59 protein-coding genes and 1 riboswitch (2 of these 60 running past the window's edge) are annotated in these 57,671 nt (G+C 35.4%); of the genes, 24 read left to right on the forward strand and 35 right to left on the reverse strand.

The features are described from left to right. The 15 genes from GTR01_RS00815 to GTR01_RS00885 all read left to right on the forward strand — a co-directional run. A protein-coding gene (locus GTR01_RS00815; RefSeq protein ID WP_160135980.1) for a T9SS type A sorting domain-containing protein crosses the window boundary here: on the forward strand, nucleotides 1–706 show its end. It extends 1,895 nt beyond the left edge of the window; 706 of the gene's 2,601 nt are visible here — the last part of the coding sequence; the start codon falls outside the window, past its left edge; the stop codon is at nucleotides 704–706. A gap of 371 nt (nucleotides 707–1,077) precedes the next feature. Continuing rightward, nucleotides 1,078–1,959: a T9SS type A sorting domain-containing protein gene (locus GTR01_RS00820; protein WP_160135981.1), complete on the forward strand. Its 882-nt coding sequence runs from the start codon at nucleotides 1,078–1,080 to the stop codon at nucleotides 1,957–1,959. A gap of 450 nt (nucleotides 1,960–2,409) precedes the next feature. Next, nucleotides 2,410–6,231, forward strand: coding sequence for a DNA-directed RNA polymerase subunit beta (rpoB, locus tag GTR01_RS00825; RefSeq protein WP_160135982.1), 3,822 nt, complete (start codon nucleotides 2,410–2,412; stop codon nucleotides 6,229–6,231). A 122-nt stretch (nucleotides 6,232–6,353) separates the two neighbouring features. Further along, nucleotides 6,354–10,619, forward strand: coding sequence for a DNA-directed RNA polymerase subunit beta' (gene rpoC / locus GTR01_RS00830; protein ID WP_160135983.1), 4,266 nt, complete (start codon nucleotides 6,354–6,356; stop codon nucleotides 10,617–10,619). 87 nt (nucleotides 10,620–10,706) lie between these two features. Then, nucleotides 10,707–11,012, forward strand: a complete 306-nt coding sequence (locus tag GTR01_RS00835) for a DUF3467 domain-containing protein (RefSeq protein WP_002976436.1) — start codon at nucleotides 10,707–10,709, stop codon at nucleotides 11,010–11,012. A gap of 214 nt (nucleotides 11,013–11,226) precedes the next feature. Continuing rightward, the gene (locus GTR01_RS00840) at nucleotides 11,227–11,874 is read left to right on the forward strand and encodes a Crp/Fnr family transcriptional regulator (RefSeq protein WP_160135984.1); all 648 of its coding nucleotides are present in this window, start codon (nucleotides 11,227–11,229) and stop codon (nucleotides 11,872–11,874) included. A gap of 127 nt (nucleotides 11,875–12,001) precedes the next feature. After that, entirely contained in the window at nucleotides 12,002–12,844 is an 843-nt protein-coding gene (locus GTR01_RS00845; protein ID WP_160135985.1) for a DUF5777 family beta-barrel protein, read from the forward strand. A gap of 1 nt (nucleotide 12,845) precedes the next feature. After that, nucleotides 12,846–13,193, forward strand: coding sequence for a hypothetical protein (locus GTR01_RS00850; protein ID WP_228452125.1), 348 nt, complete (start codon nucleotides 12,846–12,848; stop codon nucleotides 13,191–13,193). Nucleotides 13,194–13,204: 11 nt separating this feature from the next. Further along, entirely contained in the window at nucleotides 13,205–13,747 is a 543-nt protein-coding gene (locus GTR01_RS00855; RefSeq protein ID WP_160135987.1) for a YceI family protein, read from the forward strand. Between the two features lie 8 nt (nucleotides 13,748–13,755). Continuing rightward, nucleotides 13,756–14,268, forward strand: coding sequence for an ankyrin repeat domain-containing protein (locus GTR01_RS00860; RefSeq protein WP_228452126.1), 513 nt, complete (start codon nucleotides 13,756–13,758; stop codon nucleotides 14,266–14,268). Between the two features lies 1 nt (nucleotide 14,269). Further along, nucleotides 14,270–15,016 (forward strand): T9SS type A sorting domain-containing protein, encoded by a 747-nt coding sequence (locus GTR01_RS00865; RefSeq protein ID WP_160135989.1) that lies wholly within the window; start codon nucleotides 14,270–14,272, stop codon nucleotides 15,014–15,016. Between the two features lie 138 nt (nucleotides 15,017–15,154). Next, complete coding sequence (locus GTR01_RS00870) at nucleotides 15,155–15,757, forward strand: GrpB family protein (RefSeq protein ID WP_160135990.1); 603 nt, start codon at nucleotides 15,155–15,157, stop codon at nucleotides 15,755–15,757. Between the two features lie 11 nt (nucleotides 15,758–15,768). Beyond that, complete coding sequence (locus GTR01_RS00875; RefSeq protein ID WP_160135991.1) at nucleotides 15,769–16,164, forward strand: cytidine deaminase family protein; 396 nt, start codon at nucleotides 15,769–15,771, stop codon at nucleotides 16,162–16,164. A 30-nt stretch (nucleotides 16,165–16,194) separates the two neighbouring features. Next, nucleotides 16,195–17,031, forward strand: a complete 837-nt coding sequence (locus GTR01_RS00880) for a GNAT family N-acetyltransferase (RefSeq protein WP_160135992.1) — start codon at nucleotides 16,195–16,197, stop codon at nucleotides 17,029–17,031. 93 nt (nucleotides 17,032–17,124) lie between these two features. Next, a complete protein-coding gene (locus GTR01_RS00885; protein WP_160135993.1) occupies nucleotides 17,125–18,414 on the forward strand; it encodes an alkaline phosphatase family protein in 1,290 nt (429 codons plus the stop codon). Nucleotides 18,415–18,563: 149 nt separating this feature from the next. Here the strand turns inward: GTR01_RS00885 and GTR01_RS00890 are convergent, their stop codons facing one another. After that, nucleotides 18,564–19,442: an NAD(P)H-binding protein gene (locus tag GTR01_RS00890; RefSeq protein ID WP_160135994.1), complete on the reverse strand. Its 879-nt coding sequence runs from the start codon at nucleotides 19,440–19,442 to the stop codon at nucleotides 18,564–18,566. 174 nt (nucleotides 19,443–19,616) lie between these two features. Here GTR01_RS00890 and GTR01_RS00895 point away from each other — a divergent pair, with 174 nt between their 5' ends. Beyond that, a complete protein-coding gene (locus tag GTR01_RS00895; RefSeq protein WP_160135995.1) occupies nucleotides 19,617–20,045 on the forward strand; it encodes a winged helix-turn-helix transcriptional regulator in 429 nt (142 codons plus the stop codon). 51 nt (nucleotides 20,046–20,096) lie between these two features. On the opposite strand, the gene GTR01_RS00900 is transcribed toward GTR01_RS00895, so the two are convergent. Together GTR01_RS00900 and GTR01_RS00905 are read right to left on the reverse strand one after the other, a co-directional pair. Beyond that, the gene (locus tag GTR01_RS00900) at nucleotides 20,097–21,149 is read right to left on the reverse strand and encodes an NAD(P)-dependent alcohol dehydrogenase (protein ID WP_160135996.1); all 1,053 of its coding nucleotides are present in this window, start codon (nucleotides 21,147–21,149) and stop codon (nucleotides 20,097–20,099) included. 32 nt (nucleotides 21,150–21,181) lie between these two features. Beyond that, nucleotides 21,182–21,586: a cupin domain-containing protein gene (locus tag GTR01_RS00905; RefSeq protein WP_160135997.1), complete on the reverse strand. Its 405-nt coding sequence runs from the start codon at nucleotides 21,584–21,586 to the stop codon at nucleotides 21,182–21,184. Nucleotides 21,587–21,715: 129 nt separating this feature from the next. Here GTR01_RS00905 and GTR01_RS00910 point away from each other — a divergent pair, with 129 nt between their 5' ends. From GTR01_RS00910 to GTR01_RS00920, 3 genes are all read left to right on the forward strand, one after another. After that, nucleotides 21,716–22,618: a helix-turn-helix domain-containing protein gene (locus tag GTR01_RS00910; protein WP_185155079.1), complete on the forward strand. Its 903-nt coding sequence runs from the start codon at nucleotides 21,716–21,718 to the stop codon at nucleotides 22,616–22,618. Between the two features lie 240 nt (nucleotides 22,619–22,858). Next, the gene (locus GTR01_RS00915; RefSeq protein ID WP_160135998.1) at nucleotides 22,859–24,202 is read left to right on the forward strand and encodes a carboxylesterase family protein; all 1,344 of its coding nucleotides are present in this window, start codon (nucleotides 22,859–22,861) and stop codon (nucleotides 24,200–24,202) included. A gap of 128 nt (nucleotides 24,203–24,330) precedes the next feature. Then, nucleotides 24,331–24,495 (forward strand): hypothetical protein, encoded by a 165-nt coding sequence (locus GTR01_RS00920; protein ID WP_160135999.1) that lies wholly within the window; start codon nucleotides 24,331–24,333, stop codon nucleotides 24,493–24,495. A 74-nt stretch (nucleotides 24,496–24,569) separates the two neighbouring features. Here GTR01_RS00920 and GTR01_RS00925 read toward each other — a convergent pair whose 3' ends face one another. The 6 genes from GTR01_RS00925 to lpxK form a co-directional block, all read right to left on the reverse strand. After that, a complete protein-coding gene (locus GTR01_RS00925) occupies nucleotides 24,570–26,042 on the reverse strand; it encodes an alpha-amylase (protein WP_160136000.1) in 1,473 nt (490 codons plus the stop codon). Nucleotides 26,043–26,090: 48 nt separating this feature from the next. Continuing rightward, the gene (dinB, locus tag GTR01_RS00930; protein ID WP_160136001.1) at nucleotides 26,091–27,185 is read right to left on the reverse strand and encodes a DNA polymerase IV; all 1,095 of its coding nucleotides are present in this window, start codon (nucleotides 27,183–27,185) and stop codon (nucleotides 26,091–26,093) included. Between the two features lie 192 nt (nucleotides 27,186–27,377). Next, nucleotides 27,378–27,833 (reverse strand): GNAT family N-acetyltransferase, encoded by a 456-nt coding sequence (locus tag GTR01_RS00935; RefSeq protein WP_160136002.1) that lies wholly within the window; start codon nucleotides 27,831–27,833, stop codon nucleotides 27,378–27,380. Between the two features lie 79 nt (nucleotides 27,834–27,912). Continuing rightward, nucleotides 27,913–28,428: a TlpA family protein disulfide reductase gene (locus tag GTR01_RS00940; RefSeq protein ID WP_160136003.1), complete on the reverse strand. Its 516-nt coding sequence runs from the start codon at nucleotides 28,426–28,428 to the stop codon at nucleotides 27,913–27,915. A 200-nt stretch (nucleotides 28,429–28,628) separates the two neighbouring features. Next, nucleotides 28,629–29,444 (reverse strand): purine-nucleoside phosphorylase, encoded by an 816-nt coding sequence (locus tag GTR01_RS00945; protein WP_160136004.1) that lies wholly within the window; start codon nucleotides 29,442–29,444, stop codon nucleotides 28,629–28,631. Beyond that, on the reverse strand, nucleotides 29,425–30,453 hold the full coding sequence (gene lpxK / locus GTR01_RS00950) for a tetraacyldisaccharide 4'-kinase (RefSeq protein WP_160136005.1): 1,029 nt from the start codon (nucleotides 30,451–30,453) through the stop codon (nucleotides 29,425–29,427). Before lpxK ends, GTR01_RS00945 begins: the two co-directional genes overlap by 20 nt. A gap of 108 nt (nucleotides 30,454–30,561) precedes the next feature. Here lpxK and truA point away from each other — a divergent pair, with 108 nt between their 5' ends. From truA to GTR01_RS00965, 3 genes are all read left to right on the forward strand, one after another. After that, nucleotides 30,562–31,293: a tRNA pseudouridine(38-40) synthase TruA gene (gene truA / locus GTR01_RS00955; RefSeq protein ID WP_160136006.1), complete on the forward strand. Its 732-nt coding sequence runs from the start codon at nucleotides 30,562–30,564 to the stop codon at nucleotides 31,291–31,293. Nucleotides 31,294–31,330: 37 nt separating this feature from the next. Beyond that, entirely contained in the window at nucleotides 31,331–31,684 is a 354-nt protein-coding gene (locus GTR01_RS00960) for a hypothetical protein (protein ID WP_160136007.1), read from the forward strand. 289 nt (nucleotides 31,685–31,973) lie between these two features. Continuing rightward, nucleotides 31,974–33,734, forward strand: coding sequence for an ABC transporter ATP-binding protein (locus GTR01_RS00965; protein ID WP_160136008.1), 1,761 nt, complete (start codon nucleotides 31,974–31,976; stop codon nucleotides 33,732–33,734). Between the two features lie 58 nt (nucleotides 33,735–33,792). Here GTR01_RS00965 and GTR01_RS00970 read toward each other — a convergent pair whose 3' ends face one another. The 5 genes from GTR01_RS00970 to GTR01_RS00990 are packed head-to-tail and all read right to left on the reverse strand — an operon-like array spanning nucleotide 33,793 to nucleotide 38,150. Further along, the gene (locus tag GTR01_RS00970; RefSeq protein ID WP_160136009.1) at nucleotides 33,793–35,577 is read right to left on the reverse strand and encodes a GEVED domain-containing protein; all 1,785 of its coding nucleotides are present in this window, start codon (nucleotides 35,575–35,577) and stop codon (nucleotides 33,793–33,795) included. A gap of 57 nt (nucleotides 35,578–35,634) precedes the next feature. Next, nucleotides 35,635–36,249, reverse strand: a complete 615-nt coding sequence (locus tag GTR01_RS00975) for a class I SAM-dependent methyltransferase (RefSeq protein WP_160136010.1) — start codon at nucleotides 36,247–36,249, stop codon at nucleotides 35,635–35,637. After that, nucleotides 36,246–36,839: a hypothetical protein gene (locus GTR01_RS00980; RefSeq protein ID WP_160136011.1), complete on the reverse strand. Its 594-nt coding sequence runs from the start codon at nucleotides 36,837–36,839 to the stop codon at nucleotides 36,246–36,248. Before GTR01_RS00980 ends, GTR01_RS00975 begins: the two co-directional genes overlap by 4 nt. Continuing rightward, nucleotides 36,829–37,299 (reverse strand): RNA polymerase sigma factor, encoded by a 471-nt coding sequence (locus tag GTR01_RS00985; protein ID WP_160136012.1) that lies wholly within the window; start codon nucleotides 37,297–37,299, stop codon nucleotides 36,829–36,831. Before GTR01_RS00985 ends, GTR01_RS00980 begins: the two co-directional genes overlap by 11 nt. Then, nucleotides 37,299–38,150 (reverse strand): alpha/beta fold hydrolase, encoded by an 852-nt coding sequence (locus GTR01_RS00990; protein ID WP_160136013.1) that lies wholly within the window; start codon nucleotides 38,148–38,150, stop codon nucleotides 37,299–37,301. The genes GTR01_RS00985 and GTR01_RS00990 overlap by 1 nt, the downstream gene beginning before the upstream one ends. Nucleotides 38,151–38,584: 434 nt before the next feature. On the opposite strand from GTR01_RS00990, the gene GTR01_RS00995 reads away from it, so the two are divergent. After that, on the forward strand, nucleotides 38,585–38,800 hold the full coding sequence (locus GTR01_RS00995; RefSeq protein WP_115970288.1) for a hypothetical protein: 216 nt from the start codon (nucleotides 38,585–38,587) through the stop codon (nucleotides 38,798–38,800). Nucleotides 38,801–38,852: 52 nt separating this feature from the next. Here the strand turns inward: GTR01_RS00995 and GTR01_RS01000 are convergent, their stop codons facing one another. From GTR01_RS01000 to GTR01_RS24550, 4 genes are all read right to left on the reverse strand, one after another. Beyond that, nucleotides 38,853–40,145: an MFS transporter gene (locus GTR01_RS01000; RefSeq protein WP_160136014.1), complete on the reverse strand. Its 1,293-nt coding sequence runs from the start codon at nucleotides 40,143–40,145 to the stop codon at nucleotides 38,853–38,855. Between the two features lie 18 nt (nucleotides 40,146–40,163). Then, nucleotides 40,164–41,069 (reverse strand): hypothetical protein, encoded by a 906-nt coding sequence (locus GTR01_RS01005; RefSeq protein WP_160136015.1) that lies wholly within the window; start codon nucleotides 41,067–41,069, stop codon nucleotides 40,164–40,166. Nucleotides 41,070–41,148: 79 nt separating this feature from the next. Next, entirely contained in the window at nucleotides 41,149–41,427 is a 279-nt protein-coding gene (locus tag GTR01_RS24545) for a queuosine salvage family protein (protein ID WP_228452127.1), read from the reverse strand. A gap of 228 nt (nucleotides 41,428–41,655) precedes the next feature. Continuing rightward, a complete protein-coding gene (locus GTR01_RS24550) occupies nucleotides 41,656–41,901 on the reverse strand; it encodes a hypothetical protein (RefSeq protein WP_228452128.1) in 246 nt (81 codons plus the stop codon). A gap of 183 nt (nucleotides 41,902–42,084) precedes the next feature. Between GTR01_RS24550 and GTR01_RS01015 the strand changes: the two genes are divergently transcribed. Further along, nucleotides 42,085–44,169 (forward strand): outer membrane beta-barrel protein, encoded by a 2,085-nt coding sequence (locus tag GTR01_RS01015; RefSeq protein ID WP_160136016.1) that lies wholly within the window; start codon nucleotides 42,085–42,087, stop codon nucleotides 44,167–44,169. Nucleotides 44,170–44,273: 104 nt separating this feature from the next. Here GTR01_RS01015 and GTR01_RS01020 read toward each other — a convergent pair whose 3' ends face one another. The 17 genes from GTR01_RS01020 to GTR01_RS01100 form a co-directional block, all read right to left on the reverse strand. Then, a complete protein-coding gene (locus tag GTR01_RS01020) occupies nucleotides 44,274–44,513 on the reverse strand; it encodes a T9SS type A sorting domain-containing protein (protein ID WP_160136017.1) in 240 nt (79 codons plus the stop codon). An 80-nt stretch (nucleotides 44,514–44,593) separates the two neighbouring features. Beyond that, nucleotides 44,594–45,271 carry a hypothetical protein gene (locus GTR01_RS01025; protein WP_160136018.1) on the reverse strand — a complete coding sequence of 226 codons (678 nt, stop codon included), beginning with the start codon at nucleotides 45,269–45,271 and terminating at the stop codon, nucleotides 44,594–44,596. Between the two features lie 331 nt (nucleotides 45,272–45,602). Continuing rightward, nucleotides 45,603–46,250, reverse strand: a complete 648-nt coding sequence (gene ribB, locus GTR01_RS01030) for a 3,4-dihydroxy-2-butanone-4-phosphate synthase (RefSeq protein ID WP_160136019.1) — start codon at nucleotides 46,248–46,250, stop codon at nucleotides 45,603–45,605. Between the two features lie 92 nt (nucleotides 46,251–46,342). Next, nucleotides 46,343–46,468: riboswitch (FMN riboswitch) on the reverse strand. A 201-nt stretch (nucleotides 46,469–46,669) separates the two neighbouring features. Next, a complete protein-coding gene (locus GTR01_RS01035) occupies nucleotides 46,670–47,164 on the reverse strand; it encodes a toxin-antitoxin system YwqK family antitoxin (protein ID WP_160136020.1) in 495 nt (164 codons plus the stop codon). Nucleotide 47,165: 1 nt separating this feature from the next. After that, the gene (locus GTR01_RS01040; RefSeq protein WP_160136021.1) at nucleotides 47,166–47,654 is read right to left on the reverse strand and encodes a GDYXXLXY domain-containing protein; all 489 of its coding nucleotides are present in this window, start codon (nucleotides 47,652–47,654) and stop codon (nucleotides 47,166–47,168) included. Beyond that, complete coding sequence (locus GTR01_RS01045) at nucleotides 47,641–48,711, reverse strand: DUF4401 domain-containing protein (protein ID WP_160136022.1); 1,071 nt, start codon at nucleotides 48,709–48,711, stop codon at nucleotides 47,641–47,643. The genes GTR01_RS01040 and GTR01_RS01045 overlap by 14 nt, the downstream gene beginning before the upstream one ends. Further along, nucleotides 48,701–49,657, reverse strand: a complete 957-nt coding sequence (locus tag GTR01_RS01050) for a DUF2157 domain-containing protein (RefSeq protein ID WP_160136023.1) — start codon at nucleotides 49,655–49,657, stop codon at nucleotides 48,701–48,703. Before GTR01_RS01050 ends, GTR01_RS01045 begins: the two co-directional genes overlap by 11 nt. A 77-nt stretch (nucleotides 49,658–49,734) precedes the next feature. Then, on the reverse strand, nucleotides 49,735–50,373 hold the full coding sequence (locus GTR01_RS01055) for a DUF4272 domain-containing protein (RefSeq protein ID WP_160136024.1): 639 nt from the start codon (nucleotides 50,371–50,373) through the stop codon (nucleotides 49,735–49,737). A gap of 62 nt (nucleotides 50,374–50,435) precedes the next feature. Then, a complete protein-coding gene (locus GTR01_RS01060) occupies nucleotides 50,436–50,786 on the reverse strand; it encodes a DUF2200 domain-containing protein (protein WP_160136025.1) in 351 nt (116 codons plus the stop codon). Nucleotides 50,787–50,804: 18 nt separating this feature from the next. Then, on the reverse strand, nucleotides 50,805–51,584 hold the full coding sequence (locus GTR01_RS01065) for an alpha/beta fold hydrolase (protein ID WP_160136026.1): 780 nt from the start codon (nucleotides 51,582–51,584) through the stop codon (nucleotides 50,805–50,807). Nucleotides 51,585–51,667: 83 nt separating this feature from the next. Then, nucleotides 51,668–52,459, reverse strand: a complete 792-nt coding sequence (gene blaCHM, locus GTR01_RS01070; protein ID WP_160136027.1) for a CHM family subclass B1 metallo-beta-lactamase — start codon at nucleotides 52,457–52,459, stop codon at nucleotides 51,668–51,670. A gap of 148 nt (nucleotides 52,460–52,607) precedes the next feature. Beyond that, complete coding sequence (locus tag GTR01_RS01075; protein WP_160136028.1) at nucleotides 52,608–53,453, reverse strand: hypothetical protein; 846 nt, start codon at nucleotides 53,451–53,453, stop codon at nucleotides 52,608–52,610. Between the two features lie 516 nt (nucleotides 53,454–53,969). Next, nucleotides 53,970–54,983, reverse strand: coding sequence for a DUF2268 domain-containing putative Zn-dependent protease (locus GTR01_RS01080; RefSeq protein ID WP_160136029.1), 1,014 nt, complete (start codon nucleotides 54,981–54,983; stop codon nucleotides 53,970–53,972). A 25-nt stretch (nucleotides 54,984–55,008) separates the two neighbouring features. Then, nucleotides 55,009–56,067 carry a hypothetical protein gene (locus GTR01_RS01085; protein ID WP_160136030.1) on the reverse strand — a complete coding sequence of 353 codons (1,059 nt, stop codon included), beginning with the start codon at nucleotides 56,065–56,067 and terminating at the stop codon, nucleotides 55,009–55,011. Nucleotides 56,068–56,236: 169 nt separating this feature from the next. Further along, a complete protein-coding gene (locus GTR01_RS01090; RefSeq protein ID WP_160136031.1) occupies nucleotides 56,237–57,013 on the reverse strand; it encodes a hypothetical protein in 777 nt (258 codons plus the stop codon). Between the two features lie 26 nt (nucleotides 57,014–57,039). Further along, nucleotides 57,040–57,543 (reverse strand): DinB family protein, encoded by a 504-nt coding sequence (locus GTR01_RS01095; RefSeq protein ID WP_160136032.1) that lies wholly within the window; start codon nucleotides 57,541–57,543, stop codon nucleotides 57,040–57,042. A gap of 32 nt (nucleotides 57,544–57,575) precedes the next feature. Continuing rightward, nucleotides 57,576–57,671 carry the end of a 5-carboxymethyl-2-hydroxymuconate Delta-isomerase gene (locus GTR01_RS01100; protein ID WP_160136033.1) on the reverse strand. Its footprint extends 288 nt past the window's final position, so the window shows 96 of its 384 coding nt (coding positions 289–384); its start codon lies off the right edge, out of view; the stop codon is at nucleotides 57,576–57,578.

Below are 57,671 nucleotides of genomic sequence, written 5' to 3' on the forward strand. Positions count from 1 at the left end.
TAATTATCTTGATCTGGATTCGGATAACGATGGAATTTTAGATCTTTTTGAATCAGGTATTCCAACTTCTGTGATCAGTCAAATTGATACAGACCGAAATGGAATCATTGATAGCAATGTTCCGGTAGGTAAAAATGGTATTGCAGATATTCTTGAAACTTCTCCTGATTCCGGAGTGATGAAATACCCAATCAAAAATACAGATGGTGATGATAAACCGGACTTCCTGGATATTACTTCCAATGGTATTGATTTTGATCTGTATCAAATAGGAAAAGGGAACCTTGATACATTGGGAGGAGGATTCATCTCTACAATTAATGATAATGATAAAGACGGAATTCAAGCAGTGGTAGATACTGATCTTGTGAAGAGAGGAGCTCCAAATTCCCCACTTTCTCCTTATGCTTCTTTATTGAAAAATGGGTTGGCAAGTTCAGCAAAAGCTTCAAAAGCTTCCGAAATAGCGGAGGCAGCTAATGATGTGAAGATTTATCCTAATCCTGTAAAAGCTGGAGAAAGCCTTATGATTACAGCAGGTGAAGAAGGATTTTATACGTTATTCTCTGCGGAAGGAAAAGTAGTGAAATCTGGGAAATTCTCAGCACGTACTGGTATTGATACCTCTGCATTGCCTACGGGAATTTATATCATTAACATAGAAACTAAATCAGTTGTAAAATCTTACAAAGTTATTGTAAAATAACAATAAAAATATCTTGTAAATCATTGTAAGATGATAGACAATATATAAATTTTGAGCCTGAGTTTTATACTCAGGCTTTTTTATGATAAAAGCGAAACAAAAGTGTGTCTGTTTTTATAAATTTTTGATGATGAAGTAGATTTTTGCATCCATTAATGAAATTAAACATGAAATACTGCTCATAAAGAGAAGTCAATTAATAGGCTTAATCATCTTATTTGATTGAAAATAATTGGTATTTTAAACTTTTATGATTTGATTTTTTTATGGTTCTTATAATTTAATTTAAATAGAGGGTATTTTGTGTTTTTTTATCAATGATTTGTTATTTTAGGTAAGGCTGAAAAGCTTTTAATTTAAAAACAACAAATATGAGACAAAGAAAATTATTGATCCTGTTTACGACGGGATTAGCCGCGTATTTTAATGCACAATGTGCTAATCCGGCAAATGTTACTTCCTATACTTATAATGGAAAAGTATATGAAGTTATAAAAGAACTGAAAAACTGGAGTGCAGCTTCGCTTTGTGCTGTACAAAGAGGTGGGTATTTGGTTGAGATTAATGATGCCAATGAGCAAAATGCTGTTTATAATTTTATTACTTCGTCAGGAATTTCGACAAGTTATGCTCCTGTAAATGATGGTGGTGGTACCTCTTATCTTTGGATAGGAGCCTCTGATAGAGTGACGGAGGGAAGATGGCTGTGGGATGGTAATAATGATGGGGCAGGTATTAATTTCTGGAATGGGCAAGGTGCTGCAGGGTCAGGAAATGGGATGCCTGTTGCCAATCGTTATAATAATTGGGGAAGAGAGAATGGAACTGGGATGATTATGGAACCTGATAATTATCTTGATAATCAAAATGCAGCGGCAATAGCATTAAGCGGTTGGCCTTCTGGTTCTAATTCATTAGGTATAGCGGGGCAGTGGAATGATTTGGATATGAATAATACGCTTTATTATATTGTGGAGAAAGATAATCAAGTTCTTGGAGTTCAGGATACTTCTCATGCCAATAATAAAAAATTGGAAATATATCCTAATCCGGTAAAATCGGGTGAAAATCTTATGATTACTGCCAGTGAGGAAGGAGTTTATACTGTATTTTCAGAAGCAGGAAAAATAATGAAGACTGGCAAATTCTCCTCGCGCACGGGGATTGATACCTCTTCGTTGTCTTTGGGAGTTTATATGATTACTATAGAAACTAAATCAACAGTAAAATCTTATAAGCTTATTGTGAAATAGTTGTAAGAAAACCTATTATTAATGGAGGCTGCTCAGAAATGGACAGCCTTTTTAAGTTTTAATGGCCTCAAAATGAGGAAGATTATTTGTAATTGTGGATAACTTTTTGTATCTTTGCCCCTCTTTTGGCGCGAAAAATTGTTTGTAAATTTATAAAATACTGAAAATCAACTCTTTCATTGTGTAATAGCATGGAAGGGATTTTGTGTTTATAGATATTACGGGTAATACCGTCTCAAAAGTAAGAAAAATATTTTGCATTACGCTGTGAAAAGATATACCAGTGTTGCAGTTAGGAATCAGACTGTAAGAATCAAGAACAAAGAATAAAGACTATTTCTGATAGCGCCAAATATCTCCATGTCTTTTCTCTTTTCTCTTTTCTCTTTTTTCACTTCCTGATATTTTTAAATGAATCAAAATATTTTTTAACCCTTTCTTAAAAGTTTTATGAGTAAAACAAAATCAACAACTCAAGGAAATCCGAGAATTAATTTCTCATCAGCGAAAGGAAAAATTGTAACTCCAGACTTCTTGGACATCCAAATCGAGTCTTTCAGAGAATTTTTCCAGCTTGATACACTTCCTGAAGCCAGAAAGACAGAAGCTCTTTACAAGACTTTCCAAGAGAATTTCCCAATTACGGATTCAAGAAACCAATTCGTATTAGAATTCTTAGACTATCTGGTAGATTCTCCACGTTATTCAATCGATGAGTGTGTGGAAAGAGGACTTACTTATTCAGTTCCTCTAAAAGCAAGACTTAAACTGTACTGTACTGACCCGGAACACGAAGATTTCCAAACAGTGGTTCAGGACGTATATTTAGGTCCGGTTCCTTATATGACTCCTTCTGGTTCATTCATTATCAATGGAGCAGAGCGTGTAATCGTAACTCAGTTACACAGATCTCCGGGTGTATTCTTCGGACAGACTTACCACGCTAACGGAACCAAACTTTACTATTCAAGAATTATCCCTTTCAAAGGATCTTGGATGGAATTTACAACCGATATCAACAGCGTAATGTACGCGTATATCGACCGTAAGAAAAAGTTACCATTAACAACTTTATTAAGAGCTATCGGTTACGAATCTGATAAGGATATCCTTCAGATCTTCGACCTTGCTGAAGAAGTGAAAGTTTCTAAAGCTGCCCTTAAAAAAGTAGAAGGGAGAACATTGGCTGCGAGAGTATTGAACACTTGGTTCGAAGACTTCGTAGACGAAGATACAGGTGAAGTAGTTTCTATCGAAAGAAACGAAATCATCTTAGACAGAGAAACGATCCTTGAAAAAGAACACTTAGATCTTATCTTGGATGCTGGTGTGAAATCTATCTTGATTCACAAAGAAAACAGCAATGAATTCTCTATCATCCAGAATACATTACAAAAAGACCCTACGAACTCTGAGAAAGAAGCAGTAGAGTACATCTATCGTCAGTTAAGAAACGCAGATCCACCAGATGAGGAAACTGCAAGAGGAATCATTGAAAAATTATTCTTCTCTGAGCAGAGATATTCATTAGGTGAAGTAGGACGTTACAGACTAAACAAAAAGTTAGGTCTTAATATTCCAACTACAACTGAGGTTCTTACAAAAGAAGATATCATTGCGATCGTAAGACACTTAATTGAGCTTGTAAATTCTAAAGCTGAGGTTGATGATATCGACCACTTATCAAACAGAAGAATTAAAACTGTTGGTGAGCAATTAGCAGGACAGTTCGGTGTAGGTCTTTCAAGAATTGCAAGAACAATCAAGGAGAGAATGAACGTTAGAGATAACGAAATCTTTACTCCACTTGACCTTGTAAATGCTAAGACTTTAACATCTGTAATCAACTCATTCTTTGGTACCAACCAGCTATCTCAGTTCATGGACCAAACCAACCCTCTATCAGAGATCACTCACAAGAGAAGATTATCTGCACTAGGGCCTGGTGGTTTATCAAGAGAAAGAGCAGGTTTCGAGGTTCGTGACGTTCACCATACTCACTACGGAAGAATTTGTCCGATTGAAACTCCGGAAGGACCAAACATCGGTTTGATTTCATCTTTAGGTATTTATGCAAAAATCAATAACCTAGGTTTCATCGAAACTCCATATAGAAAAGTAGAAGATGGTAAGATTAATCTTAACGCAGATCCTATTTATCTGAATGCAGAAGACGAAGAAGACAAAGTAATTGCTCAGGCAAACGTTGAATTGAGTGATAATGGAGATTTCTTAACAGACAGAATTATTGCAAGACTAGATGGTGACTACCCGGTAGTTGAACCATCTCAGGTTAACCTTATCGACGTTGCACCAAACCAGATCTCTGGTATTTCGGCTTCTCTAATTCCATTCTTGGAGCATGATGATGCGAACCGTGCATTGATGGGATCTAACATGATGCGTCAGGCCGTTCCTCTATTGAAGCCACAGGCTCCAGTTGTTGGTACAGGGCTTGAGCAACAAGTTGCAAGAGACTCAAGAATCTTAATTAACGCTGAAGGTACAGGTACAGTACAGTACGTAGATGCTGACAGAATCGTTATTAAATACGAAAGAAGCGAAGACGAAGATTTAGTACAATTCGAGTCTGCTACTAAAACATACAACCTTACTAAGTTTAGAAAAACTAACCAGAGTACAACCATTACCCTAAGACCAAACGTAAGAGTAGGTGATGTAGTGGAAAAAGGACAAGTACTTTGTGACGGTTATGCTACTGAAAAAGGAGAATTAGCTCTTGGTAGAAACTTAGTAGTAGCGTTCATGCCTTGGAAAGGGTACAACTTCGAGGATGCGATCGTAATCAACGAAAAAGTTGTTCGTGAAGACTGGTTTACTTCAATCCACGTAGATGAATATTCATTAGAAGTTCGTGATACTAAATTAGGTATGGAAGAACTTACTGCTGATATTCCAAACGTATCTGAAGAAGCTACTAAAGATCTTGACGAGAATGGTATGATCAGAATCGGTGCTGAAGTGAAGCCTGGAGATATCATGATTGGTAAAATTACTCCAAAAGGTGAATCTGATCCGACTCCTGAAGAAAAACTTCTTAGAGCAATCTTTGGTGATAAAGCTGGTGATGTAAAAGATGCATCATTAAAAGCTGACTCTTCATTAAGAGGGGTTGTTATCAACAAGAAATTGTTCTCTAGAAACATTAAAGACAAAAAGAAAAGAACTGAAGAAAAACTTAAACTTGAAGAAATTGAAAACACTTACAAGGCTAAGTTTGACGAGTTGAGAAACACTTTAATTGAAAAATTAAATACACTTGTAAGCGGGAAAACTTCTCAAGGGGTACAAAATGACCTTGACGAAGAGATCATCGGTAAAGGTGTGAAGTTCACTCACAAGTTATTAACTTCAGTTGAAGATTATGTAAACGTTAGCGGTTCAGACTGGACAGTAGACGCTGACAAGAATGAATTGATCAAACAATTGATTCACAATTACAAAATCAAATATAACGATATCCAAGGGGTTAAAAACCGTGAGAAATTTGCAATTTCAATCGGAGATGAGCTTCCAGCAGGTATCATGAAGCTTGCTAAAGTTTACATCGCTAAGAAACGTAAACTAAACGTAGGGGATAAAATGGCAGGACGTCACGGTAACAAAGGTATCGTATCAAGAATCGTTCGTGAAGAAGATATGCCATTCCTAGAAGACGGAACACCAGTAGATATCGTATTGAATCCACTAGGGGTACCTTCTCGTATGAACATCGGACAGATTTATGAAACAGTTCTTGGATGGGCAGGTCAAAAATTAGGAATGAAGTTCGCTACACCAATCTTCGATGGAGCAACTCTTGATCAGATTACTGAGTATACTGAGAAAGCAGGTCTTCCTAAATTCGGTCATACTCACCTTTATGATGGTGGTACCGGAGAGAGATTTACGCAGGCTGCTACAGTGGGTGTTATCTACATGCTGAAACTAGGACACATGGTTGATGATAAGATGCACGCACGTTCTATCGGTCCTTACTCATTGATTACTCAGCAGCCGTTAGGAGGTAAAGCTCAGTTCGGTGGTCAGAGATTCGGAGAGATGGAGGTTTGGGCACTTGAAGCATTCGGTGCATCTAACATCCTAAGAGAAATCTTGACTGTGAAGTCGGATGACGTGATTGGTAGAGCAAAAACTTATGAAGCAATTGCTAAGGGTGAATCTATGCCTGAACCAGGTATTCCAGAATCATTCAACGTATTACTTCACGAGTTACAAGGACTTGGATTAGACGTAAGATTAGAGGAGTAAGATATCAGATGTCAGACACAAGATGTCAGACTATGACACTCTAAGAATTTTATAATCCTTGAATTTGGAATGATGATTTCGTCTGAAATCTGAAATCTGAAATCTAAAATCTAAAAAAAATTATGTCAAATAAAAATAAATCAAGTAGATTTAATAAAATAACCATCGGTTTAGCTTCACCGGAGTCTATTTTACAAGACTCAAGAGGGGAGGTTTTAAAGCCGGAAACTATTAACTACAGAACTCACAAGCCTGAAAGAGACGGGCTATTCTGTGAGAAAATCTTTGGTCCTGTAAAGGATTACGAATGTGCTTGTGGTAAATACAAGAGAATTCGTTACAAAGGGATCGTTTGTGACCGTTGTGGAGTAGAAGTTACTGAGAAAAAAGTAAGAAGAGAGAGAATCGGGCACATCAACCTTGTAGTTCCAATTGCACACATTTGGTATTTCCGTTCATTACCAAACAAAATCGGATACCTTCTTGGAATTCCTTCTAAGAAATTAGATATGATCATCTACTACGAAAGATATGTAGTGATTCAACAAGGTATTGCTAAGAAATTAGACGGTTCTGATTTTGAGAACATGGAATTCCTTACAGAAGAAGAGTACCTTGATATCATGGAAACTCTTCCAATCGAGAACCAATATCTTGATGATTCTGATCCAAACAAATTCATCGCTAAAATGGGTGCTGAAGCTGTTGAAGAATTGTTAAAGAGAATTGACCTTGATGCATTGTCTTTCGACTTGAGACACAAAGCTCACAATGAAGGATCTAAACAAAGAAGAACTGAAGCTCTTAAGAGATTGAACGTTGTAGAAGCATTAAGAGGTGCTAATACAAGAATGATCAACAGACCAGAGTGGATGATTATGCGTGTTCTTCCTGTTATCCCACCAGAACTAAGACCATTAGTTCCATTGGATGGAGGACGTTTCGCAACTTCTGACTTAAATGACCTTTATAGAAGAGTTATTATCAGAAATAACCGTTTGAAGAGATTATTGGAGATCAAAGCTCCTGAAGTAATCTTGAGAAACGAGAAGCGTATGCTTCAGGAATCAGTAGATTCATTATTCGATAACACAAGAAAATCTTCTGCAGTAAAATCTGAATCAAACAGACCATTGAAATCACTTTCTGATTCATTGAAAGGTAAGCAAGGTCGTTTCCGTCAGAACTTACTAGGGAAAAGGGTTGACTACTCTGCACGTTCGGTAATTGTTGTAGGTCCAAACTTACAGCTTCACGAATGTGGTATTCCTAAAGATATGGCAGCTGAACTTTACAAACCATTTATCATTAGAAAACTAATCGAGAGAGGTATTGTAAAAACTGTAAAATCTGCGAAGAGAATTATCGATAGAAAAGAACCAGTAGTTTATGATATCCTTGAAAACGTGATGAAAGGTCACCCGGTACTATTGAACAGGGCACCTACGCTTCACAGACTTGGTATTCAGGCTTTCCAACCTAAGATGATCGAAGGTAAAGCTATCCAACTACACCCATTAGTAACTACGGCCTTCAATGCCGATTTCGATGGTGACCAGATGGCGGTACACTTACCGTTAGGGCCAGAAGCAATCCTTGAAGCTCAGTTATTGATGTTAGGTTCTCAAAACATCTTGAACCCTGCAAACGGTTCTCCAATTACGGTACCTTCTCAGGACATGGTTCTTGGTCTTTATTTCATGACTAAAGAATTAAGCTCTACAGAAGATATGAAAGTAAAAGGAGAAGGTCTTGCTTTCTATTCTCCTGAAGAAGCGGAAATCGCTTATGCAGAAGGTAGAGTTTCATTAAATGCTAAGGTAAGATGTAGACTACCAATCAAAGAAGACGGTGTAATCGTAACAAGATTGATCGAAACTTCTGTAGGTAGAATCTTATTCAACCAAATTGTACCTAAGCAAGTAGGATATATCAATGAACTTCTTACTAAGAAATCATTGAGAAACGTTATCGGTAAGATCCTTGCTGATACAGATTTCCCTACAACGGTGAAGTTCTTGGATGCAATGAAAGATCTAGGGTACTCAAACGCATTCAAAGGAGGTCTATCGTTCTCTCTAGGAGATATCGTAGTACCTGTTGAGAAAAAGCAGATGATTGCTACTTCAATTGAAACTGTAGACGAAATTAGAGCTAACTATAACATGGGTCTAATTACCGATACAGAACGTTATAATCAGGTAATCGACGTTTGGACTAACACCAACGCTGGATTAACTGAAATGATCATGAGCAGAATGAAAACTGACCAAGGTGGTTTCAACTCTGTATACATGATGCTTGACTCTGGGGCGAGGGGTTCTAAGGAACAGATCCGTCAGTTATCAGGGATGAGAGGTTTGATGGCGAAACCGCAAAAAGCTGGTTCTACCGGTGCGGAGATCATCGAAAACCCGATCCTTGCAAACTTTAAGGAAGGTCTTTCCATCTTAGAGTACTTTATCTCTACCCACGGTGCTCGTAAGGGTCTTGCGGATACCGCTCTTAAAACTGCCGATGCTGGTTACCTAACCAGAAGATTGGTAGACGTTGCACAGGACGTTATCGTTACAGAAGATGACTGTGGAACTCTAAGAGGAACAGAGGTTACTGCACTTAAGAAAAATGATGAGATCGTTGAAAGAATCTCTGAAAGAATCTTAGGTAGAGTATCTCTACATAATATTTATGATCCTGAGACAGACGAGCTTATTGCTAGTGCAGATCAGGTGATCATTGAATCATTGGCGAAGAGAATTGAAGAAGCTGGATTAGAAGCTGTGGAAGTTCGTTCACCACTTACTTGTGAAGCTAAGAAAGGTATCTGTGCAAAATGTTACGGTAGAAACTTAGCAACTGGTAAAGTGATTCACATGGGTGAAGCGGTAGGTGTAATTGCAGCACAGTCAATTGGGGAACCAGGTACTCAGCTTACGTTGAGAACTTTCCACCAAGGGGGTACTGCAGGAAACGTATCAGAAAACCCATCAATCGTTGCAAGAAGAGATGGTATCGTTGAAATGGATGAAGTAAGAACAATTACTTCTGAAGATGAAAACGGTAATACAGCTGAGGTTGTAGTTTCTCGTTCAACAGAATTCAGATTAGTTGCTGATAATGAGTCTAGAACTCCATTAATGGTAGCTAACGTACCTTACGGATCTATCTTATCTGTGAAACCAGGTGATAAAGTGAAGAAAGGGGATACAATCTGTAGATGGGATCCGTATAACGCGGTTATCATTGCTGAAACTTCAGGTAAGGTAGAATACGAGGATATCATCCAGGGTATTTCATTCCAACTTGAAATTGACGAACAAACAGGATTCGAAGAGAAAGTAATCTCTGAATCTAGAAATAAGAAAGCCGTACCTACCTTGAAGGTGGTAGACTCTAAAGGAGTTGAGCAAAAAGCTTACAACTTACCGGTAGGAGCCCACTTAATGGTAAACGATGGTGAGAAAATTAAGGCTGGTAAAGTCTTAATCAAGATCCCAAGAAAATCTGCAAAAGCAGGGGATATCACCGGAGGTCTTCCGAGAGTTACCGAATTATTCGAAGCAAGAAACCCTTCAAACCCAGCGGTTGTTACTGAAATCGACGGGGTAGTTTCTTACGGAAAAATTAAGAGAGGTAACCGTGAACTTATCGTTGAAGCTAAAACTGGAGAAAGAAAAATTTACCTAGTTAAATTATCTAACCAGATCTTAGTACAGGAGAATGACTTCGTGAGAGCTGGTTCGCCACTTTCTGACGGATCAATCACTCCAGACGATATCTTAAGAATTAAAGGTCCAACAGCTGTTCAGGAATACTTAGTAAACGAAATCCAGGAAGTTTACCGTCTACAGGGGGTAAAAATCGACGACAAGCACTTCGAAATCATCGTAAGACAGATGATGACAAAAGTATCTATCGTGGATGGAGGTGATACTCAATTCCTTGAGGGAGCTCTTGAGCACAAGTATGACTTCCTTGAAGAAAACAACAGAGTATTCGGTCTTAAAGTAGTAGTAGATGCTGGTGATTCTAAAGAATTCAGCCCAGGTCAGATGATTACTGCAAGAGAATTAAGAGATGAAAACTCTAAATTGAGACGTGAGGATCAAAGTTTAGTAGAAGTAAGAGAAGCTCTTCCTGCTACTGCAACTCCTGTACTACAAGGTATTACAAGAGCAGCTCTTCAAACGAAATCGTTCATGTCTGCAGCATCGTTCCAGGAAACAACTAAGGTTCTTAACGAGGCAGCAGTTGCTGGTAAGATTGATGATCTTAACGGTCTTAAAGAAAATGTAATTGTAGGACACAGAATCCCTGCAGGTACAGGTCTTAAAGAGTATCAGAATGTTATCGTAGGTTCTAAGAAGGAATTCGAAGACCTTAACTAAAATTAATGATTTGAAATTTGGGATTTGAAATTATTTTTATATTTTCACAATCTCAAATTTCGAATTTTAAAAACATAATTTATAACAATGGACAACAATCAAAATCCACAAGACGGAAACATCAACATCGAATTAAACGAAATGGTAGCTGCTGGTATCTATGCTAACTTAGCTCTAGTAAACCACTCTCCATCTGAATTTGTAGTAGACTTTATTCAGTTGATGCCAGGTGTTCAGCAAGCTAAAGTAAGATCAAGAGTAATTCTTGCTCCACTTCACGCTAAAAGAGTATTAAACGCTCTTCAACAGAACATCGCTAACTACGAGCAGCAGTTTGGAGAAATCAAAGAAGTTGAGCCTTTCGTATTAGGAGGAAACAACGTACAAGCTTAAGATTTTTTTCTTACAATAAAATAAGAATGCCCTGGTTTTTACCAGGGCATTTTTTTATTACCTATAATTAATATTGTGAATTATTCTATAGGAAAATATTCATATTACTGGGTTTTTTGATGGTGTTTATATATTGATAATGAAAGAATTTTATTTTTTTATAAATCGTTAATCCTATTTTATATATTTGTTTTAAAATATTGACGAAAAGGATATGGACAATCAATTTATTATTCAGAAATTTGGATTTCTGGGAAACGACTTTCTGGGCGAATTTCAGAAACATGCAGTTTTTGCTGACATAAAATCAAAAACTGAAATTGTAAGGGAAGGACAGAAAAATAAGTATGTACCTTTTTTGATCAAGGGGTCTATAAAAGTTTTTACCCTTAATGATGGCAGAGAACTTATCTATTATTATATCAAAGAAAGTGACAGCTGCCTGATGACCTTTTCATCTATTTTTACAGATTATATAAGCAGAGTATACGCTGTAGCCGAGGAAGATTCTGAGGCATTGCTTATTCCTGTCTCCGTTATGCATGATTGGCTGCTGAGGTTTCCGGAAATTAATAAATTGTTCTATCATGAATACGACAGACGGTTTTCTGAGATTATGAATATGGTAAATGATGCTGTTTTTCACCGCCTGGACAAAAGAGTTCTTAATTATATCAAACAACAGATTTCTGTTACCGGAAACAATCCCATCAAAATTACCCATAGAGAGATTGCCAATAATCTTGGAACTTCGAGAGAAGTGGTAAGCAGAGTTTTGAAAAAAATTGAAAGTGATGGTGATATTTTACAAACCAAAGAAGGAATAAAAGTCGTTGTAAATGAAAATGTTAGACTTGTCTAATTTATGTTGTTTTAAAACTTTATGATTTATAATTGATAAAAACGATCTTCTTGGTGACTTTTATCACATATTTTTGAATTAGTAACGCAATAGATTTGTTATATCATAATTTAATACAAATTGTAATATGACAAAAGCTCTCTTATTTTTGTCGGTATTTTCATCAGTATTTGCCTTTGCACAGGAAGATTTGCTGAAAGATATCGATACTGTAAAAACTAATACAGATACCTCACAGCCTGCATTCAAAGCATTGCAGATTGTAACCGGACAATCTACTAAACTCGCTGCCAAAAAAGAATGGTATATTGTAGTGGCACATCGGTTCGGGGATGTAAGTGCGGGGTTTAAAGACTTTTTCGGACTGGATAATGCTTCTACTAAACTTGGGGTAATTTATGGTCTTACAGATGCCATCTCGTTAAGCCTGTCCCGAGAAACCAATATGAAAACCTTTGAAGGGGGCATAAAATATAAACTGGTAAAGCAAAATGAGAACTTTCCGGTAGATATTGTAGGCTATCATGTCATGGGTGCCAATACAGCACTCGATAAAGATACTTATCCACATCTTAGATTTAGTGATAGACTGTCTTACCTTACACAAGCTTTAATTTCTAGGAGATTTAGCGATGGATTCTCATTGCAGCTTACTCCTTCCTATGTACATAAGAACCTTTACGATCCTAATATTGAAGATAAAAATCAGTTTCTGGCAGGTCTTGGAGGACGCTATAAAATTTCAAAAAGAGTTTCTGTAAATGCGGAATATTTTGTGAATTTCGATAATCACAGTTTCTATAAAAATCCATTATCATTAGGAGTAGATATAGAAACCGGAGGGCATATTTTCCAGCTTTTATTTACGAACTCCCAAATCAATTCAGACATCGGATATCTTACGAATGCATCTGGAAATTGGGGGAAAGGACATATTTTCTTTGGGTTTAATCTTTACAGAGTTTTTTAATATGAGAAAAGTAATATATATGCTAGCCCTGTCAGTTGCAGCCATCATTATTGCCTGTGAAAGCAGAACCTACGAAGAAATTTCAGATAACAAGCCGATCATATTGCCTGTAAAGTATACAGCAGATATAAAACCCATCATGGATAATAACTGTATTGGTTGTCATGCTGCTGGTAGCTTTAAGCCTTTAGCCACTTACGATCAGGTAAAAAATAATATAGACGGAATCTTAGACCGAATTCAAAGAGCCAACGGAGACCAGGAAAAAATGCCTAAAGGAGGCTCATTATCTGCCACTCAGATCAACACCTTTATTAAGTGGAAAGCTGATGGATTAACCGAAAACTAAAAATATTGGATATGAAAAAACTAACATTACTCAGCGTATTTCTGCTATTTACCCATTATGTTTCAGCTCAGAAATACAGCTCTAAAACCGGTAAATTAACATTTGAAGCATCAGTACCTATGTTTGATGATATTTATGCTCAAGATGATAATAATCTGGTTATTCTTAATGCTGATACCGGAGAGATGGCATCTGTTTCTGTCGTTAAAAATTTCCATTTTAAGACCAAATTAATGGAAGAACATTTCAATGAAAGCTATGCGGAGTCTGCCAAATTCCCCAAAACTACCTTCAAAGGGAAAATTGCAGGTTTTGATAAATCAAAATTGACTGCCAGCCCACAGAAATATACAATTCAGGGAACCTTGAACTTTCATGGAGTTGATAAAGCTATCACTTCAGCAGCTTCCCTCTATACAAAAGATGGTAAAATTTATATACAAGGAAGTTTTGTTGCAAAACCAGCAGATTATAAAGTAACCATCCCTAAAATGGTTACTAAAAAAATTGCTGAAAATGTAAATGTTGAATATAACTATATCCTGATAAAATGAGAAACCTGTTGATAACAATAAGCCTGTTTCTGGGATCATTGCTATTGGCTCAGGAAAAAGCAAAATCAATATTTGATATTGCCAGAAATGGTACCGTTTCTGAAGTAAAAGAACTGATGAAGCAAAATCCGGATATCATTAATCAAGCTAATGAAAACGGCTTCTCACCTCTTATTTTGGCTTGCTACAGAGGAAATGTAGAAGTCGCTGAATTTTTGATAGATCATGTAAAGGATGTAAACTATAAAAGCCGGGAAGGAACAGCATTGGCTGGTCTTTCAGTAAAATATAACAGAAAGCTGACAGAAGATTTATTAAAGAAAAATGCTGACCCTAATATTGCAGATGATACAGGAGCTACACCGTTATTTTGGGCCGTAAAATTCGGGAATAAAGAACTCATTGAACTTCTGCTTAAATATAAAGCTGATAAATCAATAAAAGATGCAATGGGAATGACTCCATTTGAATACGCTTTACAGACTAACAAGGAAGAAATTATTAATATCTTAAAAAAGTAATATGAAGAAAATTTTACTAACATTCAGTATAGTCCTTGCCAATTTTGCATGGGCTCAGTTTTCGTCAGGAACGGTAGCTCTTCCGGTTACTGGTATGACGGTAAAATTCGATACAACTCCTACAGGAGTAACTCTTACATTAACAGGGGATAGCAATTCTATGCTTGGAATTGGGTTTGGAACTACAGGAATGGCCTCAGGATCTGATGGGTTTATTTATAATGCAACTGCAAACAGAGATTACACATTTATAGGGAAGACAATGCCTAATGCAGATGCTAGTCAGGATTGGACGGAAACATCCAATACAGTATCCGGAAGTACGAGAACTATTGTGGCAACAAGAAGCCTTTCCGGAGGAGCTGGTGATTTTGCAATTGCCAATGCAGCGGGAACAATCAATATCTTTTATGCCCGTAAAACCGGTACCACTTTAGGATATCATGATATAGGAAGAGACTATGCAACATTAACAATGGTATCCAGTACTTTATCAACAAATGAAGTTGCAGCAGCTGAAAAAAATAAGGGTTTTATTTATCCCAATCCAGCTAAGACAACTGTGAATTTCAAGAATGTTGATAAGATAAATTCCCTAGACATCTATGATGCAACAGGCAGAAAAGTGAAATCTGTAAAACCAGATGGAGAAAATATCAGTGTTGAAGACCTTAAACCGGGAACTTATTATTTTGAAATCAAATTAAAAGCCGGAACAACATCGTATGAAAAGTTAATCAAAGAATAAAAAAACACATCCAAATATTTTTGATAATACCTCTGATTTGTCAGGGGTATTGTTTTTATTGGGAGAAGATATGCTTGTATAAGCTTTATTCACGGGGATTGGGCGATTTTTCATATATTTGTGTAGCACGCAGATATCATGAAAGTTACTTTTGAAAAATACAATCCTTCCTGGGAAAATCAGTTTGAATCCATTAAAAATGAACTGGAAGAAAATATAGGCTTTTTGAATCCACAAATAGAACATATCGGAAGTACCTCTGTGAAAGGATTATCAGCAAAACCCATTATAGACATTATGATTGGTGTAAAAGATGAATCAGAATTAGATCAAATTCCGCCTTTGTTACAAGGGAAAAGCTATGTTTACTATGAAAAATATAATGAAGATATGCCTTATCGTCGTTTTTTCATTAAGTTGATAAATGCGCCTCAACAACTAGGATTTCCGGAAATCATTCATCAGGATGATGATATTCCTGATGAACTTCACAACCATACTCTTCGTATAACTCATATCCATACAATTCCTATTTCATCAGAGCATTGGACTCGCCACATTGCATTTCGGGATTATATTCGTACTCATCCTGAAGTAAGAGAAGAATACCAGCAGTTGAAAGAAAGACTCAGCACAATGGAGTGGGGGAATGGCAATGATTATAACGAAGGAAAAGATCCGTTTATAAAAAGAGAAGAGCAAAATGCCATTCGATGGTATTTGCATCATCAGACAACTTAATATTTTACCTAATGAGAAAGGATTTGAAGGAAATAGCGACCCAGTTTGCAAAATCCAAAACACTGAATGATTTTATAGAATATGGAGGTGTTGCCGCAGCTATTGAAACTATTGATGGAAATGTCTATACCGGAATCAGTATTGATACAGCATGTTCTATGGGATTTTGTGCTGAACATAGTGCGGTAGCAGAAATGCTAAAGAATGGAGAATATCATATCAAGGCAGTAGTCGCAGTAGGCAATGATGGAAATGCAGTGCCACCTTGCGGACGCTGCAGAGAATTGATGAGCCAGCTATCCAAAGAAAACCTTAATGCAAGCATAGAAGTGAAAAATGGAGTTTTTGTGACTTTGAAAGAATTAATGCCTTATGACTGGAAAGAAGATCTTGACAGAGAGTGGTAGAAATAAAAAATAATAAAATAAAAAAGAATCATGGAGTTTAAAACCTTAGCCAATATTGACATAGAAGAACTGTTATTCGTATTTAATTTATCTTTTTCCGATTATATTGTTCCTTTTCACCTAACTAAAGAAGTGCTTATTGCTAAAATTGCTGCTGAAAAATTAGACCTGAATATTTCAGTAGGAGCTTTTGAGGACGGTAAATTAATAAGCTTCATTCTTCAGTCGGAAAAACAGGAAGATGGTCAGAAGGTTATTTACAACGGTGGAACAGGAGTTGTGCCTGATAGCAGAGGAAAAGGATTGGTAAGAAAAATGTATGATTTTATTATTCCTGTTTTAAAAGAAAGAAAAGCTGATGTATTGCTGCTGGAAGTTATTGAAGGAAATGCAGGAGCTATCAGAGCTTATGAAAATCTAGGCTTTAACGTGGTTAGAAAATTACTTTGTTTTAAAGGAACTATCAATTCAGGGATAGGGAATTCTGAAATTTCTATACAAGAAATAACAGATTTTCAGTGGGAGAAACTCCGTTCTTTCTGGGATATTGAGCCTTCATGGCAGGGATCTGTTTTTGTATTACATCCTATGCCGGAGAGCTACAAGACTTATGGTGCTTATTCTGGTGAAAATCTGATGGGATATATCGTTTACAATCCGGAAGCAAGAAAGGTGCTTCAGATAGCGGTGCATAAAGACTACAGAAATCAGGGAATAGGAGCCCGACTTTTTACAGCTATTGCTGATGGACAGCCTATTGCGATTAATAATGTGGATGATAAGTCTAAAGAAACAGAGGGATTTCTTGATAAAAAAATAGGACTTCAGAATTGGTTGTCACAATTTGAAATGAAACGCAGTATTTAATACATTAAAAATAAAAGGTTTTAATATACTTTTAACCTCTTAAACTTTTCAGGGAGCAGTAGAGAATGTAACTTTGCCGAAAATTCTAAAATAATGAAGCGAGGAATACATTTTTTACTGCTTTTTATCTCTTTGACAGTTTTTGCTCAACAAGCAACTACAGACACGACTCAAGTAATTGTACAAGGCCGCCAGAATAGCATTGAAGCACAGTCAAAACCTTATGTTATTATGATTTCTACAGACGGTTTTCGATATGATTATGCTAAAAAATATAATGCTGAAAATCTGCTGAAGCTTTCCAATAGCGGAGTAAGAGCTGAAGCTATGATTCCCAGCTACCCAAGTATAACTTTCCCTAATCATTGGAGTCTTATCACCGGACTGTATCCAGCTCATCATGGTTTAATTGATAACTTTTTCTACGATTACAAGAGAAAAGAAACGTATGCAATGAGCAATAAAAAAAATGCAGAAGACGGAAGTTGGTACGGAGGAACTCCACTTTGGGGATTAGCCGAAAAACAAGGAGTTGTATCAGCCTCTTTGATGTGGGTAGGTTCTGCCAGCGATGCGGGAGGAATGAGACCTACTTATTATTATCCTTATCATGAAAAGTTTACTCCATCTGAAAAAGTAGAAAAAGTAATAAACTGGCTGAAATTGCCGGAAGATAAAAGACCTCATTTCATTTCATTGTATTTTCCGGAAGTAGATGGAAGCGGGCATCATTTTGGCCCAGATACCAAAGAAACAGAAGCTGCCGTTCACCTGATTGATCAGGCAATAGGAGATCTTGTTCAGAAAGTGAATAATTTAGGATTGAAAAATGTCAATTTTGTTTTTGTTTCCGATCACGGAATGATTAAAGTAGATGGGGGAACTCCATTAGAAATTCCAGCTCTTCTTTTTGATAAAAACAGATTCGATTTTTACAACTCTCAGACCCTTCTAAGGGTATTTGTTAAAAATCCGGATGAGGTAAAAACGGTGTACAAAAAATTAAAAGCACACCAAACCGATGATTACGAAGTTTATTTGGATAAAAAATTACCTAAATACCTGCACTTTGCGACAAGAGATGATCAATACAACAGAATAGGGCAAATTCTTTTGCTTCCAAAAGCTCCGAAAATATTTTTGGAAAAAGGGAAAAAAACATCAGTAGGAAAACATGGTTACAATCCAAGAGTGGTTCCTGAAATGAAAGCAACCTTCTATGCATGGGGGCCGGAATTCAAAAATAATATGGAGATTGGTGAATTTGCCAATATCAATGTTTATCCTTTGGTAGCTGAGGTTTTAGGATTGAAAATTGATCAGCCTATTGATGGGAAAATAAAAGTTTTAGGAAAAATATTAAAAGATAAAAATCAAAAATAAACGGTGATAAGAACAAAGCTTTAACAATTATCTCCAGAAATAATTATTTTAATACAATCGCAATATGCCTAATGGTGTATTGCGATTGTTTTTTATAAGGTTTGTATATTTGTAATTAGCTTCAAAATTCAACTTCTACAGCCTTTATCCTAAAACTGAGATGCAAATTCTTTAGCGAAATCCTCCAGTTTAATATTTCCGGTAACAGGAGAACCGTGTTCAATAAAATCTTTTTGTACCGTTCCTGTTTTCATTCCCAGTCCCATTTCAACATAAAGTTCGGCCATATCCTGTGGCAAACCTGCCTGTAACATACCGTTTAAAGAATCTTCATCAGAGAATTCTACCCAAGGGAGCGCTGGTTTTTCAATAGCAGTACCTAATGCTTTGGCAAAATCAGAGGCTTTTCGAGAATCACTCACAATATATCTGATAGAATTACCTGTATCATTTTTTACTAGTTCCTCTGCAGCTGCTTTAGCGATGTCTGACGGATGTACTACGGGGATTTCTGTACTTTCAGGATAATTTCCACCAATAATTCCTGCATTTTTAATCAATGCAATGTCATTGAAGAAGTTCGTGTAAAAATATCCTGCTCTTAAAAATGTAAATGAAGTATTTTCAACTTCACTATAAAGTTTTTCAATATAATGAAGCCCTTTGATAGGTCCATTTTCTACTGGAGATGCTGCTCCTACGCTGCTCAGCATTACTGCTCTTTTGACTCCGGTATTCTTTAATGCTTCTGCATAATTCTTTCCTGCATTGATGGTATTCTGAACAATATTGTCAGCACTAATGGCAGGTGGTGTCATAACAAATACAGCATCAGCTCCATTAAATGTCTGAGTTAAGAAATCAACATCTGTGATTGATCCGATAGCAGGTTTTGCTCCTAAAAATTCAATATCGTGCTTTCTTTCTTCGTTGCTGCTGATAACAACGATACCATGTCCTTGCTCTACCAATTGCTTTGTTAGAGGTTTAGCAACATTTCCTAGTGATCCTGTGATGATAATTTTCATAGGTAAATATTTTATTGTTTTTTAATAATCATTTGTAATCGCTGGATATTGATTGATTTTTATCAATTGATCAAATGGTTGCGATTTCATAGGTAAATATTTTTTTATTTCCTGATACAAAGTTATATTTGTACTTACTTTTATACAAGTACTTACCCTAAAGTATGTATTACTATGGCAGCAATTAAAGAAAGTTCCACCATTCAGGAAAACAAAAAAACAGTACAGGATTGCCCTGTAATGTATGTAATGGAGAGAATTGGCGGTTTCTGGAAACCCATTATCCTGTTCAATCTTTCCACAGGGGAGAAAAGATATAGTGAACTGAAGAAAGCAATTCCTGCAGTAACAGAAAAAATGCTGATTCAGCATCTGAAACAATTGGAAGCAGATGGTTTGATCATAAGAACTGCAAAACCTGTAGTACCCCCTCATGTGACTTATACCTTGAGTGATGCTGGCAATGAGCTAGCTCCGGTTATTGATGCCATGGCAGCATGGGCTTTTCAGGACATGGAAAGGAATGATCATCAATGTGCTGAAGGAAGCAGATATAGAATTGATAAAGATCAGAACCTCTTTAGCAATAACCTTAAAAAATAAAAAAGAGCGTATTCAATTGAATACGCTCTTTTTACTATATCTAACAAAAAATTATAGTGACTGCATATCAATGACAAAGCGATATCTTACATCACTTTTCAGCATTCTTCCATAAGCCTCATTGATATCTTGCATTTTGATCATTTCAATTTCTGAAACGATATTATGTTTTCCACAGAAATCCAGTAATTCCTGAGTCTCTGCAATCCCTCCGATCACAGATCCTGCTACCGATTTTCTTTCCAGAATCATTGGGACTGTATTCAGAATAGGCTCTAAACCTCCTAAATATCCTACAAGAACATGAGTTCCGCTGATATTCAAAGTAGTTATATAAGGATTTACATCATGTACATAAGGAACAGTATCAATAATGACATCAAACTTTCCTTTAACTGATTTCATTTGCTCTTCATCTGTAGAAATGATAACGTGATCAGCTCCTAATTGTTTAGCATCTTCAGTTTTTCCCGGTGTTCTTGAAAACAAGGTTACTTCAGCACCTAACCCTTTTGCAAGCTTAATAGCCATATGACCTAATCCTCCTAAACCTACAACAGCAACTTTAGAATCAGGTCCCACATTCCAGTGTTTTAGAGGAGACCATGTGGTAATTCCGGCACAAAGAAGAGGAGCTACAGCCGCAGCATCAAGATTTTCAGGAACCTTCAGGACGTGATGAGAATCTACGACCACTTTCTGAGAGTATCCGCCGAAAGTATGACCGCCAGAATGCTTATCCTTTCCATTGTAAGTTCCTGTGAAGCCGTTTTCACAATATTGTTCAAGATCATGCTGGCAGCTGTTGCAATGTCCACAAGAATCTACAATACATCCTACACCGGCAAGATCACCTACTTTAAATTTAGTGACATCACTTCCTACTTTTGTAATTCTTCCTACGATTTCATGCCCTGGAACGGCAGGGTAGAGGGTTCCGCCCCAATCATTTCTTGCAGTGTGAAGATCAGAATGACATACTCCGCAGTATAGAATTTCTATTTCTACATCTTTGGAAGTCACCTCTCTTCTTTCAATATTCATTTCTTTCAGATCTGCTGTAGTGGATTCTGCTCCATACGCTTTTACTGTAAATGTACTCATTCGGTAATTTTATTTTAATTAATAATTTGGTGTTATAAATTGTTATACTCTTCATCGGTTACAGGATTCAGCCATTCCACAATCCCATTCTGTGTATTGGTATTGATGGCAATGTGCGTAAATTCGCTGTCAGGTGCTGCACCATGCCAATGAATTACATTCGGGAGGATTGTGATCATATCTCCGGGATGCAAAACCTGAGCTGGCTTTCCTTTTTCCTGATAAAAACCGACTCCTGAAGTTACGATTAAAATCTGTCCGCCTTCATGAGAATGCCAATTATTTCTACATCCTGCTTCAAAGACTACATTGGCAATCTGGCAGTCCAGCTGATTTTCGTTAGGTTTCAAAACCTGAACCCAGGCTGTTCTTCCTGAAAAGTAATCCGACGGAGCTTTTTCTCCCTTCGGAAAAATGTTTGTATTAAAAGTTTCCATAACGGTACAAAAGTCGAAAGTTTCTCATCAATCTAACTTATACAGATTACGGGATTACTTACCAATTTTACAGACACAGTAACTGTTATACTAGAAATTGGTAATTTTGAATAGTAAAAAATATATTTCATGGAAAATCAGGAGGTTGAAATCTATAATACAGTCTCGGACTATAATAAAATGGCCCATCATGAAACATTGCATCCATTGGTAAGTGTAATTGATTTTTCCCAATCAGATCCTATTTCCCAATACAGAAGGAAATTTGGATTTTATACCGTTTTCCTGAAAGATGTAATGTGTGGTGATATGCAGTATGGAAAACATAGTTACGATTATCAGGAAGGAACATTGGTTTTTATTGCTCCAGGGCAGACGTACGGGATTTACAATAAAGGAAAATCTGTGCAGCCGGCAGGATTTGCTTTAATTTTTCATCCTGACCTTTTAAAAGGAACCAATCTTGGAAAAAATATCAAAGAGTATAATTTCTTTTCCTATGATGTGCATGAAGCGTTGCACCTTTCTGAAAAAGAAAGAGAGATTATCCTGGACTGTTTTAAAAATATAAAGCATGAACTTGAACAGTCAATTGATAAACATAGTAAATCATTAATTGTAAATAATATTGAACTGTTTCTGAACTACTGTATGCGTTTTTATGATCGTCAGTTTATTACCAGAGACCATATCAATCAGGGCGTAATCGGGAAATTTGAAAACCTTGTGGATGATTATTTAAAGTCAGAAAATCCTAAAAATATAGGTTTTCCTATGGTGAATTACTTTGCTGAGAAATTGAATCTTTCAGCGAACTATTTCGGAGATCTGATCAAAAAAGAATTAGGAATTTCCCCTCAGGAATTTATCCACAATAAACTCATTGATGTAGCTAAGGAACAGATTTTAGATCAGGGAAAATCAATCAGTGAAATCTCCTATGATCTGGGTTTTAAATATCCACAACATTTTACAAGGCTATTTAAAACCAAGGTTGGAATTTCTCCAAGTGAGTACAAGATCCTGAATTGAGTTGAGCTGATTCATTGAAATTCAGCACCAAAATCAATCATCTTTTGACTTGAAGAATCTGCAGAAGATTTTAATCCATATTCTGATATTGTGGATAACTTTTAGTCGTAGGATAGACAAATGAATTTACTTGTGGAAATTAATACACTCATTAGGGCTGTTTGTATTTAATTGACCCTATAAATTTTCTATTCTCAAAAAACAGAACTATCTTTAAGTAAAAGTATTCACCATTTCAACATGAAATCACAGCAGAAAGAAATCCGTGTATTCAATACCAGTCTGGGCACTATGACTGGATGCATGGAAGATGGAATCATAAGAGTTAAAAGTATTCGTTATGCCCGCTCCGAAAGATTTCAAAAGCCTGTTCCGGTAGACCATTTTGTTTTTGAAAGTAGACTAGAGCATAAAACTCCGGTTTGTCCACAGAAACTGAGCCCGCTGGTGGAAAAAATGATTGGAGCAACACCGGTTGAAGAATTTGAACCTGAAGAATCTACTCAATATCTTTCGATAACCCTCCCTGAAAATATTCTTGAAAACGAAAAACTTCCCGTTGTTGTCTGGATTCACGGTGGTTCCCATGAAATCGGATGTGGAGACCTTCCAACAGCAGATCCATCACAATGGGTAAAAGAACAGAATATCATAGTTGTTACAGTTTCCTATCGTTTGGGGCTCTTTGGTTTTTTAGGAGGTGATGAAAAAAGACCAGCTAATTTAGGGCTATTGGACATCATTGAAGCTTTAAAGTGGATCAAGACTCATATTGCAGACTTTGGGGGAGATTCGGACAGTATTACCCTGCTTGGACAATCCTCAGGAGGAGATGCTATAGCTCATTTGATGATATCAGAAGGTGTTGAGAATCTATTTCAACGGGCAATTATTCAGAGTGCTCCATTGGGATTACGTCATAAAAGACAAAAAATGTCTGCTGAATTTTTGAAGAAAACAGAAGAGATCAAAGATGAGGTTGATGTTTATAAAATGATGGAAGATTATGGAAAATTTGTTCCATCCGTCATGAAATATGGATTGAAAGCAGCTATGCCTTTTGGAACTCAATACGGATATCCGCCTTTATGCAAAGAGGAAGAATCTGTTGAAAAGTGGAGGGAAAATGCAACAAGATATGATGTGCTGATTGGTTTTAATAATGATGAAACTGCCTTTTATCTTAAAACATCAGAAGCTTTAAATAAATATTTTGGAACCGGTCTGGGGTTGAAAATCATGGATAAAACGGTTGAAAAAACAACGGATATTATCTATGGAGCTCCGGCCAGACAATTTGCAGAAAATTATGCTAAAGGAGGCGGAAATGTGTATTTGTTCAGAATACATTCCAAATTAAAAAATAATCATATCGGAGCCCCTCACTGTATTGATCTTCCTTTGATTTTCGGTAATGAATCCGCATGGAAATCCTCAGAAATGCTCAAAGATATTCCTTGGCAGCGTATTCATGAAAATGGGAAAAAACTAAGAGCGCTGTGGGCAGAATTTGCAAGAACAGGAAAAATTTCTGATCAATCTGAGCAACCGGAAATTTTAACAATAGAAAAAATAAAATATTAGATACTGACTGGAATTATTAATATTCTTTTGTTATTGTATTTTAATCTTATTTTATTGTTTTATAGTTAATTGTTGATTATTGTGAAATTTTATTATATTTATGAAACAAATTTTAAAAATATAACCTTATGAAAACAAAACTTTTTCAGAACATGAGAAAACTGGATCGAAGACAATTGAGAAATGTAGATGGCGGAATCATTATCGACAGGATGTGTTGTACAATGACAGAAGAGGGAGATTGTTGTGAATGGGCAAGGGATCTCAAAAGCTGTAAATTTATTTATTGCTAGACAGAATTATAGAGTTTAAAAAAACCTTTAGGCATACATGAACAGGAAAATCTTTATTGTGTATGCCTTTATTTTTACTCCAAAACCCATACACTTACATTTCCGGCAGGAACAGGGAAATCTCCCCAGCCATTTTCATCAATGATCACTTTATTTTTAAATCTTTTTAAAAGATCTTTACATTTTTTCCCGGCATAGCGTTTTCCCATTTCCATAGGCTTATTGTAAGTATCCTTATTGCTGAGTACTACTGCACAGCCTGCATGATCATCATCTCCTTCACGTATCCATCCGAGACAGTTCGCATCTTCAAAATAGTCCCGTTGTTCACCATAAGCATGATCTTTTCTGGCTTTTAGAAGCTCTTCAATACCATCCACTTTCGGCATAAATATTTCCTGATCATTTCCAGCTCTGTCTTTATCAATATAGTGAGCACCATATAAGTCTGGATAAAAAATACATGGATAGCCATCTTTTCGTAAAAGAATCAAGGCATAAGCAATTGGCTTGAACCATGATTCAACCGGAGCTTCCAGATCTTGAAGAGGTTGTGTATCATGATTGGCCACAAGACTTACAGCATGTAAAGGATCTGCCTGAGTAAGAGTATCGTCAAAAATTTTTCTGAGATCATAAGCTGCTCCTTCTTTGGATGCATTATGAAAATTGTTTTGTAGAGAACTATCGAAGAGACTCATACAGCCTTCAGTAACTTCAATATATTTTTGAAGCAGATGGAGATATCCGGGAGCCCAGTATTCACCCACTGCAAAAATATTCTTTCCGGTATTGGAGCGGAGTAGAGTAAGCCATTCTTTATAAAAATCAAAGGAAATATGTTTTAAAGCATCAAGACGAACCCCATCAAAATCAGTTTGATCAAAATACCATTTTGCCCAGGTATTAAGCTCTTCCCGCACAAAAGGGTTTCGATGTTCAATATCATTATACATCAGATAATCATAATTACCTTTCTCATCATGAATCATCTCTTCCCAGTCGTCTCCATACTCAGACTGTATTTTATAAATATGAGACTCCATCCCTTCCGCATAATCTACACCACTGAAACAAGTGAAATTCCATTCAAAATCAGAATATTTTTTTTCTCTTCCCGGAAAAGTAAACTTGGTATAGGATTCAATTTCCAAAACATCGGAAATTACTTTTTCCCTATTATTTTCATCTACTTTTACCACATTGAACTTTTCCAGTTCATCACCGCCAGCTTTGTGGCCTAATACAATGTCTACAATGACTTCTATATTTTGTTTTTTTAAAGCTGTGATTGTTTTTACATATTCCTTTTTAGTACCATATTTGGTAGGGATGGTTCCTTTCTGATCAAACTCTCCAAGATCATAAAGATCATACGTATCATATCCTACCGAATACCCGCCGTTTGTTCCTTTATAAGCAGGAGGAAACCATACGGAAGTGATTCCCAGTTTAGCCAGATATTTGGCTTGTTTTTCGGCTTCTTTCCATAGCTTTCCATCGCCTTCAGAATACCAGTGGAAAAACTGAATCATCGTTGGGTTCATATAATTTGCTGATTTGGTGAATACAAGTTAGCAAAAAAATATAAACTATTAATTTTCAAATTCCTTAAACGGTATTTTTAGTTGAACGGAAATCTGTTTTTTTTCTTCAGTATTTAGCTGAGAAAGAGAGAGTCCTAGTAAGCGGACTGCTTTATCAAAAGGACGCAGTTCCCAAAGTTTTTTTCCTGTATTGAAGTATTCTTCCGGGGATGTGAAATACTCTTCACGTGTTATACTTCTTGTAAAAAGTGAAAAATCTTTATATTTAATTTTTAAGGTTAAGGTTCTCCCCAGAATATTATTTTTCTGTAAACGCTGATGGAGTTCTTCACTTAGGCTTTCCAGTTTTTCATTGATTTGTTGTTCGTCAAAAAGATCCTCAAAAAAAGTTCTTTCTACAGCTACACTTTTCTGAATCCGATGAGGTTTAACTTCAGAGGTATGAATACCGCGAACTACATTATAATAATGCTTTCCGGATTTTCCAAAGATTCTTACCAGATCCTCCAATGATCTTTTCTTTAAATCTTTTCCTTTATAAATCCCTAAACTAAACATTTTGTTAGCCGTAACTTTTCCAACACCATAAAATTTTTCTACAGGCAATTCTTCCAGAAAACCTTCCATTTTATCAGGATGAATGGTCTTTTGGCCATTAGGTTTATTGATATCTGAAGCTACTTTAGCTAAAAACTTATTCACAGAAATGCCCGCAGAAGCCGTTAAGCCAGTTTGTTCAAATATTTTCTGACGAATTTCCCTGGCAATCTGGTTGGCAGACTCTATTCCTTTTTTATTTTCAGTGACATCCAGATAAGCTTCATCCAATGACAATGGCTCTACCAGATCGGTATATTCATAGAAGATCTCACGGATCATTTTTGAAATTTCCTTATACCGGGCAAAACGTGGCGGAACAAATATCAGATCAGGACACTTCTCTTTTGCCGTCTTACTGGGCATAGCGGAACGAACACCATATTTTCTTGCTTCATAGCTCGCTGCAGCTACTACTCCTCGATGCTGGCCTCCAACGGCAATAGGTTTTCCTCTTAGCGCAGGATTATCATGCTGCTCTACGGAAGCATAAAATGCGTCCATATCCACGTGAATAATTTTACGAAGCAACAAAGAAAAATCCATAGCACAAAGATATGGATTCCTGTATTGATGGTGAAGTGTTTATAGAAAGGAAGCAGGAGGCTGGAAGAGGGAAGTTAATAAGGTCGATATGGAAAAATATGACCCCCATTGATTGAAAAGTAATTAAAATGATATCTAATTGTTGGTAATCCTTAAATTACTTCCAGCTTCTCTCTTCCTGCCTCCCACATTTTACGGCTTTAGTCTCATGGTAAGAAGGTGAGGTTCAAAACCTGCTTTTTCATAAGCTCTTACAGCAGATTCGTTTTCAGCATAAACATCCAGTCTTATTTCTGAAATATTTCTGGATTTTGCCCAATTTATAAGTTCATCAGTAATTATTTTATTGATTCCTTTTCCTCTGTATTCCGGTTTTACATACATAAAGCCCAGATAAGCATAGCGCTTAAACTTATAATAATCTTTTTCTGAATTTTTTATGAGGGCATAGCCGGAAGCAACAATTTCATTATCGTTTTCCACAACAAGTAAAGTTGCATCGGGTGATTGTATAAATTTATTCAAATCGTAATAATGAATTTCCCCGTCAATTAATGTACTGTTAAAGGGCCTTTCTGCAGTAACAATTCCCTGCTCAAAGGTTAATAGAATTTCTAAATCCTGTTCTGTAGCTTCTCTTGTAGTCATGGTGTGAAAAATAAGTGAAGTTTAAACACTCCATAAAAGTGGAGTATCTAAACTTCAAGGTTTTTTGATGTTTTAAATATTATTTTAAAAGAGTATCTATCGTTTGCTGAATTTCCGGATCTTCCGGAGAAATAGCATAATATTTTGCGATAGAAGATTTCTGATCAATAATCATATATCTTGGGATCCAGTTCAGATCCACATAATTATTGAAATCATTTTTCCATCCTGATGCAAACCAATAGTTATCTTTATCCTTCATGTTGAATCTTACGAGGCTTTTATCAAATCCTTCTTTAGATCTTTCCAGCGATAAGAAAACAAAGTCAACATTAGGATTATTTTTTTCTAGTATTTCAGCTTTTGGAAGTGCCTGAAGACAGTCTCTGCACCATCCAGCCCAAAAGTCGATCACTAAGACTTTTCCTTTATGCTGATCCAGAATTTGCTGGATTGTAATTGCTTTTCCATCCTCATCTTCTAATTTTTGCTTTAGAGCTTCTTTAGAAAATCCTGTTTTAAGAACAGTAGGAACTTTCTGTGCATGGCTTAAGCCAAACATACCTACCATAAAAATTAATAACAACTTTTTCATTTCTACAATTTCATTTACACAAAACTAAGCAATGAATAGCAATTCAAGATTATTTTTTTATGAATTGGGAAAAATTTATATTATTGATAATTTCTATGAATGTTGTCTAGATGAAGGATAAATTACTTCAAAGAGAAAACTCTATTTTTTATTGAGAATATTTTTTGCCACAAATACACGAATAGAATGTGAAAATTCCTCTATTGGTAATTTTTAATCAACCCTTTTACTACGGTGATTACATTCGGCATTGCTTTGTTCGCAGCATTCAAAACTTCTTCGTGAGAAACAGCGAAAGCGATATCCGGGCCACCGAGATCGGTAATCACGGAAATACAGAATACATCCATTCCCATATGTCTGGCAACAATCACTTCAGGAACGGTACTCATTCCCACCATGTCACCACCGATGGCTTTAATCATCCCGTATTCCGCAGGGGTTTCAAAAGTGGGGCCTTGTAAGGCAACATAGATTCCCTGGTGGATTTTAATATGATTATCTGCAGCAGCTTGCTCAGCGGTAGCAATCATTTTTTTGTTATAAGGTTCGCTCATATCCACAAAGCGTGGCCCAAGTTCATCGATATTTTTTCCACGAAGCGGGTGCTCAGGCATCATGTTGATATGATCCTTTAAAATGACAATATCTGCAATACTATAATCCGGATTTACTCCACCACAAGCATTGGATAGTGCTAGGTTTTTAATTCCTAGTAAGTGAAAAACTCTGATAGGGAAAGTTACAGTTTCCATAGAATGCCCTTCATAATAATGAAAACGGCCACTCATCATGAGTACTTTTTTTCCTTCCAATATTCCATAGATCAGCTTTCCGGTATGTCCAGCCACTGTAGTCTGTGGGAAGTTAGGGATATCTTTGTACTCTAAAACATGGATCGGTTCTACTTCATTCTGCAGTTTTCCAAGTCCGGATCCTAAAACAACAGCAAAATCAGGAATTTCCTGAATAATATTTCTGATGAAATCAGCTGTTTCATTTATTTTTTTTAACATAATCTAAGATGATTTGATTGAATTCTTCCTTTTTATCAATAACAACATTGATAGGCCAGTAGTAAACAATTTCTCTAAGATAGTCAAAAGTTTTCAGACGAACATAATCTTTCTCTGTGGTTAATATCAGTTTATATTCTCCTAATTTTTTATACTCCGCAAGGATTTTTTTAATATCATCATCCGTGAAATTATGATGATCCCTGAATTTTAAATGGGTAACTCTTTTTGAGAATTTAGCCAAATGTTCCAGCAATGGTTTAGGATTGGCAATTCCGGTAATGAGTAAAATATCGTAATAGTTCAGGTTGTTATCTGGAAGCATTTTATCTTTTCCATATACATTTTCGTCATAACCGATGGATGAAAAGAATACTTTTTGGTTATGAGAAGGCCTGATCCTTGAAATATAATATCTTTTGGTTTCCTCTGTCAGTTCATCAGGACATTTGCTGACCATAATGATATCTGCTCTATTTGCTCCCGCTCTGGATTCTCTTAGGTCTCCGGCAGGAAGAAGGTAGTCTTTGAAAAAAGGATCATTAAAATCCGTCATCAAAATATTGAATCCTGCTTTGATCGCACGGTGCTGTAGTGCATCATCCAATATAAGAACTCCAAGATCCATATCTTCAATTACCTTTTTAGCTCCCGGTACACGCTCTTCTGAAACAGCGATAACAAAACGGTTTTTAAAACGTTCAAAAAGCTGCATGGCTTCATCACCTACAATCTTGTAATTGCTGTCATAATTTGTGACCTCGTAGCCTTTGGTTAATCTTCCGTAGCCACGTGAAAGGACTCCGGTTCTGTAATGTTTAGATAAATATTGGGCAAGATACATCACCATCGGCGATTTTCCGCTTCCGCCCACGGAGAGATTCCCGACATTGATGATCGGTGTCTTGAATTTTGTTGATTTAAAAATCCCCAAATCATACATTGTGTTTCGGATACCCGTTACCATATGATAAGCAAGGGAAAAAGGATAAAGGTACCATCTTTTCATACGAATGCAAAAATAGGAATTTTCATAAGCATTAGAGTAATATTCTCAAAGACTTTTCAACAAATATTTCGTTAAATTAAAGTATTTTTGTGGAGTTATAACAATACATTGAGATACTTTATAGAATTTTCTTACAACGGAAAGAATTATTTCGGCTATCAGATACAGCCGGACGCTATTTCCGTACAGGAAGAACTGGAAAAAGCACTTTCCACCATTTTACGAGAAGAAATTAAAACGACTGGTGCCGGAAGAACAGATACCGGAGTTCATGCTAAAAAAATATTTGCTCATTTTGATACAGAGAAAGAGCTGAATGATGAGCTTCCGCGCAGACTGAACAGTTTTCTTCCACCCGATATTTCCATCAAAAGAATTTTTAAGGTGAAAGACGATTTTCATGCCCGTTTTGATGCCACCTTCAGAACGTATGAATATTATATTTCGCTGGAAAAAAATCCTTTTACTCAGGAATCTGCCTGGCAGCATTGGAAGAGACCATTGGATATCGATAAAATGAATGAAGCTTGTAAGATCCTTTTTGAATATGAGGACTTCACCAGTTTTGCAAAATTAAAAACCGACAACAAAACGAATATCTGCAAAATGTATATTGCAAAATGGGAGCAGGATGGTGCAGAGCTGAAATTTACCGTTTCTGCCAACCGTTTTCTTAGAAATATGGTTCGTGCTATTGTAGGAACAATGGTAGAGATTGGTACCGGAAAACTGAAACCGGAAGATATGAGAAAGGTCATTGAAGATAAAAACCGTAATGCTGCCGGAACTTCAGCACCTGCACATGGATTGTATCTTGTGGATGTGGGATATGAATTCTAAATAAAAACTAAATAAAAACTAAATAAAAACTATAATCATGTTATCTATTATTATTCTTATTGGAGCCTATCGGTATTATGCACGATTAGCTGAAAAATTTGGAAAAGTAAAATGGCAGCTGGGACTTTTAGCTATTGGAATTTACCTGGGAACTCAGATTGTTTTGGGAATGTCTTATGGAGTTTATTTAGCTTCCAAAGATCCAAATGCTCTGAATAATTTTAATTATACAGGTTTTTCTGCCGCTAATCTTGCGGGTTGGCTGATTTCGCTTTTGGCAGTATGGGGTGTTTATCTGCTTCTGGAACGAAAATATAAAAAAGAAAATCTGCAAAAACCATCTATTGAAATACAGCAGATAGGTAAAACTACCGAAGATTCTCAGAATTAAAATAAGGTGATTCAACTTTATCATCATTTTAAACCACAAAACCACAAAAGTTTTGTGGTTTAATTTTACTCAAAGTTTGTTACGTACAAATAAATAGGTGTTTGAGATTGATGGGTTATTATTTAATATTTTCAGAAACCTCAATAAAGAGTGATCCCCAAAAGATATTCATTTTGTAAATGGTAAACATCTTATATTTTCTATGACGATTTGTTGAAGTTGTAAAGGCTGGCAACTTATAAAGTCTTACTTTTGCAGAGAATTTTAATTCTTTTCTTCAATTCGTATAATGAAAAAACAAGATACCTGGGGAATTGTAAAAAGGCTGTTCTTTATTGGAATGAAGTTTCGTTCCTGGTTCATCCTTACTTTAATAATCTCCATCATACTTTCAATAGTTTCTACCTACAGGCCATATCTTACTATGCAGGTTGTGGATAATGATATCACAAAGCTACAAGACAAAGCTTTAATGATGAAACATATCTATATCCTGGTAGGATTGGTATTTGCAGAAACTGTGTTGAACTTTTTCCTGGTTTATTTTTCCAATTTTATCTCACAGAATGTAATTCGTGATATTCGTGAAAGGTTGTATTCTAAACTGATTTATTTTAAAACATCATTTTTTGATAAGACTCCAATTGGCCAGTTGGTAACCCGTGCGGTGGGAGATGTGGAAACCATTGCTACCGTTTATACAGATGGTTTCTTAATGGTTTTCGGAGATATTCTGAGAATTGTATTCGTTTTGGTGATGATGTTCAGTACAAATGTTCATCTGAGTTACATTACATTGGCAATTCTGCCTTTAATGGTAGTCATTACAAGATTTTTCCAAAAAAGACTGAAAAAGGCCTTTGGCGATGAAAGAACCTGGACGGCAACCCAAAACTCATTTGTACAGGAAAGGCTAGCAGGAATGCCAATCATTCAGGTATTCAACAGACAGGAATCTGAATTTAAAAAATTTGATGACATCAATATTACCCTGAAAGGAGCATTGCTGAGAACTGTTTTTATTTTCTCCCTGTTCTTTCCGGTTGTAGAACTTATTTCTTCATTATTTATTGGGTTTATCCTGTTCTATGGAGGATATATCACGATCAGTGCCGGGGTGGTAATTGCCTTTATTCAGTATATTTCAATGCTGATCCGTCCTTTAAGACAAATTGCTGATCGTTTCAATAATATCCAGAGAGGTATTGTAGGGGCAGAAAGAGTATTAGGATTAATGGATGAAGAGAATTCAATGACGAATACAGGTACAGTGAAGAAAGATCACTTTGCCGGTAAGATCGAATTCAAGAAAGTTCATTTTGCTTATGATGACAAACAGGAGGTGCTTAAAGGCATCGATTTTAAAGTGAATCCTGGAGAAACAGTGGCAATTGTAGGAGCAACAGGAGCTGGGAAATCAACTATTATCAGTTTGATCACAAGGCTATATGATATCAATTCCGGAAACATTCTTATTGATGATGTGAATCTGAAAGATTATGAGCTTTATAATCTGAGAAGTCATATTGGAGTGGTATTGCAGGATGTATTCCTTTTCCATGGAAGTATTTTTGAAAACCTTGCTTTTGGGGATGACAGTATTACCCTTGAAAAGATCAAGGCTGGTGCTAAGGAAATTGAAGTAGATCAGTTTATTGAACAGCTTCCGGGAGGATATGATTATGTAGTGAGTGAAAGAGGTTCATCCATTTCTTTAGGCCAGAGGCAGTTATTGTCATTTCTGAGAGCTTATTTATCAGATCCTAAAATTCTGATTCTGGACGAAGCTACTTCTTCTATTGATCATGAAAGTGAAAAACTGATTCAGAGAGCTACAGAAAAAATTACCAAAAACAGAACATCTATTATTATTGCTCACAGACTTTCTACAATTGAAAAAGCTGATAAAATCATTGTAATGGAGCATGGTAAAATTGTAGAAGAAGGAAGACATTTGGAACTTTTGGATAAGAACGGATATTACGCTACATTATATAAAGCACAACTTCGACATGAAGTGGAATTGGAAGAAGAACAAGAGTCAAAATAAAGAGTACTTAGCATAAAAAAAGAGAGCAAAATGCTCTCTTTTTTGCTATAAGGTATTATCAGAATTTTAATTTTTTCGTCATTACTTTTCCATCCTTTAAAACAACATTCACGGTGATGATGATGTTTCTTTCATTGATAGGAAGTCTGAATTCTGAAGTATTCACTTGTGTTTTAACAACAATAAGTTTTCCTGAGGTATCATAAATATGTAATGAAGAAATTTGAGCGTTACTTTTTACATATACAGAATTTTCATCCTTGGTGATGAATGAATTATTCCTTGACGTTATATCATTTACAGATAATGAGGACTGTGGTACTATTGTTACGGAATAATCTTCCACTTGTCCATATTCTGGAGTATGACATGCTGTAATAGGAATACCTGCCATATCACCAATAACCCTCATTCTTAAAGGAGTATTTAATACAGCATCTGATGGAGGGGTGATAGAGGCAGTTGCAAATGAACCATTGATTACTCCTGTTTGATTTAAAACTGCTTCTTTAATTTCATCAAACTGACCATCATTGTTGTAATCAATATATACTTTTATTCTGTGGCTGTTATTTAGTCCCGGAGCAATCTGAATGGTAGTAGCAGTATTGTTGGGAATTGTCGTTTTACTGATTCCCATACAGTAGTTGCCGGTAAAGTTTTCATAGAAGTTATTCATTGCCTGTTTGTAGTTGTTGGAAGAGTTATTGATGCTTCCAAACTTTACTGAAGTAATTCCAATATTATAATTTCCAGGAGTGTTTATTGTTGTTGGAGTACATGCGTTAGTAAGAGATACGCTATTATTAGGAGTTGTATTTGCAGCAACCGGAGAATTAATTAAGGATTGTCTGAATTTAAGAAGTTGTGCTGTGGCACGATCTGTCTGTCCTTGTGTAAACAAATCTCTGAAGCAGAATGTATAAGACATTACATTTCTTTCTCCACCAGCATATACTAAGTTGGTACATGGATTGATTTGTCCCGTTTGACAGTTTCTCGGAACAGAAGAGTGATAAAGACTTTTCATAGGTTCTGTGTCACATACCAAATCACCATTCAGAGTACAATCAGTATTTACAGGGCAGTCTCCTGTCGTTGCATTATATCCTTCGTGGGTATGTCTTAGCCCTAAAGCATGACCAAACTCGTGGGCCAGAGTTTGAGCATTAACTGCTGAAGCGCTGGTTGCCATAAAAGAATAATCATTGCTTCCGCCCGGATAATAAGCATAGCCGTTTAACCCTCCTGCATTTGAAGTCAGTTTTTTAACAACGTAGATATTATAATATTTGTTGGTATCCCATTGCCCCATTGCCGTTATTTGTGTAGCCAATACAGCATTGGTTGTATTATCGTTATTTACTCCGCCGCTTACATATTTTGGAAGACCGGAGGCATCAATTCTATTAATTCCATTAGTAGGATTACAATTAGGATCTATCTTTGCAAAAACGAATTTTACAGGTAAGACAGAACTTGTAGCAGACATTCCGCTGGAGGCATTTCCTGCAAAAACACCATTTGTATAGTTTACCCACGCAATAATATCAGCATCAGACTTGTTATTTACGGATCCAATAGGGCTTCCGTCTCCTACAACGTGTACAACGATTGGAATTTCATATACCTGGTTTTGCCCATTCTTAGCATTCAGTTTTCCCGTTTTTATCATTTTAGATAATTCCAGATTGAAGGTTTCATCCTGGATTTTTTCATTAGGGAACTTTGCATAATGTTTTCTCATTACTTCATCAGTTCCACACTCTAAAAACTCTATGTTTTGTGAATAAAAATTAGAAGATAAGCTAGTTGTAATAAGCAGAAATAATAGTTTTTTCAAGTTATTTATTTAAGTGTTGTTTTTTAATCCGGCAAAAATAAATAAAAACTATAAAGATTAATGCTTTTTAAAGCTGCAGAAAATAAAATTCTGATGCGTTTCAAATGGAGTCGTATGGTCTTCAAAGAGGCATTTTATTTTTTCAAATTTGGCTTCAAATTTTTCAGATAATGAATCCTCATCATATTGTTGAATATCCAATCCACTGCATTGGGTAGGCCCGTTTTTAGAGAAAGTTCCGAGAACCATGAAGTGGTTTATATTTTTTTCAGCAATATCAATATAAGCAGAAACCTGTTCCGGGGTTGTTAAAAAGTGAAAAGCAGCTCTATCATGCCAGATATCGTAAGTTTCAGTAGGCTCAAAAGCGGTAATATCTGTAGTAATCCATTTTACCTGATCAGCTTTATTACCTAGTCTTTGCTTTGTTTTTTCCAATGCTTTGGCAGAAATATCCAACACGGTAATATTTTTGTATCCTTCTTCAAGGAGGAAGTCTACGAGATTACTGTCTCCACCACCAATATCTATTATTTTAGCCTCTTTTCCCAATCCGAAAGAATTGATGAAATCAAGAGAAGTCTGAGGTTTTTTCTGTGTCCAGCTTACCTGATCAGGATTTTTGGTCTCATACACATTTTCCCAGTGGTTTTTATTGTTGGAAGAATTCATAGTTCCTTTAATTGATTATTTATTTCTTCAAATTTATTAATTAATCCATCAATTTTTCCCTGTTGTTTTTTTATTGTTTTAGGTCGTATGTAAAACCAGTTGAAGCCTATCCATGTGAAAGTAGCAGCATACACTAAAATAGCAGATATGGGTGTCATTTTTGATGCATATTCATACATATACAGGCATATCCCCAAAAATAGCATGATGAAATAAAGGTTGAGCATGGTGGTCTGCATAAACTTTTGTTTATTTTTTACCAGGTATAGACTTTGAAGATACTCACTGTTGGATTGGGTATTATCAATTGTATAAAAGACCATGAACATTCTGTTGTAAGCCGATAGAAAAATAACCATAGCTAAAATCACAAGTACAATTCCAATTTTGGTACTGGTAAGTTGAGGTTGATAGCGGAACCATATAAAAGCAATACATACGCTGGTTGCTATCAGAAGCAGGTTGGTGAGGATCAGTTTACGAAGATTTTCATTTTTAAACCTTTTCAGTTTATTGAGAAGCTCTTCTATATTGGGTTTTGGTGAAGTTTGCTGTTTCCATATATTTTTGAAATCCATATTAGTATCCATTGTGTTTAAATTTTTGAGTTAATTTTTCCTTGATTCTGTGAATTTTCACTCTGATATTGGCTTCTGAAAGTCCTGTGATCTGAGCGATTTCAGCTTGTTTTACTTCTTCCAGCTCCAATGAGATAATAATCCTGTCCGTTTCGGGAAGTTCTGAAATAAATTGATAGAGCAGCTGAATCTGAGGTTCCATCGATTCCTGTTTTTTCTCTTCAAGATTGATAGGAAGATCTGTTTTGGAAAATCTTTTTTCTTTTTCAATCTGCCGGAGACAGTTGTTAGAAGAGATTCTGAAGATCCATGTTCCTATACTGGATTCATTTCTGAATTTTGGAAGCTGCTGCCATACGATAATAAAAGTTTCCTGAGCAAGATCCTGAGCGAGATCTGGGTCATTTACATATCCCATGCATAATCGGAATATCTTTTGCCAGTAGAGTTCGTATATATCTTCAAAGACCATTATTTCGAAGATAAAAAGTTATTGAGCTGGCTGAAGTACCATTCCTTATCATCATACATAATGAAATGTAATCCCTTTGTGGAATATTGAAGATTGACGTTTTTAAGGTTGCTATATTGTGCTTCAATAGAGGGTTTCATAAATACAAAGTAAGATTCTAAAAGGATAAGAGAAGGACATTGTATATTTTTGATGGTTTCTCTCAGGTCGGTATTGGAAAAATCACAGTACATTTTGGCAAACGTTTTTCTGTCGGATTTCATGCTCCAATCAATGACTGTACTCTGCATGGAAGTATCTGCCAAAAGACGTGGGATAGACTGAGTCTGCATGGTACGGAAATCTTCATCAGGCATAGCGGTAAACTTATTAATGGTTGATGAACAGTCATTGTTTTCTTTAGACTTAAAATTTGGATTAGAGATTGCTGCCAGACAAGGTAAAGTATCTACAATAACAATTTTACCTACCAGTTCCGGATAATCTGCTGCGATGGCCAAGGCAAGGCCGCCGCCCATGCTGTGTCCAATGATAACAGGCTTTTCAATTTTTTGATTTTTTATATAAGCTGCAATTCCTTTTTCCCAATCTTTGAAGCTTGCATCAACATCAGGTTTTGCTCCTGCAAATCCAGCCATAGTTAAAGTATAGCAAGTGAAATCTTTTTCAAACTTTGCAGTGGTTTCATTCCATACATCTCCTGAAGAAGCAAATCCGGGAATCAAAATTAAAGACTGTTTTCCCTTTCCGGTTTTCTTTACCTCAAACGGATATGTTTTTTCCTGACCAAATATATTACATACTGCTGCAAAAAATAACATGATGATAAGAAGGAATGTGAATTTTTTCATGATTTCTAAAGTTTTAAGGTTTATTTGTCTTTTAGAGACGAGTGTTTTAAAAATGTTACACTATTTTTTATTTTTTTTTGAAAAAATATTTTTTCTCTTTCAAAGTCCTTTATGATATGGGAAAAAGCCAGACAAATTTTTTTTGTAGATAATTTATATGGAACCAGATGTCCTTTGGAAAATATGATAAAAATCACAATTACCCCGATGCTTAGGCTGGTTTTAGCGGGTTAACCCCCTTTCATGTGATTAATGTGGTTGTGAAATGAATTGAGTTTTTGGATTTTTGATGATTATAATTAAAAAATAATGACTTAATAGTGTTTATATTGATAATATTTGCTAAATTTATTGAAAGTTTAAGTCGCTGCCCTAGGAAGTGAAGGGGGTAGATTGACAAAATGGAATTTTTAACTAAAAACTAAAAAATATAAATGAGCAGTAGTATTCAGGATGAATTTAAAGTTTTTAAAGACGAACTAAAAAAACTTAATATTGAAGTACAGAAAGTAGTAAAAGTAGGAAACGGAAGTATGGATTTTCACGAAGTTTTCTACAAATCACCACGATATGAGGAGGTGAAGACTGTGTATGTCCAACGTCATAACCTGGACAGTATGATAGAAAAATTTAAACAAGCTTACCATTAAAATATCATCTTCGCCACAGAGAACCTGTGGCGAAGATTTCTTTAGGAAATACCTAATCTTTATCTAATGTTGATGCATTCTTAGTATCCTTCATTCCCAGATATACCACAAGAGAAAAAAGAATACAACCTGTAACATACCAATAAAAGTATTCTTCAGAACCGATCTTTTTAAACCAAAGAGCGATATATTCTGCAGTTCCCCCAAAAACAGCGACTGTAATAGCGTAAGGAAGGCCCACACCCAGTGCCCTGATTTCAGATGGAAAAAGCTCAGCCTTTACCACTGCATTAATAGAAGTGTAACCGCTTACAATAATAAGTGCAGCCATAATAAGAAAGAAAGCTGTCCATATAGAAGCTGTCGCACTGAGAGCGGTGAGAAGAGGAACTGTACATAATGTTCCCAGAACTCCGAACCCTAAAAGAAGCGGCCGTCTTCCAATTTTGTCAGATAACGTTCCAAATACAGGTTGAAGACACGCAAAAATAAATAATGAGATAAAAGAAATAAGAGTAGATTCTTCTTTGGTAAGATGAACCGTATTGACCAGGAATTTCTGCATATAAGTAGTATAGGTATAGAACGCGAGTGTTCCACCCAGTGTAAGCCCAACAACTGTCAATAAAGCTTTAGGATGTTTCAAAAGTTCCTTTACTGTTCCTTTCTTTTTCTCATTAAGATCTTTTTTATTTTCAAAGGCTTCGGTCTCATGAAGATTAGCCCGTAAGTACAACGCTATAATCGAAAGCATAGCTCCTATCACAAAAGGAATTCTCCAGCCCCAAGCTTCCAGCTGAGCCTCTGTTAATAATAATTTCTGCAAAATCAGCTGAATGCCTAACGCGATAAGCTGCCCTCCGATCAGGGTGACATATTGAAAACTGGAATAAAATCCTCTTCTGTCTTGTGTTGCCATTTCGCTGAGGTAAGTAGCCGAAACCCCATATTCTCCTCCAACACTCAATCCCTGCAGGAGCCTGGCAAGCAGGAGTAAGGCCGGAGCAAAAATACCTATGGATTTGTAAGTTGGGGTAAGAGCAATAAGTAATGAACCGAACGACATCAACAGCACAGATAATGTCATTGCCCTTTTTCTACCGATTTTATCCGCAATACTTCCAAACATCCAGCCGCCAATAGGTCGCATAAGAAATCCCACAGCAAAAATTCCAGCTGTATTCATCAGCTGTGCATTAAGGTCGGAATCCGGAAAGAAAGAATGAGAAAAATAAATGGCAAAAGCAGCATACGCGTACCAATCGTACCATTCTACCAGATTTCCGATAGATCCGCCTATAATGGCTTTGATTCTTTGAGCTGTGGTGATAGAGGATGAATTCATGTTAAGTATAGGGAAGTATTAATTCTTACCGAAAAATCTTTTTACTTTATCCAGTAATCCTGATGGTTTAGAAGAGGGATGAGTAGGCTGAGGAGAATTTACTGATTGATCAAGAGCCTGGAGCGTTTCGACTGCTGATGCCACAATTTTTTCGGCATGGCGACTTTCTGTAATATGAATTCGGTTGGGTTCCTGTACTTTTTGCCCGGTCAGTCTTTCAAAATTAATTTTAGCTTTATTAAAAATCTCAATTTCAGTCTCAGGGCGATCATCTACATGAGTCATTTCAGGAATAATACCGGAACTTAATTTTATGGATTCACATTCAAAATCGTTCATAATTCCTTGATGGATTCTTATCGCTGTTTCAGTTTCACCCACCTTTTCAAAAGCTTCTGCGAACTGAAGCATATCTTCTCCAATCTGATATTTTTCGAGAATGTTGTCTATAGAATTGCTTACTTTGGCTTTTGCAGCAGCAAGATTGGCAACGGATTTTTCTTCACCGGGTCTGTTTTTAAGTAAATCGATAAGTTCTTGGATGCCTTCTCTAATTTCGGGCTGAATTCTAAAACGATATATGTGGCCAAGATCTGTGAGATAAGTATTCTGACTCATTGCTTCATGAGAAAGGTTCTGAATATGAGAACTCATGAAGAAAGCCAAATGAACCAAAAGATTGGAGTATTGTTTTAAATGATCCGAAGTGATTTCAGATCTTTCAAGTGCTTTATAAAGTTGGAGTCCTTCTAAAAATTCAATCTGATAACCATAAGGAGAAAAACTTTCCTCATTAATTTCAACAGGGTTGTTATCTAATATTTCATAAAGATATTCATGAATCTGAAGCTCTTCAAGATCTTTTAAAGCTTGTTTAAGTTCAGCAAATTTATTGTGCTGTATCAATTCTATCAACGCTCTCATTTCCTTGGTTTATAATATCACCAATATACAAATTTCACCAAAGATAAAGCTGACCTCCCAAAGAACAGCTCTGCTATTTTTAGAACCTGTATCCCAATGAAAGTCCGCTTCTGAAACCAGCCCATGGCCCGTCTACTTTTATTTTAGCTCCATTGGCAGTGGTTTCCACACTGTATTTTACAAACGGAATATCCAGGTTTTCTATTTCTTTTTTGAGTTGTGCCTGCATATCCGGAGTAAGAACATAATCAGAGGTCATTGTAAAATCACCTTTTCCGCTTCCGTAATGAGCTCCGGCAATCCAGAAATCCAGTACCAGATTCTGGCTTCGGGTAAGGAAAAATTGTACACCAACCATAAGACCACCACTATTTCCTTTGGTAGTTCCCTGACCTTTCAGCGGAATTTGATAGGTAATTCCATTTGGGCCATTATAATCATAGTAGAAATCGAAGGTGTTGGAAGAAACATCAGAATATCGGTAATAAGGGGCAAAGTAAAATCCTTTTCCATAGCCTTTTCCGATATAAAATCTTGGTTCAATGGTGAAATTGGTAGCTTTTACCCTTAAATTTTCAAATCTTTTTTAGTCTTTGTCCTTCAAGAAAGCATTGATAAAAGGAACTTTCCCCTCAGGCATGGTTCCGAAACCAATATTTAAAGAAAACCATTGGTTAAAAGCGCGCTCATACGACAGATTGATATTCCGGAATGCATAAGCGGTAACATTCGTCTTGATGATATTCATCTTTTCAGCCGAAACATTTTGGTTTTCCTGTGCCTGCAATGCTGAAAAAAGGAAGCATGGGACTAATAGGATTACATTTTTCATAATCTTATACTTTGTGATGTTAGAAATAAACAGCAAAAAACAGGCTGAATTTAACATAATAATTTGAATTTGAAGAAAAAAAATACAAATTATCAATGGTAATGGGATTTTTTTTATTTAGAATTAAAATGAATGTAATGGATTTCAGCAATTAGTTGTCCTAAAAGTATATCCAACTCTGACATGAAAAAAACTATATATACCATTTGTATGTTTTGTGGCATTTTTGTTTTTTCACAAGAAGCAAAAAATGATACGGTAAGTATTTCCGATACGAAGGAACTTCAGGAAGTTATTGTAAAGGCACAACGCAAAAAACAATTTGCTGATAAAGCGGTGTATACTTTTGATAAGGAAGCACTAGAAAGAGCCAGATATGCAAAAGATTTACTTCGTACCCTTCCTGAATTGCAACTAGATCCAATTTCCAATACGATAACGAGTACAAAAGGAGGTACAACTTTATTCTTGATTAACGGTGTTGAAGCTACAGATATGCAGATCAGAAGTGTTGCACCTAGTGAAGTGGTGAAAGTGGAGTATTATGATATTCCGCCAGCGAGATGGGCTACAAGGGCAGATATTGTCGTTAATATTTTAACAAAGTCTACTGAGACCGGATATGTTTTTGGAACTGAAGCATTCTCCGCATTGAATACAGGTTTTATAAACGGATCTGCCTATGCTAATTATACAAAAGGGAAGAATGATATAGGGCTGGAATATGCTATTAATTTAAGAGATTATACCGACAGAAGGGTAAATAGTATTTACGATTATCAGCTAAATGGCAGTCACTACCAGTCTAATGAGGATCGAAAAGATCATTTTGGATATACTTTTCAGAGTATAGCATTACGTTATACCCGTTTGGTTCCTGATGATTATGTGCTTCAGGCAAAACTGAATATGAATATTTTTAGCCGATTTTCAAAAGGAACAGGTCAAAGTATTTTTACAGTAGACAATACTGTTGAAGAGCATAATATGTTTAAGAATAATGGATCAGATTATGCTACTCCAAAGCTGGATCTTTATTATTCTAAAAAAATAGGATTGAAGGATGAACTGAGCATTAATTTGGTAGGCTCTGATTTTACTACCAATTCTTCAGAAACAGCGAAAGAGTGGGTGAAGGGAACGGGATTGTCCGTATATGATAATGATATGGTTTTAAAAGCTAAACAAACAAGTTTTGTAGGGGAGCTGGCTCATATTCATGATTTTAAAGCCGGAAAACTTTCGTCCGGATATCGTATTTCAAATTCTTCTATATCTAATGATTTGAATAATCTTTCCGGATATTCTCAATATAAGGTTACTTATCTGGAGCAATATTTATACAGTGAATTTGCAGGTAAAATAGATAAATTTAGCTATCGGATAGGGGTGGGGCTAACGAATATTCATAATAAAAGCGCCGAAAATACTTTTGATGAATGGTCTTTTACTCCAAAAGTTATACTTGCATATCAACTTAAAAATAATCAAAGTCTTCGCTTTACAAGCAGCTATAAGCCTATAAGCCCAGTGAGTAATGCACTTAGTAGTAATGTACTTCAATTGGCTCCTAATATTGTACAAAAAGGAAATCCGTTTCTTTCTTCTCAACAGAAATGGACAAATAGCCTGATCTATTCATTGAACAATAAATATTTTGATTTTAATTTGAACGTATCTTATTCTTATACAAATCGTGTGATCAATCAGTATTATGTTTTGGATGATACTTTTGGAGGATATGCATTGACTTATGAAAACGGACGGTACGCTCAACAGGTTAGTGCATTTATCTCAGGAGCATATAAACCTTTTGGGAATGAACTTTTGGTGATCAAGGCAAATTTGGCTCCTACTTCCGAAATGGTAAAGACCAGCAGTGGTGCCGTCATTAAAAATGATTATTTGGCCAATTATTTTGTGTTGTCTTCAGAATATAAAAACTTCTCAGCCCAATATCAGTTCAATATTCCAACCTATAGTCTTAGCGGAGCTTTTCTGAATACTAATGAAAACCAGAATAATATTTTTATTAGCTACAAGCATAAAAATATGACGTTTTCTACAGGAATGTATTGGATAGGAATGCCTTCTGAGTATAAAACCAAAAGCTTATCGGAAAGCCTAGTGGATTATAAGCTTCATACTCAGATTATGAATAATAAATCAATGTTTGTGCTCGGCTTTAGCTATGATTTTTCAAAGGGAAAGAAAACTGAGATTCAGAAAAAACTAAATAATGATACAGCTCCGGCTGCTACTTTTTAAAAAACTTGAAACTTGAAAGTTTATTGATATGATTCTTTATTCCAGTCTTCAATGATGTAGATAAAAAAATCTCGTTCAAAGTTGCGGAACGAGATTTTTTATGGTTATTTCTTGATGAATTTTGTAGTCTTTTTGGTTTCAGAATTCTTTCCACTGACTTCAATAAAATAGGATGCTGGCGGAAGATCAGATATTTGTATGTTTCCTGAATTTACCTCTGCCGTTTTAATAAGTTTTCCATCCAAACTATAGATATTTGCTTTTGAATATCCTTCTGTATTACCTTTGAATCCAATAAAATCCTGAGCAGGATTAGGATACATACTGATGGTTTCTTTTTTCATTGTATTGCTTACTGCCAATGTTCCGGTATTCAGTGCTATTGCGGTTGAAGTGGTCTGGTTGATGCTCAGAGCGAGTACAGTTATATTTGAGTGGTAGAGCTAAGTAATGCATATCTGTGGCTGGCATCATAATAAGAATAAACAGTGTTGGTAACAGAACCTAAAGGGTTTTGGAAGGTAATGTCTAAAACGGAATATAAATTAAAAGTCTGTATAAATTTTACCCTAAGAACGTTATTATATGTCTGCCCACTCAGTAGTAAAGTACCATAGGCATCAGCCTGAGTAGACATGGTTCCTTGAGTGATTCCATTCATAAGAGCTGAGGTAAAAGTTCCTTTAGCTGTATCTGTCTGTGACGCTCCTATAGTGATAGGATAGGTAATATAAGTCCCATTGTCTGTATTTAAATTAAGGGTAACCTGAGGGTTTATAACTCCTGTGATCTCAAGCTTTGTAGACGATGCCTTATAAAATATGGTATTGGTTCCGTCAACCATCTTGATTGTAGATCCGGGAAAGGTAGTCATTTCAGCAGAAGTAGGGGCTAGATAATTGATGGTTGCAGCTGCTCCCAGTGTAAGGGCTCCATTTAAAAATGTAACATTATTGCCAAGTGCAGAGTTATCCACGGTTCCGACGATAAGATTATTATTCACAACATCGTTGAGGATAGGATCATGAGATGCTTTTGTAAGCGTAATCTGAGCTGAGAACATTACAGAAGCTCCCAACAGAAGTAAGATAGATGTTTTCATAGCCAAATTTTTTATTAAAGTTAGTTAAAAAGATGAATCAATTTTCATTATAACGTGTTTTTGATGAAATATTTAAACTACTTGAAATCGAATTAAAGCATTTTTCCTTTTAAATAAGGCAAAAAATAGACTTTGCTAAGCGGTAACTAAAATGAAAAAGGGGTGAATTTTCTTTACAATACATCCCAATTGCAATACAATTTTCAATAATTATTTAACCAATATTCCTCCTCAGTTTCGTTTTTTTTCCGGGTACTCACTTTTTTAGAAGAAAAAAATAGCCGCCTGATATTTCAGACGGCTGTTTTGTGCATTAAATAAGTTTTAAGTTTTAATTGCTCATGATCATTTTTCTGTAAGCGTAAATATCTTCAATCGTTACTACACTCATTTCTTTTTTCTTGGCAAATTCCACAATTTCCGGAAGTCTTGCCATAGAGCCATCTTCATTGGTAAGCTCGCAAAGTACAGCATCATCACCCAGATTAGCCATTTTTACAAGATCTACGCTGCCTTCTGTATGCCCACGTCTTTCAAATACACCGTCTTTTTTAGCAATGAGAGGAAATACGTGTCCAGGGCTTGCAATGTGCTCTGCTAAAGCATTTTCAGCAACAGCTGTTCTGATAGTCGTTACGCGATCTTTTGCAGAAACTCCAGACTCTACGCCTTCTTTGGCTTCAATGGAAATGGTAAATGCGGTTTGATTTTTTGAATTGTTGTTTTCCACCATCGGACGAAGGTTGAGATGCTTACTTTTCTCTTCAGAAATGCATAAGCAAACGATACCGCTGCATTCGCGGATCAAAAGTGCCATGTCCTGCTCGGTAATAGTGGAAGCGGGAAAGATGATGTCACCTTCGTTTTCACGATTTTCATCATCCACTAAAAGAATACCTTTTCCCTGTTGTAATGTTGAAAGTGCCTTTTCTACACGTTCTTTGGAGGTTGCTCCGAATTGTTCTAATAATTTTTCCATGTTATTTTACTTTTAAAAGTTAAAATAGTCTTCGGTACATGGAAATGAAATACGATACCGTAAGAGCCCATGAAGGATCCTACCGTACGTCTCATTTTCTTCTCCCATCCAGACTTTAACTGTCGGTTTTGGAATTTCACCAAATCAGTCCCTTCAAATGAAAGGAGTCGCGGACTATAACCGCCGGTAGGGAATTTCACCCTGCCCCGAAGAAAACTTATACTAAGTTTTACTGTATGTTTGTTAAATTTTTTATTTCATTGAAAATATTTAATGCACAAGTCGCTAATTTCGGGAAGTTTTTTGAGATAGAAAAGAGTTTTTTAATAAGATTAATCAATGTCTGATTGGCTTCCCAATAAAAAACCACTCACAGAGAGGAGTGGTTTTTGTTTGTATTTTGGGTGTTAGAAATTCATTCAGTTTTTCTCTGAAACTTCTTTTCCATTCTCATAATGTTGGATGATCTTCTGTTTTCCGTCTTCATTATATATTTCCCACTTTCCTTCATAAGTTCCATTTTTCCAATTTCCAATGGCTCTTAGATTTCCGTTTTTGTACCAATATTCATGCTGCCCATTAGGTTTCCCATTGATAAATTCGCCTTTACGTGCTTTCTCACCATTAGGATGCCAGTATTCCCAAATTCCATTCTCTTTAGAATTCTCTATTTTTCCGGCAGATGCCAATTTTCCATTTATATAGTATGCTTTCTTAAGTCCATCTATAATGGGTTTGAATTGAAGTTTTTGCGCCTGATCAGGGGAGAGTGTTTGATTATGTTCCATGAAATCTTGTTTGGAAATCAAAGTGTCTCCAATATAAACTTCGTATTTATCCAGATCAATATTTTGAGAATAATAAATGGCGCTTGCTAAAAGAAGAATAAGTAAGGTTAATAGCTTTTTATACATTTTATTTGATAAGTTTTAATTGTTCATCGTATAATCCTATCAGCAGGCTGTTCCCGTCTTTGTCGGTTCTTATTCCGCCATAAGCAGCTTTGCTGTATTTATCTGCATGGCCTTCCTGAAAAAAGAAAGACTCTGCCCCGATATTGATCGTCCATTCATTGGGAGAGGTGTATTTGATGAGGTATTCTCCGGAATTCAGTGGAGTTGGGTCTTTTTGAAAACGAACCTTCTCAGCAATTCCTTTCGCATCGAGTTTTACAACACAATAGCCACGCTTCGGCAGTTTTTCCGAATTAACGTTATCCGAAATAGCATATCTTAAACTCATGTAGTCACCTTGCATCAGTGAACGGGGATCTACAGGAGCTAATTTTAGCAAGATTGGCTGCCCATTTTTAAGTAAAGTTTCTTTTTCAGCTACCGAATAATTAAAGTATATTAATAGTAAAACAAGGTTGATAATAATGATGAGCCATTTATATTTTTTCATTTGCGGTCAGTTTTTTGTGGATGAGAAGATAGATAGCTAAAAAGATGACTCCTGATGTAAACAGGAGTATGGATTTGGTCAATAAAGAAAATTGAAGGTCATAATAAAATCGCCCAATAAAGCCGATCAATGCAATGATTCCTAAGACAAATCCAGTTCTGTAATTGACTAAAAAGCTTAGCAGAATGACGAGTATGGCTCCTGATATCATGGGTGCTAATACAGTAGGCAATAGAAATAAAGCGGTAAGCATGTAAATAAGGATTTTATACGTTGTATTGGAGACCTGTAACGTGTTCAGCAGAAGATATACAACATAAAGGATAGCCAGAACAATAACAACCGATGGAATCCATTCATAATACTCATCTGTTAAACGAAGAAAAGATCTCAATCCTAAAAATGCCAAGGTAAATATGAATGAAAAGACCATTCCTGTCCGAACGGGATCATATAGTTTAGAAAATAATTTGTTTTTAGTTATTATTTTAGCTTCTTGTAGGAATAGAAAAGTTGTGATAACAGTCTGAAGTATAATGATGGCAGAGGTTAGATTATAAAGATGGTTTACCTGTGCAAAAGCCATTATACTTCCATTGATAATCAATATTGAAATAAAGGATAAGATGTAGCTTTGTACCAGAAATAGGGTACATAATGCAATGCCAATAAATGCAATATAAATAGTATTACCTTCTGCAGAAAGGCCAATACCCAGAAGAGTGAAGCCGGTAATAAAAAAAGAAACACTTAAAGTATCTATAATGGTTTTCCCGGATATTCTGCTGATGAGTGAAGATCCGACGATGCAGATAATTCCTAATATGCCTGCCTCAGTTGGTGAATCAAAAATCTCAGCAATAAAAACAAAGGCTAAAAATGTAAGACATGCCATAATTCCTCCAAAAATAGATAATATTTTAATGGATAATGATTGATGGTTGATGTCTTTTTCCTGATAGGCTGCCATAATAGCATCTTCATCAAAATGAATCTCCCTATTGCTTCCTGTATGGAGTTGCTCTATGAGCTCTTTTATATTTTCTTTACTTCTCATTTTTCCATTTTTTTTGAAGGTTCATCAAGTTTTTAATGATCAGGGTGATGCTTGCAATAACGAAAAAGAATATCAGTAAGAACGTTCCCTCACTATCTCCGATCTTAAAGATTAAGGAACAGGCAACAATGACCAGACTTAAAGGAATAATAGCAAAATAAAAGCTGTTTTTTGTTTTCAACCCGTACCAGATTCCTAAAGCATATACAATAATACTCATTGGAATGAGAAGAGATAATAACGTTTTATGGCTATCCACAAAATCAAGACATAATCCGAAAGTTGATACGCTGACGACTGCCAATGATAAAATGTTGGTAAACCAGTTAGGGATTCTGAAAGCTTTTTTATAATGAGAAAGCAAAATTGATCCAATTAAAAATACAGCATTAAGAATAAAAAGGAAAAGGATAATAATACTGTCATTCCAGTCTGTGGCAACCTGATTGGAATATAAAATAAGAGTAGTATTGATTAAGGCAATATACAAAAGCCATAGCGGAGCAAAATCTGAAATGATCACCCAAAGGGTTATACAAATTGTCCATGCTAAAAAGAAGTCATAGGCATTTGCACCTGTTTGATAGACTTGTCCGAATACGGCAAAGAGAACCCCTACAAGTGCTGCTGCTCCGGTGAGGATACTATTTCGGATGTTACTATTGATCTTAGAAAGTAATGCTAAGCCTGTAGCGGCGATAAGTAATATTTCTGTTAGTCCTATTTTGGTAAATTTGGGTAAATCTGCCCAATTATAGGCAAAGAAGAAAATAATCCCGGATACGGTAAACCCGATTCCAAGGCTAGCAAGAAATAACTTCAGGAATTTTTGCCAGGCTTCTTTACTGCTGTAAATATTGTCTTTAAGTATAGAATGGATCTCTTTTTCGCTCAGGTTGCTATGCCTGCTGAGGATTTGTAGATCTTCTCTTTGTATATTTTTCATTTAAGATAGGTTAAGTATAGATAGTGATTCACTGTCTTTTAATAGATTGCTGATCTATTTATTTCAATGTTCTCATATTAAGTGTCACAGGAAATATGATCCCACTCCTGATCCATATAATGAATCAGCCAGTTCAGGGCATAATGTCTTTCATAAACAATTCCCGGATGTATTTGTGTTATTTCTCTATTGTTGATTCGTGCATCAACACACGCCCAATCATATCTGTAATATAAATCATTAGCATCAAGAATCTCTGATTTGGAACGAATCTCATGGTTACCATTAATGAAATCATTAGGATCTCTGTCTCCGCCTACAGGATATTTTTCAAAAGGAATATCGTTGAGGTCACATAATGTATTGGGAAAAGGTAAGGTGTCTACAATTTTTAAAGCCCAGAGGAGAACCCATATACATTCACATTTCCAGGTTTCCTGAAATTTTTTTGCTTCAGTAGGATCGGATATAAAGTCTTTTTCTTTAGGAGTTACATATTCCCAAAGATTATACTCTATCAAATAATTTGTTGCTGTTTCTGAATCTATCGTATCAAAAGCTACAAAATTGGTAATGGCAAGAATGGCTGCACGGGCGGCTATTTCTTTTGGGGTTCTCAGAGTGGTTTCCTCTTCAGATTCTATATGAGGCAGGTTCAAATTGATTTTAATACCTTCCTTTTTAAGAATTTCTTCCGTTCTCTCTTTTCTGGTCATTTGTAATTAATATTATATTGAATGTAAAATAATAATTGGACGGGTATTAAGGCTAGCGAAAACTATTCCCTTAATATCTTTTCCATTTTTTTTCCTTTGGCGAGTTCATCAATCAGTTTATCAAGATATCGGATATTTCTCATGAGTTCATCATCTATTTCTTCTATGCGATATCCGCAAATGACACCTTTAATCAATGACGCGTTAGGATTCATGCGGGGAGCTTGTTCAAAAAAAGTTTTGAAATCAGTTCTCTTCTCCAGTTGTTCCTGTATTTCTTTCTCATTGTAGCCAGTCAGCCAATAAATTATTTCATGAACTTCAGCTTTTGTACGGTTCTTTTTTTCAGCTTTTTGAATATAATGTGGATAAACACTAGCAAAAGTTGTGGTGAAGATTTTTGTATTCTGCATGGCTTTTGTGTGAGATGTTTAGATTAATTTTTTTAATACTCCATCAAGAATGATGTTGAACTCCTCAGGTTTTTCAAGCATGGGATAATGTCCGGTTTCCGTAATGGTTATATAGTCATAATTCTTCAGATATTTACGGTTGCCTTCAAGATTTGTAGGGTAAGTATCAGAATTAATGGCTATTACCGGAACCGGAACCTGTTTTGCAATTTCTTTGAAATCTGTTTTGTATAAAGGTTTTAATAGATTAATAGCTCTTTCCGACTCATTATGAAGGAACTCATGCTGTACTCTTGTTTTTATGTCTTCAGGGGTCTTTTCTACAAAGAGGTATTGAGGAAGGATGTTTTCCACGGCATTTTTAAAGTCGGATCTGTATTGAGTAAATTGCATTTGTTCCGCCTGTTCCTCAGTAAAGGATTGTTCCAGATTTTGCAAGGTGTCTATTAAAACCACTGCTTTTACTTTTGAGATTTTTAATGAAGCTTCAAGTACATACGCGCCAGACATTGAATGTCCTACAAGGATGATTTCCGAAGAATCTATAGCATTCGCTACGGCCTTTATATCATCTGCATATCCGGAACTTGTCCAATCTTCTCTTGAAGAATCAGATTTTCCATGTCCTGCCAGATCCATTTGTATCACCTGATAGCTGGAAGCAAAATATTTTTGCTGATCTGCCCACCATTCAGCATTGCCCAGCCAGCCGTGGATCAGAATGATTGCTGTATTTCCGCTCCCGGATTCTTTATAATGAATTTTCTGTCCGTCCGAAGATATTGCATATTTTTCCATTGATGTTCTATTTTGTGTTGGTATTTAAATATTCTTGATCAAACTAGTGTACAAAAAACCTGTTGATATGAAAAAAATCTTTTTTACTGAACTTTGAATAATGAGATCGTATAATCTAGTAATTTTTGATCTCCATATTCACCATGTCCTGGAATAATAATTTTAGCATTGGGATATTCTTTTTTTACTTTTCCAACTGTGGCAGACCAGGCTGCAATATTGGCATCACCTAAATATCCTTTACTAGCCTCCAGTTCTTTTAATAGACAACCTCCGAATAATATATTTTCATCCGGAAAATAACCCACTACATTATCTTTGGTGTGTCCCTCACCAAAAAACTTTGTAATGACTTTTTTATTACCCACTTTTAAAATCAAAGAATCATTGAAACTATTTTTAGGAATAACAAAATGATTTTCTTTGGCTAATTCAATGGTTTCGTAATATGAATATGAAGGAATACGATGAGTATGGAATGCTTGTAATCCTCCTAAACTGTCATCGTGAAAATGAGTAGGGATAATGGCATTTATTTTTGAATGAAGCTTTTGATTGATCCATTGTATCAGCTCTTCTGAACTTTTGTCATTGGTCGGAGTATCAAAAATAATCGTCTCATGACCGTTTTTTACAATAAGACCGTTGCAGGGAACGTTGCCGAAATCCTGAGTTTGTTTAAAAGAAGTATGGATAAAAGAATTCTCTGAAATCTGCTTAATGATGAGGTTTTCAGATTTGTAAATTTCCTTAGCATTGAAATCTGTAGTATGCCGGGAATGGCAGCTTAAAAGAAATAAGGAAAATAAAACGATGAATATCTTTTTACTGAATGTAAAGTTCTGATTAAGCCTTATTTTAATTTTACCTTTCATCGTGTTTTATTTTTATAGTTATAATTTACAAAATATGAGCAATTTAAGAAGAAAGATGGTCTTTGTTGAAAAATATAGCGAAAATTCATGAAAAACCCCTGAAAAGCATTAGTTTTTCAGGGGGCGTTCAGATCTTGATAAGATTGTTTTATTTTTTTGTTTCGGATTTGATGTGGATGTTAAAAATCATAACTGCGTAAGAATTTTCAAGGGCATCTTTGATTTCACACTTGAAATAGATGAGGTCTTTTAAAAATTTTTGTTGGAAAACTTCAATTATTAATTCTGTTCCGGTAGGAATTGCTTTCGATGCATAACCTTCCAGATTATCAACTTCATAGGCTTCTCTGTTTCCCAAGTAATTAAATATTTCTCTCAGTGCACAATTGGCTACATGCACAAAAGGTACAATTGGATAATTTTCAAAATGTCCCTTGCATTGGTTGGGAGTAAAGGGTGTAAGGGATATAGAGAATTGATGTGGGTCTTCGGATTTGTTTATTTTGCCTTCGGGAAGTTTTGTGTCATAATCTACGATAGGTGTGTCATTGAAGAGACTCTTATAAAATAATTTGAATGTGTCTTGGTTGATGATATAATAATCCAGTTCGAAGGAATATAGTACTTCTCCAGTTTCTTTGTCTTTGGCATGAAGACATGACTTGCCTTTTCTTTTTGATTCCAGATAGCTTTCACCAGTAATCGAAATGGTATCGGGAATGGGGTTATATGAGAGTTTTCTCATTCTTAATTTCTCCCCCAGAAAATAAACTTTTTCTTTGGATGCACTGTTTAATCGTTTGTACAGACTGAAGGTTCCCAATGATGCCAGGGTCTTTAGCAAGTAGGTGATGTTTTCATTTTTGAAATCCCATCCGGATATTTCTGTTTCTAAAATAAGGTCATTGAAAATAATGTTTTCCGGAATGTAGATGTACGGTGTTGTTTCCCCAATGTAAGGGATAATTCTGTTTTGAATGTCGATTGTTGTCATTTGAATGAGGGTATTTGATTGTTTTCATTGTGTTGTGGATAACTTTCTGCAGTAATGTTAATTAAGAGTTGTTATATTTCTTTTCAAGGTGATTTTATTTGTTTTTTTAAAATTACAAAAAAAATAAGTATAAATAATTATTATTGAATAATTATGGTATGTGTTGGATTGTTAAATTAAATGCTATTCATGTTAAATAGCAGGTGTGTTTGTGGCTGTAAAAAAGTTATCCACACAAATTTATTCACATTGATATTGATGTGTGAAAAACTTTTTGTGGAAAACTTTTTGTGGAAAACTTTTTTATATATGTTTTTGTAAATTATGTATTTATATTATTGTTTTGAAGATTAGAAAAAAGTTATCCACATTTTAATTCTAAGGATAAAGTGATTGTGCAAAAGTTATCCACAAGTTTTTATCTTTCTCTGATAAGACCTGTATTTTTCTAATATTAAAATGAAAATAATATGGATTATAGATATTATTTTTAATTATTTTACAATTTAAATTTTACTATAGGCTTTCAATATATTTTTCGTAATCGCTTTTTTCTAATAGCTCGCCGGCATTTAGATGATAGATATTTTTCCAAGAATCAGAGCCATTTTTTTCAACATATTTTTCAATGATTCTGAACCCTATCCAATAATTAATATTTTTTGGAGCATCCGGGAATAGTTTGAACTTGTCATTTTGAAGCAAAGGATTTTTTCCTGAAGTATCAGAAAAGTAAGGCTTTAATTGAGTAAACAATTTTTTTTCATTTTTAATAAACCAATCCCAGTCTTGCTTAGACAGGCTGATGGATTCATATTTTTCAATTTTTCTATCGAAGAATATATAAGTGAAATAGCAGGCAAATCCTTCATCAATAGTTTGGTTTAATGCAGAGAGTTTATTAGGATCTGTATTTCTGAAATGTTCATAGACCATATGATTCAATTCATGGGGTAATCCTTTTTCAATTGTATACATGAGATCTGCATCTTTATAATTGAGTTCCAATGCAAACTGTTCATTATTACAGCCACCAAATATGATTCCTGTTATAGGTGTAAAGAGAAAACTTATTTTAGCATTAGGTTTATAAGGAACCAGTTTGTTGAATTTGGTCAGGGTTTTCTGAAGATGTTTTTTGAGGTCAATACTTAAAATAATAGCCGCTTTATTTTCAAGTTCTTGCTTATTATCCTGATATAAAGTTTTATTCCAGTCAATCATTCCTTTAGGATTGTTGAAAAGATGAGCATTTTCATCACCGAAGATAACACCATAGCAGCTATCCCATAATTTTTTATGTGGTAGATAAACTTGTTTAATAATTCTTGCAGAATCATATTGCTGATTTTTATGGGCAAGAAGTTGATGTTTAAATAAATTTTTAATAACGATATTTTCAACTTTTACGCTATCTGGAATCTGTTCCAGGCTCTCATAATCCAATTTTTGATCAGCAATGGGGGATCGTGTGTTTGTAGCACAAGAAATCATAAAGACTGCTGATACCAATGAAATGATTTTTTTCATAGAAGAGGTTATGGTTTGAAAGAGTTTATTGTAAAGGAGTTAAAGCTTTAGAATTTTTTAATAATACCATGTATTGAAAATAATCAAGGGTATTGGCCTTTTCTTGTGGGGAAAAACTTTCTCCAAACATTCTGGAATTCACAGTTATTAGTTTATTGGAATGGAGATAAGGAGAATCCTTAGCATTAAGTTTAAATAATGTAATGGAATTAGGTTGGATGAATTCCTTAAAGTCATTGATTCCTTTTACTAACATGAATGGGCCGTCTGCATTGATCCAGTCAATTTTTTGATCAGCCGGTGTAGGGAACTGTGGATTTTTGGGAAGATACATTTCACTATCCAGCGTATAGCTAATTATGCTTGACGTTTTAAAACCTGATTTTTTAAGTCTTTCCGCAAAAGGTTTTTCATCTTTTTTTACACTATGTTGAAGCACATGAAAAAATCCAAAAAGCCCGTAAAATTTTTCATTTTGAAGATTCAGTTTTTTGACTGAGTTTTTGAAATTAGTGATCATGGCAGAATCTCTGGAAATTTTTTTTGAGTTGTCATTGAAATCGGTATCAATTCCTATGACGGAAATTTTTAAAGAATCCTGTAAAGTCTGATTGTAATCATAGATATCACTCCATTTTTCAAATAACTCTTGGCTGGATTGTTGGGGAATTCTTTTGTGAATAGCCAATACTACTTCTTTAAGCAGATTTTGATCTTTTGTACTGCCATGAAGAAACAGATTCAGTTTATGAGAATTTGTACTGTCCATTTCAGCGATATAATATTTTACCCCATTTTTTTGATTTAAAAATTTTAGAAGCTCTTGATCCAGTTTCTGATTCGCTGCATATCCATGAATTTCACCTAGCAGTACAACCTTAGAATTATAAAAGGTATCGTCAAATAATTTACCGTCTACTTTATCAAGAATTTGTTCATTATTTTTTTTAAGATAATCGGTGAATTCGGAGTCTTTTCCACCAATAAAAATTTTATTACTGATGAATATATACAGAACAAAAATTAAAACGATCGAAACAATTGTGATCAATAGGTATTTGAAGAATTTTAAGACTTTTTTCATGGTTTATTTTTGTACGAAAATATTATAAAAAAGGAATGAAAAAAAGTTTTTTGCGGTATTGTTGAAGAGTGAATTTTTATTGAACCATCAATATCCGAAAATATCTTCACTGGACACTCGGTAAATTGAAATGTAAAATACTTTTTCCCACTTTATAGATTGTTAAAGATTAAATATAATGAAGGGGGGCGATAAGTATGAATGATTTTTCATCTATTTTATAAAACATTCCATGATCTGTTGCATTGATATTTTTAAACTCAGAAGGAATTTGATTTACATGATTTGATTGAAGATTCCATACAAAGAAGCTTGTTTTATCTTTATAGGTGGAATGAAAAATCAGGTTGTCTGCTTTGGTGGAAAGTGAAGTGGCACCAATACATTGAGGAGGAGTTTCATGGACAATTAATTTGAGGGTATTAAGATCGAGTTCCTGTAGTGAAAAATTACCATATCCATAGAATACGATTTTATTATTTCCTAGATTGGCTGTGCAATAGCAATCGATTAATTGATCTTCTAATGTACTGGAGTTAAATCCAAAAACCTGTTGTCCTTTGAGATTAAATACAGCCAATGCATCATTATTAGGGCCATTACTTCCCATTACCCCCTGATCATAATAGGAAACGATTATTTTTTTTCCATTGATGATAATATCGTTAATATAGATTCCAATACTAAATTGTACTTGAATATTTCCTTGATAATCAATAATCAAAGCATTTTCAATAAGATCTGAATTTCCAAGAACAATTAAAATTTTTTCTTCGTTAATAATTTTAACTATTTCTATATCTAATCTAAGCTCTAATGGAACTTCAAGGGCTGAAGAAACAATTCTATTTTGAGAAGTTATAGCAATAAAGTTTCCATGGTGATCTGTTGAAAGATAACGTATCTTTTCGCCAATTAAATGAAGATTTATAGTTGTGGTGATCATGTATTGGAAATTAAAATTATAGAAGTTTATTCTTGGTCTTTGTAGATATTCCAGAAGTTAAAATCAGTCATCGGAGCATCTGTGATTCCAATATTTCGACCCATAGTTACAATTTGTCCTCTATGAAAGGTTCCATGAAGAACTACCTGCATGATGTATTCATATTTTGAAAAATCACATTGAAACCATTGAGATTCTATTTTAATATTTTTCGAAAGGTCTTCATCAGATAAGGTTTCCACATAATCCACAAGTTTTTGAGAATTCATTTTTATGTTTCTGAAAACTTCTTCTTTGCTAGTTTCGGAATTCGTTTTTTCAACATTAAAGTCGTTGTTTTCTGAAACATGACTCCACCAATATTCCTGACTTTGCCAAATGTGATGTAAGGTTTTTAAAATAGTTGGGAAGCTGGAAATGGTCTCCTGATTAAGCTGTTCATCTGATTTTGTGGATAACCAGTCAATGTATTTATTGACAACCCAATTATTGTACTGAACAGTTTTGGTAACTAAATTTTTTAAGCTCATAATATTTATATTTTGTGGTTTTAACGGAATACTCAAAGTCCAAAATGGCGGTTGTGATCCTTATTTTCAGGATTAATGAGTGCTTTGTTGCTATAGGTTGCTGATTCAAATTCACTGATGTTCACTGA

The organism is Chryseobacterium sp. c4a, from assembly GCF_009900745.1.
Classification (GTDB): Bacteria; Bacteroidota; Bacteroidia; order Flavobacteriales; family Weeksellaceae; genus Chryseobacterium.

What these genes read in the sequence shown, in the direction of transcription:
- GTR01_RS00820 (WP_160135981.1), top strand. Translation starts at nt 1,078, where the DNA reads ATGAGACAAAGAAAATTATTGATCCTGTTTACGACGGGATTAGCCGCG.
- rpoB (WP_160135982.1), top strand. Translation starts at nt 2,410, where the DNA reads ATGAGTAAAACAAAATCAACAACTCAAGGAAATCCGAGAATTAATTTC.
- rpoC (WP_160135983.1), top strand. Translation starts at nt 6,354, where the DNA reads ATGTCAAATAAAAATAAATCAAGTAGATTTAATAAAATAACCATCGGT.
- GTR01_RS00835 (WP_002976436.1), top strand. Translation starts at nt 10,707, where the DNA reads ATGGACAACAATCAAAATCCACAAGACGGAAACATCAACATCGAATTA.
- GTR01_RS00840 (WP_160135984.1), top strand. Translation starts at nt 11,227, where the DNA reads ATGGACAATCAATTTATTATTCAGAAATTTGGATTTCTGGGAAACGAC.
- GTR01_RS00845 (WP_160135985.1), top strand. Translation starts at nt 12,002, where the DNA reads ATGACAAAAGCTCTCTTATTTTTGTCGGTATTTTCATCAGTATTTGCC.
- GTR01_RS00850 (WP_228452125.1), top strand. Translation starts at nt 12,846, where the DNA reads ATGAGAAAAGTAATATATATGCTAGCCCTGTCAGTTGCAGCCATCATT.
- GTR01_RS00855 (WP_160135987.1), top strand. Translation starts at nt 13,205, where the DNA reads ATGAAAAAACTAACATTACTCAGCGTATTTCTGCTATTTACCCATTAT.
- GTR01_RS00865 (WP_160135989.1), top strand. Translation starts at nt 14,270, where the DNA reads ATGAAGAAAATTTTACTAACATTCAGTATAGTCCTTGCCAATTTTGCA.
- GTR01_RS00870 (WP_160135990.1), top strand. Translation starts at nt 15,155, where the DNA reads ATGAAAGTTACTTTTGAAAAATACAATCCTTCCTGGGAAAATCAGTTT.
- GTR01_RS00875 (WP_160135991.1), top strand. Translation starts at nt 15,769, where the DNA reads ATGAGAAAGGATTTGAAGGAAATAGCGACCCAGTTTGCAAAATCCAAA.
- GTR01_RS00880 (WP_160135992.1), top strand. Translation starts at nt 16,195, where the DNA reads ATGGAGTTTAAAACCTTAGCCAATATTGACATAGAAGAACTGTTATTC.
- GTR01_RS00885 (WP_160135993.1), top strand. Translation starts at nt 17,125, where the DNA reads ATGAAGCGAGGAATACATTTTTTACTGCTTTTTATCTCTTTGACAGTT.
- GTR01_RS00890 (WP_160135994.1), bottom strand. Translation starts at nt 19,442, where the DNA reads ATGAAAATTATCATCACAGGATCACTAGGAAATGTTGCTAAACCTCTA.
- GTR01_RS00895 (WP_160135995.1), top strand. Translation starts at nt 19,617, where the DNA reads ATGGCAGCAATTAAAGAAAGTTCCACCATTCAGGAAAACAAAAAAACA.
- GTR01_RS00900 (WP_160135996.1), bottom strand. Translation starts at nt 21,149, where the DNA reads ATGAGTACATTTACAGTAAAAGCGTATGGAGCAGAATCCACTACAGCA.
- GTR01_RS00905 (WP_160135997.1), bottom strand. Translation starts at nt 21,586, where the DNA reads ATGGAAACTTTTAATACAAACATTTTTCCGAAGGGAGAAAAAGCTCCG.
- GTR01_RS00910 (WP_185155079.1), top strand. Translation starts at nt 21,716, where the DNA reads ATGGAAAATCAGGAGGTTGAAATCTATAATACAGTCTCGGACTATAAT.
- GTR01_RS00915 (WP_160135998.1), top strand. Translation starts at nt 22,859, where the DNA reads ATGAAATCACAGCAGAAAGAAATCCGTGTATTCAATACCAGTCTGGGC.
- GTR01_RS00920 (WP_160135999.1), top strand. Translation starts at nt 24,331, where the DNA reads ATGAAAACAAAACTTTTTCAGAACATGAGAAAACTGGATCGAAGACAA.
- GTR01_RS00925 (WP_160136000.1), bottom strand. Translation starts at nt 26,042, where the DNA reads ATGAACCCAACGATGATTCAGTTTTTCCACTGGTATTCTGAAGGCGAT.
- dinB (WP_160136001.1), bottom strand. Translation starts at nt 27,185, where the DNA reads ATGGATTTTTCTTTGTTGCTTCGTAAAATTATTCACGTGGATATGGAC.
- GTR01_RS00935 (WP_160136002.1), bottom strand. Translation starts at nt 27,833, where the DNA reads ATGACTACAAGAGAAGCTACAGAACAGGATTTAGAAATTCTATTAACC.
- GTR01_RS00940 (WP_160136003.1), bottom strand. Translation starts at nt 28,428, where the DNA reads ATGAAAAAGTTGTTATTAATTTTTATGGTAGGTATGTTTGGCTTAAGC.
- GTR01_RS00945 (WP_160136004.1), bottom strand. Translation starts at nt 29,444, where the DNA reads ATGTTAAAAAAAATAAATGAAACAGCTGATTTCATCAGAAATATTATT.
- lpxK (WP_160136005.1), bottom strand. Translation starts at nt 30,453, where the DNA reads ATGAAAAGATGGTACCTTTATCCTTTTTCCCTTGCTTATCATATGGTA.
- GTR01_RS00960 (WP_160136007.1), top strand. Translation starts at nt 31,331, where the DNA reads ATGTTATCTATTATTATTCTTATTGGAGCCTATCGGTATTATGCACGA.
- GTR01_RS00965 (WP_160136008.1), top strand. Translation starts at nt 31,974, where the DNA reads ATGAAAAAACAAGATACCTGGGGAATTGTAAAAAGGCTGTTCTTTATT.
- GTR01_RS00975 (WP_160136010.1), bottom strand. Translation starts at nt 36,249, where the DNA reads ATGAATTCTTCCAACAATAAAAACCACTGGGAAAATGTGTATGAGACC.
- GTR01_RS00980 (WP_160136011.1), bottom strand. Translation starts at nt 36,839, where the DNA reads ATGGATACTAATATGGATTTCAAAAATATATGGAAACAGCAAACTTCA.
- GTR01_RS00985 (WP_160136012.1), bottom strand. Translation starts at nt 37,299, where the DNA reads ATGGTCTTTGAAGATATATACGAACTCTACTGGCAAAAGATATTCCGA.
- GTR01_RS00990 (WP_160136013.1), bottom strand. Translation starts at nt 38,150, where the DNA reads ATGAAAAAATTCACATTCCTTCTTATCATCATGTTATTTTTTGCAGCA.
- GTR01_RS00995 (WP_115970288.1), top strand. Translation starts at nt 38,585, where the DNA reads ATGAGCAGTAGTATTCAGGATGAATTTAAAGTTTTTAAAGACGAACTA.
- GTR01_RS01000 (WP_160136014.1), bottom strand. Translation starts at nt 40,145, where the DNA reads ATGAATTCATCCTCTATCACCACAGCTCAAAGAATCAAAGCCATTATA.
- GTR01_RS01005 (WP_160136015.1), bottom strand. Translation starts at nt 41,069, where the DNA reads ATGAGAGCGTTGATAGAATTGATACAGCACAATAAATTTGCTGAACTT.
- GTR01_RS24545 (WP_228452127.1), bottom strand. Translation starts at nt 41,427, where the DNA reads ATGGTTGGTGTACAATTTTTCCTTACCCGAAGCCAGAATCTGGTACTG.
- GTR01_RS24550 (WP_228452128.1), bottom strand. Translation starts at nt 41,901, where the DNA reads ATGAAAAATGTAATCCTATTAGTCCCATGCTTCCTTTTTTCAGCATTG.
- GTR01_RS01015 (WP_160136016.1), top strand. Translation starts at nt 42,085, where the DNA reads ATGAAAAAAACTATATATACCATTTGTATGTTTTGTGGCATTTTTGTT.
- GTR01_RS01020 (WP_160136017.1), bottom strand. Translation starts at nt 44,513, where the DNA reads ATGAAAAAAGAAACCATCAGTATGTATCCTAATCCTGCTCAGGATTTT.
- GTR01_RS01025 (WP_160136018.1), bottom strand. Translation starts at nt 45,271, where the DNA reads ATGAAAACATCTATCTTACTTCTGTTGGGAGCTTCTGTAATGTTCTCA.
- ribB (WP_160136019.1), bottom strand. Translation starts at nt 46,250, where the DNA reads ATGGAAAAATTATTAGAACAATTCGGAGCAACCTCCAAAGAACGTGTA.
- GTR01_RS01035 (WP_160136020.1), bottom strand. Translation starts at nt 47,164, where the DNA reads ATGTATAAAAAGCTATTAACCTTACTTATTCTTCTTTTAGCAAGCGCC.
- GTR01_RS01040 (WP_160136021.1), bottom strand. Translation starts at nt 47,654, where the DNA reads ATGAAAAAATATAAATGGCTCATCATTATTATCAACCTTGTTTTACTA.
- GTR01_RS01045 (WP_160136022.1), bottom strand. Translation starts at nt 48,711, where the DNA reads ATGAGAAGTAAAGAAAATATAAAAGAGCTCATAGAGCAACTCCATACA.
- GTR01_RS01050 (WP_160136023.1), bottom strand. Translation starts at nt 49,657, where the DNA reads ATGAAAAATATACAAAGAGAAGATCTACAAATCCTCAGCAGGCATAGC.
- GTR01_RS01055 (WP_160136024.1), bottom strand. Translation starts at nt 50,373, where the DNA reads ATGACCAGAAAAGAGAGAACGGAAGAAATTCTTAAAAAGGAAGGTATT.
- GTR01_RS01060 (WP_160136025.1), bottom strand. Translation starts at nt 50,786, where the DNA reads ATGCAGAATACAAAAATCTTCACCACAACTTTTGCTAGTGTTTATCCA.
- GTR01_RS01065 (WP_160136026.1), bottom strand. Translation starts at nt 51,584, where the DNA reads ATGGAAAAATATGCAATATCTTCGGACGGACAGAAAATTCATTATAAA.
- blaCHM (WP_160136027.1), bottom strand. Translation starts at nt 52,459, where the DNA reads ATGAAAGGTAAAATTAAAATAAGGCTTAATCAGAACTTTACATTCAGT.
- GTR01_RS01075 (WP_160136028.1), bottom strand. Translation starts at nt 53,453, where the DNA reads ATGACAACAATCGACATTCAAAACAGAATTATCCCTTACATTGGGGAA.
- GTR01_RS01080 (WP_160136029.1), bottom strand. Translation starts at nt 54,983, where the DNA reads ATGAAAAAAATCATTTCATTGGTATCAGCAGTCTTTATGATTTCTTGT.
- GTR01_RS01085 (WP_160136030.1), bottom strand. Translation starts at nt 56,067, where the DNA reads ATGAAAAAAGTCTTAAAATTCTTCAAATACCTATTGATCACAATTGTT.
- GTR01_RS01090 (WP_160136031.1), bottom strand. Translation starts at nt 57,013, where the DNA reads ATGATCACCACAACTATAAATCTTCATTTAATTGGCGAAAAGATACGT.
- GTR01_RS01095 (WP_160136032.1), bottom strand. Translation starts at nt 57,543, where the DNA reads ATGAGCTTAAAAAATTTAGTTACCAAAACTGTTCAGTACAATAATTGG.